This window comes from Gordonibacter sp. 28C, from assembly GCF_003339845.1.
In the GTDB taxonomy this organism is placed as follows: Bacteria; Actinomycetota; Coriobacteriia; order Coriobacteriales; family Eggerthellaceae; genus Gordonibacter.
In genome coordinates this window covers 1-57,671 of sequence record NZ_PPTR01000015.1, presented here as the reverse complement: position 1 = coordinate 57,671, position 57,671 = coordinate 1, and the positions used below count along the sequence as shown (strand labels likewise).

Below are 57,671 nucleotides of genomic sequence, written 5' to 3'. Positions count from 1 at the left end.
GCGGTCGCGCGAACGGGGAGTCCGTCCACGTCCGACCGAGCAACATGAAACGCGTCGAAAGCTACCGCGTCTCGCCGGCAGGCGAGAGGACCGCCTCCGGCGTTTCCGAAGAAGGAGCGTCGTCAACGCTGTAAAGCTTCGTGAACGACAGCACGACGGCAGCCAGCACGCAGGATGCGCAGATGGCGATGGCGCCCACATGCCAACCGGCCGCTTCGACGACGGCGCCGATGATCGGCGGGCCGAGGAGGATGCCCACGTTGAACCCGATGGACACCACGCCCAAGGCCACGCCCGCAAGCTCGGGCTTCTTGACCGTCTGGGCAGCCATCGTCCACAGCACGCAGGGGAACCCTGCATCGACGAAGCCGTACACGACCACGAAGCCGATGAGGAACGACGGGTTGTCCATGAACATGCCCACGAGCGACGCGATGCCGTAGGCGACCAGCGCCGCAACGCCGAACATCTTGCGGTTCTTGACGCGGTTCAGCAGTGCGCCGATGACCACCGCGGCGATCACGCCGAAGATGGAGAAGTACCCCACCCACATGTTGGCCTGACCCTCGTCCCACGTGAACGTCTGCGCCCAGCACGTGGCGATCCAGTTGACAAAGCCGAAGCAGCCGATGCAGAACAGCATCGTGGACAACGAGAGCACCCAGGCCGAAGGCGACTTGATGCCCTCGACGATGGACACGTCCTCGCTCTCCACGTCGGCATAGCTGTCCTCGGGACGGGGACTTTTCACGCACAGGACGTAGAGCACGAACGCAACGACGCACGCAACGAGCCCGAACCACCACACGCCTTGCCAGCCGAAGCTAGTCGTGAGCAGCGCGCCCAAAAAGAACATGACAGCCTGAGCGCCCATCTGGTACGCCGCCCAAATGCTCATGGGCAGGCCGCGCTTCGCCTCGGGAAACCACATGGCGATGAGCGACGGTCCGATGACCGACATGAGGCCCACGCCCACGCCCTCGACGATACGGCTTGCCATGAGCACGGCCACGCTGTCGGTGAACACACCGATCAGCGAGCCCAGGATGGCGCATATCAAGGCTACGATGCCGCCCCTCTTCGGGCCGAGCTTGTTCAGCACGATGGAAGCCGGGATGGCCATGATGATGCCCACCAGCGAAAACAGCGAGCTCAGCCAGCCGGCCGTGGCCATATCGATGTTGAACGCACCCATGAGGGTGGTCATGCAGGGTGCCACTTTGTTCTGTACGAGCGCCAGCGAAATGCCGGCCAAGATGGTCGCGAACGCGACGATCCAGGCTCGTTTCGTCTTCATAAAACCAATCCTCCGATCACACAGATGCTTGGGTCAAATCGCCGTCGGCACCCGCTGCGCGAGCCGTCGCCTTGTCGGAGTCGTGATCGTACGTCTTCACGAAGAAGAACGCGATCGCGCCAAGGACCGAGGCCACAGCCAGCGGAATGGTGGCGGTTGCCCATCCGTAGTTCTCGATGAAGAAACCGGTCACCGGGGGGCCGAGCAGCGTGCCGATGTTCAGGCCCACGTTTAGAATGCCAATAGCCGTTCCGGAATACTCCGGGCTCTTGGCCGTCGAGGGGCACAGCGTCCAATACACGGTCGGAATGGAGCCCTCGAGGAACGGATAGACGAGGATGAAGGGCAGGATAAGACCAGGTTCCTCCATCCGGAAGCAGACGAACAGGATGAACGTGTACAGCAAAAAGCCGATAACGCCCACGTAACGGCGATTCTTAAGCTTGATGTGGTTCAACAGCCAGCCGATGAAGATGACCACCGGGATCTCGATGGCGTACATGACGGAAACCCACCAGTTCGACTGGTTCATGTCGCCGCCGAAAAGCGTCTGCGCCCAGTACAGCGAGATGTACGTGGCGAAGCCGAAGCAGCAGAACGTGAAGATGGTGCCGGCGATGGTGAGAATCCACGTCGAAGCGGACTTGAAGCCGTCACCGAGCTTGAACTCTTCCTCGTCCTCGCCCTCGGCGTAGTTCGGCGTGCCCTCGGGGGGAGCGTCGACCTTCCACATGTAGAGAATGAGCACGACCACGCAGAACGCCACGCAGAACCACCAGACGCCCTGCCAGCCGAACGCCGTGCTCAGGCCGCCGCCGATGAAGAACAGCAGCGTTTGGGAGCACATCATCCAGGAGCCCCAGAGGCCCATGGGCAGGCCGCGCTTCTCAGCCGGGAACCACATGGAGATGACCGACGGTCCAACCACGGCGATCATGCCCACGCCCACGCCTTCCAGCACGCGGGTGGCCATGAGCACCCAAAGATCGGTCGCGAAGGCGCCGATGATGCCGCCCACGGCCGCGCAGGCCAGCGAGATGACGCCGATCTTCTTCGGGCCCATCTTGTGCATGAGCATGGAGGCCGGGATGGCCGTGATCATGCCCATGATGGTGAACACCGACGTCAGCCAACCGGCATCCGTTTCGCCAATGTTGAAGTAAAGCATGATGACATCGATTACGGGCGGTACCTTGTTCTGGACGTTGGCTAGGGCAAAGCCCCCGAAAAAGGCGATGATGACGACGGTCCACGCCGCCGCAGTCTTTTGCTTTTTAGTCAATCCAACTCCTCCTTATTCCGACAGTCCCCGTTTACATACGAAACCGGCTTCGGAAACGCTCTCGGACTCGAACGGCCGCAGGGATGACAGCCCGTCGAAATTCCCCCCGACGAACTGCACGCCCGTTCACCTGGCTGATCCCAACAGCCAAAGCCAAAGACGCCTCGTATTCATCGATGCAAGAACCGTGCCACTTTTCAACTTGGACGACGGGGCAGGTCAAGGCGCAGCGATATCGAGACGACCCAAAATGAGGCTTCGAAGGATTCGTCACAATATGAGAATCGTTCCAAAATAAGAAAGCGCCATCGCAGAGAGCGAATGGCGCCTGTTGCGGACCCAGCCTTCGAACCTAGCTGCGCCGGCGCGCGGCGCGCGCGGGAATGCCGAGTTCTTCGCGGTACTTGTTCACCGTTCTGCGGGACACGGACACGCCTTCGCGCGCCAAGGCCTCGGAAAGGGCCTGGTCGCTGAGCGGGTTCGACGGATCCTCCTTCTCCACGAGCTCGCTTATGCGGTGCTTGACGCTGATGGACGACACCACGCGGTCGGCCGCGCGGTAGGCGGACGAATGGAAGAAGAAGCGGAGCTCGAACACGCCGCGCGGCGTTTGCATGTAGTTTCCGCTCGCGATGCGGCTCACCGTGGATTCCGACACGCCCGTCGCCTCGGCCACCTGGACCATGGTGAGGGGGCGCAGGCAGTCGTAGCCCTTCTCGAAAAACTCCACCTGCATCTCCACGATGCAGCACGCGATCTTGTGGAGCGTCGCGTGGCGGAAGTTGATGCCGTCGATGAGGCTCTCCGCCTCCTTGAGCTTCTCCTTCAAATACGTTTCGGCGTCGCGCTCCTTCACGTTCGAGGCCATCGCCCGGTACGTGGGGTTGATCTTCAAATGGGGCAGGTAGAAGTCTTGAAGGCTGACCTCGTACTCGCCGTTGCCGCACGATTCCACCACGACCTCCGGCCAGATGGGGCGCGACGGGCTGCCGAACTGGCTGGCCGGTCGGGGGTTGCACGTGCGGATGACGTCGAGCGCCTCGTTGAGCTCGGCGAGCGAGAGCCCCATGTCGCGCGCGATGGAGGCGGGGGTGCGCGTCTCGAATTCGGCGAGATGGCTCTTGACGAGCCGCTCGAGCGTGGGGGTGAGCTTGCCGCTTCTCCGCAGCTGCAGCTCAAGGCATTCGGCGAGGTTGCGGGCTCCCACGCCCGTGGGCTCGAACTGCTGGACGAGCTCGAGAACGCGGGCCACCTCCCGCTCGGGCGCGCCGAGCGCCACGGCAACCTGGTCGACGGACGTTCTCAGGTAGCCGCTGCCGTCGATGTTGCCGATGAGGTACTCGCCGATATCCTTTGCGCGCGGAGAATCAACCTGCATGCGCAGCTGGTCGAGCAGGAACTCGTCGAGCGTGTCCCCTTCGGCCAGGTACCGATCGAAGGAGAACGAGCGCTGGGACATGTCGCTGCGCTCGGCGTCGAACGTCTCCGGGCTGCCGTGGCCCCGTTTTTCAAAGAGCGCGTCGGCGCTCACGTCCGGCACGTACCGATCGGGGGTCAGGGGATGGCGCGGCTCGACCCAGTCGTCGTCGTCGAAAAACGGGTTCTCCTCGACGCATTTCCGCGCGAACTCGGACAGCTCCAGCGCCGACATGCGCAGGATGGCGATGCCCTGCTTGAGCTCGGTGGTCAGATGAAGGTGCTGCTGGAGGGAAAGGTCGGGCCTCTGGTCGATGTTCACGCGGCCGCCCCTTCCCAATCGAACGGGCGCACGCCCGGGAATGCGCCCGGCACCGCGCCCCGGTGCGCCCCGGCGCGGCCGAAGCGCGCCGAACGCCGCGGCCGAAACGACGCCGGCCGAAGCGTACGCTGGTTTCCCGCCAAAAAGCCCTGTCGCATGACAGCCTCTTCCCCCCGTCGGAAACAGCCTTCCGAGAACGCAGGGCCTCCTCCAACCCAGGGCCCTCGGATAGAACGGTGCCTATAGTAGCACGATCGAACGGAAAGGCGGCGAAATCGCCCTGGGGATGTTTCCGCAGCTTGGCCGCCCGCGAACGCGGTTCGACCCGAAGGACGCGCGCGCCGATCCTCCAAAGCGCGCGAAAAACAGGCCGCGAAAAGCGCTATCATGAAAGCGAGGCACCGAAGAGCGAGGAGATGGCGATGGAACGCGCAACGCATACTTTCACTTTCATGGGAACGGCCGCCGGATGCGGCGTGCCGGCGTTCTTCTGCGACTGCCCGGCGTGCGACGAGGCGCGCCGAGACCCGCGGGCGCGACGAGGCGACTGCGGCGTCATGGTGCGCGGCGAGAAGACCGTGCTCATCGACACGCCGCCCGACGTGCGCCACCAGCTTATCCGCGAGGACGTGCGCAACATCGACGAGCTTCTGTACACGCACGCGCATTTCGACCACCTGGGAGGCTTGGGCGAATTGGAATACCTGGTGCAGCTCGTGCGCAAGGCGCCGTTGCCCACGTACGGCAGCGCCGAGGCGCTGGAGGGGGCGAGCATCGAGTTCCATTACATGACCTATTGCCTGGACATGCACGAGCTCGCGCCTTATCAGCAGCTGGAGCTGGACGGCGCCCGCTACACGGCGTTGCCCGTCACGCACGCGCCGGGCACGTACGGCTACCTCATCGAGACGCCCGAGACGCGCCTGTTCTACGCGTCGGACACCGGCAAGCTGCCCCCCGAAACGGCCGAGCGCGTGCGCGATGTGGACGTCATGGCGATGGACGCCACGTTCTGGAAGCGCAACTGGTCCCCCGACGCGCACCACAGCGTGCAGGAGTGCATCGAAGAGGGCCTGGGGCTGGGCGCGAAGACGCTCTATCTCACGCACCTGGCCATGCACTACGACGAGCCCGTCACGCTCGCCGAGCTGGAAGACTACCTGCGGCAGTACGACGGCCGCGTGAAGCCCGCCGCCGACGGCCTGTCGTTCGCGTTTTGAGAAAGCGCGCATCGAAAACCCCGTAGGGGCGCTCTCCAGAGCGCCCGCTCGCGCGCAGCGCGAGAACGCGGGACCCGGTTGCTTTTCCGGCTTCGCCGGAACGGGCGATCAGGAGATCGCCCCTACGGTCAACCTGCCAGCATCTTCGTTCTTCGGGTTCGACAGGTCGACCTGCACGCTGTTTCTTCCTGTGGCGCAAACTACGCCGTGGAGCCGCCTCAACTGCTGCCGGCGCCGGCGGTGCAGGCGTAGCAGTGGTTGCCGAACGCGATGTCGCGTTGGAGCGGCAGCGTTGGGTCGGCCGCCAGCTCGGCGACGGTAAGGCCGTTCTTGCACGGAAGGCCGGCCGCTTGGTTGAAGTCGCAATCGTACAGCACGCCGTCCCATCCCACCGACAGCTGGCTGCGGCACATCATGGCGGGCACGGTGTCGGGGTTGAACGCGTCCACGAGCCTGCCCATGTAGCGTTTCAGGTTCCCCGTCTTGTGGAGCAGGTTCCCGAAACGCCCGAGCGGGTTGTTCGCGATGGCGAACACGTGGTCGAACACGATGCCGTAGTCCTCGGCGAGCTTCTGCCGGTACTCCTTCTCGAGGGCGTCCTGGTCGGGCGGAAGGAACGCGCCGCTCGGGTTGAACACCAGGTTGAGCACGAGCCCGTCCTCGCTCGCGCCCTCGGCGCGCCCGTAGCCCAGCGCGTTCAGCTTCTGCAGCATGGCTATGACCCCGTCGAACGTGTGCGCGCCGCGCTGCTTCTCGACGGGCTTCGCCGTGTAATGCGGCAGCGAGGCGAACACCGTCGCGCCCAGCTCGGCCAGCACTTCGGGCACGTGGCGGTACGGCTCGTCCAGCATCACGACGAGATTCGAGCGCACGATGACGTGCAACCCGCGCGCAACGGCTTCGCGGACGAACCACTCGAAGTCGGGGTTCATCTCGGGCGCGCCTCCCGTGACGTCGAGCGTCTCGAACCTGCGGCCCGACGCCACGTCCAGGCACGCCTGAAGCGTGTCGCGGGACATGACCTCGGTGCGGTTCGGACCGGCGTCCATGTGGCAGTGGCGACACGCCAGGTTGCACAGGCGGCCCACGTTCACCTGCAGCACGTCGAGGCCGTCGCGCGTGCGGCGCGTGCTTTCATCCGTCCGCTCGAAGAACGGCGGGAACGAGTCCATGACGGCTTGGGCCGCCTCGTCGGTCGCGGGCATGGCTTACATTTCCAGCTGCTTGACCACGTTCTTCATCTGCACGCCGTGCACGAGCGCGGCCCCGCCGCGGATGGCGTTCGCCACGTGGATGGCCTCGGTCATCTGCTCCTCGGTCACGCCCTTCTCCAGGCACGACTGGGTGTAGGAGTCGATGCAGTACGGGCACTGCACGGCCGCCGCCACCGCCAGCGCGACGATGGCCTTCTCGCGCGCCGTGAGCGCGCCTTCGGCGAACACCTTGCCGTAGTAGGCCATGTAGAGGTCCCAGAGCTCGGGGGCCTCCTCTCCCATGGTCGAGAACTTGTCCAGGTCCTCCGGGTTGTAATAGGTTTCCATGGCTTTCATCCCTTTCGCTGCCGCCTGCTCGTTCGGTGATCCATCGAGCAATGATAGATTATGTCTTATACTAGATTATCACCATTATCGTGTTTTGGCTAGCCTCGCCTCCGACCTCTCGACGGGCCCCGAGGCGAGCAGGCGGGCTTTTTCGAGCGGCGAACGGGGTTCGGGGCGCTCGATGGTGAAGAGTTTCTGGTGATGAACTTTTCGACAGGGTGGGGAGACGGGGCTGCCGTATACTGGGCTCATCCGATGGCATTCGGATTCGCTAGCGCTTCGAGCGCTGCCCGTTTTTTCATCATCGACGACATTTTCGATGCGACCCGCCTCGCTGGCGTCGGCCGCTCGTCGTCTTGCGTCGGCGGATGCTTTCCGCCGCGTTCGCGCCAAAGCGCCCGAGCCGCTCGGTTCGGCCGCACACGGCGCATGAAAGAAACGACAACGGAATACGCACTTCGACCGAAAGGACCTCATGTCTTTGCATGTTGCACGCTCTTTGCCCGACAACGCCTACACCCGCGCCCTGCGAGGCGCCGTGCCCGTGCCCACCGGCGGAAAGGACAAGCTCGCGTTCCAAACGCTCATGGTGTTCTGCATGGTCACGAGCATGGTGACCATCAACTGGCTGCTGCACGCGTCGGACATCACCTGGGCCGCGTACTCGCAGGCGCTCTACGAGTACCCCCTCACGTTCGCGGCCGCCTTCTGCGTTCGCCTGCTCGTCGCCAACCCCATCGTGGCACGGGTGGCTCCCGTCGTCGTGCCGTCCGGCATCGTCGGGTTCAAGCGCACGGTGGCCATGACGCTGGTGAACGTGGTTTCCATGGTGACGTTCATGACCTTCTTCGGCGTGCTCATCTCCAACGGGCCCGCCGGATTCACCTGGCTCGCCTACGCCGAAGGCCTGCCCGTGTCCCTCGTGTTGGCGTTCGCCGTGAACCTGCTGGCCGTGGGACCCTTCGTGAAAATCGCCTACGCGTACGCCGTCGGGCCCGGTCTCGCCCGGCTGCGCGAGAAGATCGGCGAGGCGCGCGCGGCGGCAAGCTCCCTCGTTCCGAGCGTGCTTGCCGACAAAGGCGAGTAGCCGCTCGGCCCGCAGGGCACAATTCCGCGAATCGACGTGAATTCTCGGTCAAAGAAAAATTCCCTGCCGGACGGTATTGCCAACTAGTAGATATCGTCTTATAATCGAGAAGGTCTGAAACACAGGAGCCGGAAGCGCGGGAGCGCTCCCGGCTCTCCTGCTTTCGCCCCTCGGCGCCTTCGGCGCGCTTCCCGCAGACGCGGCCTTTCCGCACGATTCATCCTCCCGTGTGGACGAAAATCAACAGGGGCTAGTACGCACGGATCGATACCGCCTCTCCTCGCACCGGTACAATGACGGCGTCTCGCGCTTTCGCGCATGTCATACGAACACACAGAGGGGATGAATCGATGAAAGCCTACAAGACGGTTATCTACAGCTTCCTGATAGGCGGCGTGCTCGCGCTCGTCGCCCAAGCGATCGTCACGGTATGGACCCAGGTGCTCACCGGCACGCCCATGCAGTTCTTCATCGGCGGGGCGACGCTCGTCAGCATGGGCGTCATCGGCTGCGTGCTGGGCGGGTTCGCCACCTACCAGTTGGTGGAGGAGTGGGGCACGTTCGGCGCGCTGCTGCCGTTCTCCGGCTTCGCCATGGCCGTGGGCATGAAGATGGTGGGGCCCTGGACGAAGCAGAACGCCACGGCGGGCAAGGCGGTTTGGCAGGGACTGTGGCTGGTCATATGGTTCAACGCCGTGGCCGCCGGCATAAGCATCCTGTTCGGCTACGCATGCGGCGCCATGGGAGTCGAGCCGCTCGTGGCCGCGGAGAAGAACACGACCGCGCTCGTGTTCCCCCTGGCCTTCCTCGTGGGCGGTCTGCTGTGCGCGCTTTTCCAGGTGGTCTATTTGGTGGTTAAGAGCATCACGCCGAAGTGCCAGCCCGTGTGGATCCTGCTCACGGCCTGGTTCTGCGGCGCCGTGTTCGCACCGATCGGCGTGTCGGGCGTGCTGGCGAACTTCGCCGGACAGGGTTTCAGCGTGATGATTCCCGTGGGCGGCTACAACATGTACAATGTGGGCGTGTCGTTCGCGATGGGCGAGTTCGGCGAGGGGATCGTGCACTTGGGATCGTTCTTCCTGGCCGTGGCCGGCCTGTTCTTCACCGGCTTGGCCACGTTCCTCATCTACAACGCCAAGTTCGGCCGCACGCCCATCCACGAGGTCCATCGCGCGAAGGCGCAGCATCTCATGGACGAGCTCGACGAGATACACCCGAACGCGACCGGCGCGTCCGTCACAGCATCGGCCGAAGCGGTGCCCATGGCCGTGGCCGAAGAGGCCGTGGACCGATCGATCGGATAAGACGCTCGCCGACGGCGCGCCCCGCCGCAGAAGGCGGACCGGATTCGGAAATAGGAGGCCTCATGGGCAAGAAGGGCAGCGCTGCGAAGGCGCAGGCCGAAATAGAGCGGCTCAAGGCGAAGCAGCGCCTCGACATCATCAAGATCCTGGCGGCGCTCGCCGTGATGATGCTGATACTGCTGGGCAAGCCGATGCTGGAAGTCGCCGGTATCCTGCAAGAGGGCAACATGGTGGTGAGCGGCGCGATGTGGATATCGGCGTTCATCCTGGCCATCTTCGCGGGAGCTGCGGGAAGGGACTTCTCGAAGTGCGGACGCAGCATCAAGGAAACCCGCACGCGGTTCGGCCTGTGAGCCCCGCCGAAAGCACCGCATTCATACTCTAGAACCATACCAGCCGTGGTATGGTTCGCGACGGCCCCCTTCGTATAATAGCGGCGTCAGCCGACTCCGAAGGGGGCCCACATGTCTATCATGTCCGTTCTCGTGCCGTTCGTCGCACTCGCCACCGGCTTCGCCATCATCATGATCCTGCTCTACCGCAACCTGCAAAGGCTCGACGAAGAGGCCGCCGAAGCCTGGAACCGGGTTCAGGAGCAGCGCATCGAGCGTTTGGACGCCTCCCGACAGCTGATCGACACCTTGGCCGCAAGCGCCGAGTTCGCCGACGCGCCCACGGACGACGTCCGCCGAGCGCTGGACGCCTGCCGAAAGGCGGACGGGATCGAAGCGGCCGCCGAGGCCGACAGCGCGCTCGCTCAAGCCTGGCGCGCCTTCTCCGCTGCAACCGATATGCGCCGCGCAACCGCGCTCGACCGCGCGCACGAGGCGATCGAGCGGCTGAACGAGGCCGACAAGCGCCTGCCTTTGCGCGAACGCCTGTACAACAACGCGGCAACGACGTACAACAACGCCGGCGTGACCTTCCCCGCCCTGCTCGTGGCAAAACGCGCCCGGCATACGGCGCGGCCGCTCTACCGTCCTCTGCACCTCCGCGCCGCCAGCGACCAGGCCAGCGCAGCCGACGTCGAGACCCTGGCCGACAAGTCCCCGCGCATCATGAACGCCTACATGCTGTGGGCCGTGGGCATGTCGGACGCCACGCTGGAGGAGGCCGACGGAAGCTGACGAGAGGGAGCTACGCCAAGGTAAGGGCCATGACCAGGGCGTCTTCGGGAGGATCGTCGTAGTAGCCCGCGCGCACGGCCACCACCAGAAAGCCCAGACGCGCGTAGAACGCGCAGGCCACGGCGTTTCCGGCGCGCACTTCGAGCTTGAGCGCGGCATGGCCCTCATCGCAGGCGCACCGCGCCGCCTGTTCCACGAGCGCGCGGCCCACGCCGGCCTTGCGGAAGGCGGGGTCCACGGCCACGCGCACGATGGCGGCTCCCTCCGGCGTTCCCCACCAGCCCAGATAGCCCGCCACGTCGCCGTCCACCACGGCGACGGTATAACGCGCGCACGGATTGTGGCGAAGTTCGAGCGCGAAGGCGAGCGGCGTCCACGGGTCGCGGAACGACGCCACCTCGATGCCCATGACGCTTCCCAGGTCGCTTTCCGTCATGGGGCGCAGCACGAGCGTCTCGGCCGCCGCGCCCTCCCCTTCCGCGGCGCGCGCACCGCCCGTCGCCGCAGGGCGGGGCGCCGACGCCGCCGCTCCGTCGCCGAACACCGGGCCCGCGTACGTCCACGACCGCACGCCCTCTTGCGGCTTCTGCCCTATCGCCACGAACGATTGGCTGGCGAAGTAGTAATCGTCGCGTTCGAACAGCGCGCCCCACGCGTCGACGAGGGATCGTATCTCCGCCGCCGCGGCCTCGTCCACGCAAGGCGGCACGTTGCGCCGGAAGTACACGCAGCGCTCGAACAGCTCCCGCCGCTCGTCGAGCCCCTTGCCGGCCGTGTCGGTGGAGAACGTGCGCACGCGCACGTTCTCCAAGCCCGCGCGCTTCATGAGCGTGTAGCATTTCTCGCCGTTGTAACGGTCGGTGCGGGACGTGTGCGGGGTGTTCGGCAGCACGTGCCGCTCGTACAGCTCGAACAGCCGGCGCATGACGTCGTCAGGATCGGGATAGGACAGCTTCGCGGCGTCGTCGACGGTCTTCACCACCACGAAGCCGCCCGGATCGAGCAGCCGGAACGCCTTGTCGAGCGCCGCCTGCGGATCGGGAAGATGCTGCAGCACATGCGAGAAGTACACGAGGTCGAAGCGCTCCTCGTCGCCCGGCTCGTATTCCTCGAACGTCGCGCACGAGAACGAGAAGCGGGGATCGTCGGCCGCGAGCGCGGCGGCGTCGGCCACGGCGTCGGCCATGGGGTCGATGCCCACCACGCGCGACACGCCGGCGTAGGGCGCGAACTTGAGCCGCGTGTTGAACCCGTCGAAGCATCCTACGTCCAGCACGCGCACGCCGTCCCTTCCGGCCAGGTTCACCGCCTCGAACGCGGCGTAGTCCTCAGGCGCGGTGCGGTACGCCTGCTTCGTGATCTGCGCTTTGCCCCACGACACGGCCGCCTCCTTCCCTCGCGTCTCCCTCGAGCGCGCCGTATTTCGCCTGCAGCCGCGCGTTCGCGGGCTTGCACAGCGCGCCGCACACCAGCGACAGCAGCGCGAAGGCGGGAACGAGCACGAAGAACGACTCGTAGCCGCCCGTCCACTCGTACAGCGCCGCCGCCACGAGCGGGAACACCAGGTTGAACGGCGCCAGCACGACGGCGCTGATGCCGGTGTTCATGGCCAGGTCGCGCTGCCCGAACGTCGTGCGCATGTACGAGGTGTTTATGGCCGCGTACATGCCGTACAAAAGCCCCTCAATGAGCAAAAACGGCGCGAACATCCAGGGCACCTCGAACCAGTACGCCGCCGCCATGCCCACCGACACGGCCAACGCCAGCGCCGGCAGCACCACGAGCGTGCGGTTCTGCCCGATGCGGTCGTACAGGATGCCGCCGAGCGGCCGGCCGAACCCGTTGCCCAAGCCGAGCGCGCCCACGGCCGCCGTGGCGAACGCGATGGACGACCCGATGCCCGTCATCATGACGGACGCCTCGGCTATCACGGCGCCGCCCGCGCCCATGACCACGCTGCGCCAGATGCAGAACAGCCAAAACGACGGCTCGCGCACCGTCTTGGAGCCGGGCAGGCTCACGCCCACGTTGTCGCGCTTCGGTTTGAGCGCGGCGATGCGCGCGGGCGGCTCCTGGATGAAGTTGACGGCGACGAGCGCCTCCACGAGCGCCAGCGCCGCGATGACGACAAACGCAAGCCGCCAGCCCAGCGGCGAGTAGATGAGCGCCGAGGCCAAGGACCCCAGCACCAGCGCGCCCATGCCGAACCCCATGACCAAGACGCCGGACGAGAAGCCCACCTTGTCCCCGAACCAAGCGAGCGTGTTCGTGGTCCACACGGTGTAGCTCATGCCCGATCCGAACCCGCAGCATACGCCGTAGAACACGTAAAGCTGCCACAGCTCGGTGATGAACTGGCACGAGAACAGCCCCGCCACGATGAGCGACGTGGAGATCACGAAGCACGTGCGCAGCGAGATCGCCTTCGAGAGGGGCCCGATGGACAGCATGCCGAGCGACAGCCCTATCATGGCCACGGAGAACACGAGCGACGTCTGGCTGCGCGACCAACCGAACTCGGCCTCGAGCGGAGGGATGAAGATGGACCACGCGTAGATCGTGCCGAACATGAGCATGGTCAGGACGCCGCATACGAGGATGGCGTAGCGGTTCTTGCGTATGTCGGCCACGCCCCTCGCCTCCCCTGAAAGCGCTCTGCGAGGGCGTCGCCGCCCTCGCATCGAAAACCGCGCGGGCAACCCGCGCGCGATCTTGTCCTGTCTGCAAACCTACCACCGGCGCGCGGCGGACCCCTACCATAAGGAGTATGAAAACGAGAGCATCTAGTACGCACGACTATACGCGCGCTCGCGCGCCCAAGGCACAATGGAAGATGTCGCACGGCATGCCCCGCGCTGTTCGTGCATTCGTGTAACCATTGAAAGAGAGGGGATCCATGCCTGGTATGACCGTCGGCCAGATCAAGAGCAAGCGAGTGCTCTACCTGGCCTTATCCACGCTCACGTTGCTGTTTCTGGGGCTCATCTACGCGTTCTCCATGTTCGCGGCGCCCATATGCACCACGTTCGGCCTCGAGAAGAGCGCCGTGGGCCTCACGTTCAACATCATGATGATCACGTTCTGCGTCGGCGCCGTCATCGGCTCGCAGATCGAGGGCAAGATCGGCGTGCGCAACACGCTGTTCGTGGCCGCCGCGCTGTTCTTCTGCGGCTTCGCCGGCACCGGCCTGTTCGGCCAGGGAAGCATCACCGTGGTGTACCTGTGCTACGGCGTGCTGGGCGGCCTGGGCGTGGGCGTGGGCTACAACTCCGTCATCGCCACCACCAACGTGTGGTTCCCCGACAAGGTGGGCTTCTCGTCGGGCGTGCTCATGATGGGCTTCGGCTTGGGCTCGCTCATCTTGGGCACGCTCTCGGTGAACCTGGCGCCGACGCTCGGCCTGGGCACCGTGTTCGTGGCCATCGGCGTCATCACCGCGCTCGTCGTGGTCGTACTGGCCTGCACGCTGCGCCGCCCGCCGGCGAACATCGTGGCGCTCATGGCGCCCGAGAAGGCCACCGCCAGCGGCTACGACCCGGGCGAGCAGGACACGCCGCTCAAGTCGTCCACGTTCTACGTGTACTGGGTCTGGGCTATCATCGTCATCGCCATCGGCTTGGCCACCATCGGCAACTGCGCCTCCGACGCGCAGGCCGTGGGCTTCGACGTGGGCTTCGCCACGCTGCTCGTGGGCTTGGTGTCCACCTGCAACGGCTTGGCGCGCGTGGTCATCGGCCTCATCTACGACAAGACGAACGTGAAGGTGACCATGCTGGTCGACGGCCTCATCGCCGTGGCCGCCTGCGCATGCATCATCGGCGCGTTCACCACCGGCATCTCGGCGCTCTACGTGGTGGGCGCGTTCTGCTGCGGCTTCTGCTACGGCGGCGTGCCCGTGGTGGCCTCGGCGTTCGCCCGCCAGCGCTACGGCGCCAAGAAGTACCCGCTCAACCTGTCGCTGGCGAACTTCGCTATCGTGTTCGGCTCCATTCTGAACATCGTGGTGCAAGGCGCCGTGGGCGGCGACAACCGCTTGGCCGTGTTCATGGTCATGGGCGTGCTGTCGCTCGTGGCCGCGCTGGACGTGCTGCCGTTCTCCAAGAAGTGGAACGGCGACATGAAGATGCTCGAAGGCCGCAAGGCCAAGGCGGCGACCGAAGGCTCCGCAACCGGCGCCGACGCAACCGAGACGGCCGCAGCCGCCTCGTAAGCAAGTCGCCCTCGCGGGATCGGTGGGCTTGGCACCTCCCCAAGCCCACCGATCCCCGTCGGCACGGCCCCTCGAACGCAAGAGGCCGTGCCGACGGGGATCACGCGATCCTATTCAGGGGAAAGGAACACGTTATGGGCAGAAGCATGAGCCAACGCAAGGCGAAGGCGTACGAAGACATCGAGCGCCTCAAAGCGAACCGTCGCAAGGACATCATAAAATGCGCCGCCGCCCTCGCCGCCATCGTGGTGCTGGTGACGGTCAAGCTGGCACTGGAGACGAGCGGCGTTTTGGAAGTGGGCAACATGGCCGTCGGCGCCGCCATGATGATGGCCGGCATCGGCCTGGCCATCTTGGGAGGCACCTCGAGCGTCGACTTCACCCGCTCGGGCAACGAGATCAGGGGCATCCAAGCCAGCGTGGGCATCACGAAAGAGGATCTCAAAGCCTACGAGCAGGCGAAGCGCGAGGGGTAAACGCTTCGCATCGTGATGGCTCCCGTAGGGGCGGGCTGCTGCCCGCCCGGCACGACTGGCTACGACCGAACGAAACGACGAGGCGAGCGCACGATGCGTTCGCCTCGTCGTTTATCCGCTTCGAACATTTCGGCACCGGACAGCAGCCCGCCCCTACGGGATCGCCGAACGCCGAAAACGTCCAACACCGACCCCTCTCACCTACTGCGATCGGTCGCCCCCCTCCACGGCAAACCCGCTTCATGTGGCAAGAACGAACCGCGTCTCTGTCGTTTTTGCAGGAGCCGGAGGGTGCTCGCCTCGGCGCAGCGAGTTCCGCACGAGCCGAAGGCCCCAGCGGGGCCTTCGTGCGAGCCCAGGACTGCCCGAGCTGCGCCGAGGCGAGCACCCTCCGGCTCCGGACAGGTTGAAAGGCTCAGTGCCCCGTGACGCCGTTGCCGGTGAGCTCGGTGGCCAGCACGAAGGCGACCAGGAGAAGCCCCAAAACCACCCAGCAAAAGATCTTCGCGGTTTTCGTCGACACCGGCCCTATGCGATCGCTGCGCGGGTCGTTGTCAACCGTGAAAGCGGCGGCGCGAATCTCCTTGGTAAAGCGCGTGCGGCACTTCGTGCAGTGATCCTCGGCGGCCGATTCCTTGCCGCAGAACGGACAGATGATAGCGCTCATCGCGAACCCCCTTGTATCGATTCGGCCATCCGGCACCGGGCACGCCGCGTCGCCGCGAACGGCGCCCCGACGTGCGGATCGGTCGGGTTTGCCAGGGCGGATCGTCGATCCGCCCTGGCAAACCCGACCGACGAGGCCCCCGAACAACTTGGGAACCCCGTCGGTCGAACGTCAATCCTTGCGCTCCCGCATGATCGGCAGGACGCGCGTCGAAACCTTAAACCTTACGCCTTCGCGTCGGCAGCCTCATCGGCGATATCGTCGATGTTCATGCCCTTAGCGCCCTTGGGAAGCAGGAAGCCAGCCAAGAAGCCGAACGCCATGGGAGCGGCCAACAGCATGATGAGCGGAGAGAACGCCCAACCGGCAGCCTTCAAACCGCCCAGGATGATGGGCGACAAGATACCGGCGGACTTGCCCAGAGCAACGATCGTCGCAACGCCGGAGTTGCGGAACTCGGTGGGGTACGACTCGGACATCATCGGCTGAGCAGCGGTGATGGCGTAGTTCAGAGCGAAGCCCATGAACACGAACGCGATGAGGTACGGCCAGAAGCTCGTCTCGGCGGGAAGCTTGACCACCTGGGACACGATGAGGCAGGCAACCACCGACAGGCCGTAGCCGAAGATGAGGTTGCGCTTGCGGCCCATGGCCTCCGACACGAAACCGGTGGTGCAGTTGGCCACGACGGACGCGGCGTTCTGCGCCATGGCCAGCATGTACGACGCGGTGACGGCGCCGCCCGTGGCCTCGAGCATCAGGGCCGGCAGCCAGGCGTTCACACCGTAGATGCTGAAGTTGCCGGCGAAGTAGATGATAACCAGAGCGATGGTGGTCTTCAGGTACTTGCCCTTCCACACCTCGGCCGGGCTCGACTTGGCGGACACCGGCGGAACGAGAAGGTTCTCGGGCTTGAGCTCGTAGGGGATCTCCTTGCCCGCGCGCTTCTCAATGCGCTCGAGGGTTTTCACCGCACCGTCGAGCTTGCCGTGCACGGCGCACCAGTGAGCCGATTCCGGCGTGAACTTGCCGAAGATGAACGCGTAGATCACCGGCAAAGCGCCGATGGCGTAGCACCAGTGCCACGTGGCGACCTGGACCATGACGGTGCCCACCAGGGCGGCCACAACCCAGCCCACGATCATCCACGCCATGCCGAACGTGATGAAGAACGAACGCTGCTTCGTGGGGGTGAACTCCGTGAACAGCGTGGTGACGATAGGCGTGCACACACCCAGGAACAGGCCGGCGAGCACGCGGAAAACCGCGAAGATCTCGTAGCTCGGTGCGAAGATGCACGGGATGGTGAGCAGGCCGTACATGAACGTGCCGATGGTGAGGATCTTGCGGCGGCCGAACTTGTCGGACAGCGGGCCGGCTGCGAACGAGCCCACCACGATGCCGATGGTCGACCAGGACGACAGGGCGCCCTTGAGGGCGTCGTTGCCCGCAGGACCGAAGAACTCCTGCATGATCTGCGTGTTGGTGTAGGAGATGATCATGTAGTCGTAACCGTCGAACATCATCGCTATGCCAACGAGGAAGAAAATGGAGATGGTAAACTTGCTGACTCCGAGGGAGTCGATCGCCTGGGAAATGGTGAACTTCCCGGGCGACTTAGCAGCTGCACTCATAATCCGCTCCTTGGGACGTTCCCCGACCCTTATGAGCTGTTCTTTCAAGTCGGAGAATCTGATAGGCGGCCGTCGGGCAGTGCGGATCCCGCGCAAAAGAAGGCGTTCCCGCTTCGTGCGCTAGCCCTGGATTTGTAGACTCGGATCGAGGCATCGTCTTCTTTTGCTCTTTCAGCATTTCCCCGTGAAAACGTTTCAACCCTGCCAGGCGGCCATGTAAAGACGGAGGGGACCCCAATCTCGAGAAAGAGATCCCCTCGCCGTTGGAACTGCTACTCTTCGCCGAGAATCTTCTCGACGGCCTTCTTGTCCTGGTTCAGGCGCTCGGAGTCATCGATCGGCTTGAACGTCGCGCTCTCGATGGACTTGTCGGCAACCTTCTCCTTCTCAGCGCCGCACTTCTTGCACGACGTGGCATCGGCCGCGTTGAAAGTACCGCACTCGGTGCACTTCCACAGAATCTTCCCCAGTGGAGGCGGACGGAATCCGCCTTTCTCCTGACGAGCCATAGCTCTACCTCCTTCGTTCCAACATTACTTTGCGAAAAGCACCTGATTGGGCTTCTCAGCCAACTTAGCGGACAGCTCCTCGAGCGTGCCGTAGTACATGATGCCGGACTGGCAGTGATGCACGCAGCTCGGAAGTCGGCCCTCGGCCACGCGGTCGGCGCAGAGATCGCACAGATCCGTGGGCAGGGGCAGGTAGGTCCACTCCCAATTGCCGTTGACGTTCTTCACGGGGCCGTACTCGAGCGTCTTGATGCCGTACTGGCCGATCGGAAGATCATGTACCTTCTTGCAAGCAACTTCGCACGTATGGCAGTTGGTGCAGAATTCGTAGTCGATCAGCAGACCGTTAGTCGCCTTCGAACCGGGTGTAGTCATAGCCACCGAAGCCACCTCCCTTAGTCACAATCTCGCTGGGCGAGCAATCATTTTCAGGCGTCACCTTGTAGCACTTGCAGAGCGTGCTCTTGTACGGGGCGCCGTAGTGCGTCGGGCCGTACACGCCCATCGTGGTCAGGTTGTTGCCATTGCTGTCGAACACGCCGTACAGGCTGGGCTCGGCGGCCTCCTGCTCGGGGAACCACCAGCCGTGGCGGGCACGGACGAGGTTCGGCATAAGGCCCGGAGCGATGTGCGCCTGCTGCTTGCACTTGCCGCGCTTGTTCTCGAACCAAACCCAGTCGCCTTCCTTGATCCCCTGCTCTTTGGCGATCTCGGGCGAGATGTCGGCGATAGCCGTGGGGTGCACTTCGCGCATGGTGGGCAACTGGCGATGCTCGGAGTGGAACAGGCCGATGTGGCGGTGACCGGACGTGTAGATGTACGGATACTCCTTGTACAGCTCAGGCGTGCGGACCGGGCTCTCGAACGGCTCCATGTGGTGCGGCAGAGGATCGAAGCCCCACACGTCGAACAGCGGCGAGGAAATCTCGTACATGCCGGTCGCGGTGACGAAGCCGGGCTGACCGTCTTCGCGGAGCAGGCCCTTCTCGTACTTGTGGTACGTCTCGTTCCAATCCCAGTAGTCGTACACCTTGTGGGTGAGGTCCTCGAACGTGTAGGGAACGCCGTTGCCCTCGTCCTGGATCATCCACGTAAGGAAGTCGCGCACGGTCTCGAACTGGTTGAAGAAGTCCGGGTTGAAGCGCTTGCCCAGGTAGAACACCAGCTCTTCGTCCATCATGCACTCGTAGTAACGGCCGGCGGACGCGGTCAGCGTACGCAGCGGCTGCCACCAGGAGCGGAAGGAGTCGCGCTCGACGGACATGGCCACCGGAAGCACCAGGTCGGCGAAGGCGACCGCGGTCGGGGTCAGGTAGTAGTCGACGACGACCGTGTAGGGGACGTTCTTCCACGCGCGGTACACGCGGGGAGCGTCGCCGGCCATGTTGGCGATGGGGTTCGTGCCGTGGACCCAGAGCATCTGGACCGGATAGGGCACGCCCGTCTCCATGGCCTCGAGCAGCAGGTCGGGCGGAATGAACGGCGTGTAGCCGGCCTTGTGGATGGGCGACTGCTCGGTGCCGATACGGCGGTCGAGCATCTCGGGGGAGATGAACTCGAGGCCGCAGCCGTACTTCTTGGAGCTGTTGTACGCGTAGCGGACGAGCACGTTGCCACCGGGGACGTCGAGGTTGCCGCAGAGGGCCGTGATGTCGGAGATGGCGAACGAAGCCTCCATAGCGGAGATCTGCATGTCGATAGCGAGACCCCACTGGATGGCGCCGGGCTTGGCGGCCGCGAACAGGCGAGCGGCGTCGTAGATCTGCTGCTCGGGGATCCAGCAGATTTCCGCGACCTTGTCGGTCGGGTACTCCTGCAGGCGCTCGACGAGCTCGTCGAAGCCGTAGCACCAGTTCTCGACGAAGTCGTGATCGTACAGATCCTCGTCGACGATGACGCGCAGCATGCCCATGGCGAGCGCGCAGTCGGTGCCGGGACGAACCTGAATCCAGACCTCGGCCTTAGAGGCGAGCCACGTGAGGGCGGGGTCGATCACGATGAGCTTCGTGCCCATGCGCATGAGGTCGACCAGCCAGTGGCCGACGAAACCGTCGCCGTTGGAGGCGAGAGGCTCGTTGCCCCACACGATAACGACTTCGGGGCACTTCCACTCCGGGTTGTCGTAACGGTCGGGGTGCAGCTGGGAGGCGTCCAGGATCCAGCAGTCGCCGTCCTTCATGAGGTTGGCGGTCATGCGGGGCTGGTAGCAGGAGTCGGCAGAGAGGAAGCCGAACGACATGTTCGGGCTGCCGAAGACCGCGCGGAGGCACATGGCGCCGTGCCACATGGCGTTACGGCCGGTGCCGGACAGGGCGACGATGCCCTCGGGCCCGATGCCGTTGTAGTCGTCATGAATGGTCTTGCAGATCTTCTTGTAGGTGTCCTCGAGCCAGTCGAAGGCCTCTTCCCACGTGATGCGCTTCCACTTGTTCTCGCCCTTTTCGCCGTCGCGGAGGAGAGGCCACTTGAGGCGGTCGTTGTTGTAGATGTTCTCGACCATGTTCAGGCAGCGCAGGCACAGACGTCCCTGGTTGTACCCGAAGTTGGGGTCGCCCTCGATCTTCTCGAGCTTGCCGTCTTTGACGTACGTGAGCACGCCGCAGCCGTTGTGACACCCAGGTCCGGTCCAGACCGAGGTGCGGGTCACTTCATAACCATCCTCGTACCAACGCCAGTCTGTTTTGTACAGATCATGGTTGTATTCGTTGATCATGAAAAGCCCCCCTTTCATAAAAGAGATACCGATAAGATGAACTCTTATTCTTCAGAAACCCCGAAGCACGCTTGCTCGGGATGCGCAGCCTCCTCAAACCGCGCATCCCGCATCCCCGTGTCCGCCCGGTCTCCTCTTCCAGACGAAGTATCGGGGTTTCTTAAAGACCTGCATGATCCTTGCCCCGGCGTCCGCGCGGTTCTCTCTGAGGCCGCTGCGCCGGAAGGATCGGGTCCGCGCGGCGCTTACGCCGTCGGCGGCTTCGGCGCGCCAGGGGCCTTGGGGGCACCGGGAGCGGCCGGGGCGGCGCCGGGAGCCTTGGGGGCACCAGGGGCGGGCGCGTTGGCGCCCGTGCCGGCGGCATCCGCAGCGGGAAGCTCGGTGCCGCACTTCTTGCATTTATCGTTCTCGGGCGGGTTGAAGGCGCCGCAGTTCGGGCACTTCTTCATCATCTCGTCGAACGAAGGTGGTCTGAAGCACATATCGTGATCCTCCTCTTCCATTTTGTGAAACTGGGTTAACAGATCGATTGCAAATACATTGGGGTGCATTCACAGCGCATAAGCTACCATGCGCCGATTCGACGAAAGTACCTTCGCGGGTATGAAAAAGGGCGATCTAGTACTGGCAGTCATACTCACTAGTTCGCTAGTGTCGAGGCTTTTATCAGGCAAAACGCAAATCGTTCATGCAGAAGGGACGATGCGGCGCTTCCGGGCCCAAACAGGCGGAGGGACCCGCGTAGCGGGTCCCTCCGAAACGGTCGCGTCGTCGTCGGACCGCAGCGCTCATGAGCGTTGAAGACGGATCAGACAGCGGGGTCCTCCTCGGTCTCCACGACGGCCGTCTCCACAACGCGGCGCATGACCTTGACGCGGGCGGCTGCCTGGCACGCGTCCTCGACGCGGCCGTTGGCCTCGATCTCGGCCAGGAACGCGTCGGGGTCGTCCGTCGACAGGTACTCGGTCAACTCGGACTTCTCGACCTTGATGCCCTCGGCCGCGATCATCTTGTCCAGCACCACGTTGAGCTTGAGTTGGAACAGCACGTCGTCGCGCAGCTTCTCGTCGAACTGGGATTCGGTGAGGTGCTCTTCGCGCAGATAGCGCTCCTTCGTCGAACCCATCAGGCGCAGACGCGCCTCGTACTGCGCCTGCGACGCCTCGATGTTGGCGGCGACGACGTCGTCGGGCAGATCGCCCTGAAGGCGCGCCACGAGCGCGTCGGAGCATTTCTGGAACTTCAGGTTGTCCCAGATGCGCCTTTCCTGGCGCTCGAGGTCGCGCTTGATGCCCGCGCGCAGCTCTTCGATGGTGCCGATGCCGTCGAACGAGCTCTGCACCCAAGCGTCGTCCAAATCGGCGATCGACTTGATGCCCGAGCCTTTTTCGGCAGCGGCCACGTACGCGAACAGCTGAGCGTCGACGTCGGTTTCCGAGGCGGCGGGCTCGGGCGGCATGGCAACGTGCACGCTGTCCTGAGAGGCGAGCGTGAACGCGTCCAAATCGAGCTGCGGTGCGGTCGAGGTGTCTTCCATGAAGTTCTCCTTACGGTTGCGGGGCGGCGCCCCTCGATGTTTGCAAACGGCGCGCCAGGGCGCGTCGCGATGGGCAAGTTCTCAGTCCTGCTCGTGAGACTTTATATCCTCCTCGCGGAACGTCTCTATCAAGCTGAGCATCTCCTGCGATGAATGCACCCCGAGTTTGTGGTAGATGTTCGCTATGTGGGTTTTGGCCGTGTGCATGGAGATGACCAGCTTCTGCTGGACGTACTCTGCGTTGCGGCCCTTGGCTATGAGGAAGAATATCTCCGTCTCGCGCGGAGAGAGCTTGTACAGCTCGGCGATGTTGCGGCAGGTGCGCCGCCATGGCGTGTCGGCGCGTTTGGACTCCGCGTTGGGTTTCACCATCATGCCCGGTTTGGCCTGAGCGGGCGATCCCTCGCCCTCGGCCGCAGAGGCATCGGCCGCAGCTTTCTTGGCAGCCGCGACGGGATCGGACGGAGCGGCGTCCTTGGATGCCGTGGCGGACGACGCTTCGGGTGCCGGCGAAGCCTCGTCGGACGCGCCCGTCATGCGGGCGAGCTGCGCCTCGAAGGGCTCCTGCTCGCGGAACGGCGTGAGCACCGTGGCCACGAGCATGGTGATGGCCACGCCGCAGAGGGAATAGAGGACGAGCGACGAGTCGGCCGCGCCGAGCCCCGTCACCACGCCCTTGCCCACCACGAGCCCGAGCGCCAGGCTGACGTACACGAGCACGCGCCCGCCATCGACGAGCAGCAGCGACCCGGGCTTAAGCCGCCGCGCCAATCCGACGCCGAGTATCAGGCCGCCGAAGTCGAACAGGTTGAATCCCGCCAAAATAACCGTTTCTGATGCGAGGAGAACCCCCCCCCCCCGCCCAAAAACGAAAGACCCACGATGCCGAGGACGAAAAACAGCAACGAGAAGCGGTGGATCGTGTCGATATCGGCATTCGTCTCGGGGGCCTCGGGTATGAAGAAGATGACGATGCCCGCCACGACGACGCCGACGAGCACCACGGCGTTGCCCGCCATGAGCAGCGCGACGCCGCTGTTGATGAACCCGCCCTGCAGCAGGCCGAACACGAACGCGTACACCGTGGTGGGCAGCAGCGTCTTCATCGAATGGCGCAGGATGCTCTTGCGCGACGGCTGCACGGCGGGCTCCTGGACCACCACGTCCGCCGGTTCGATGGTGCGCCAGTTCGCAATGAGCGAAACCGTGGCCACCGCGGGCATGCATAGGGCGATGATCAGGCTGAGGGGCGGCACCAGGCTGCACGTGAGGAAGGCGATGACGCCGCCGGCCATCATGTCCACCGCGAACGAGCGGAACAGGTGCCCCGCCGCCGCCTCCATATAATAATGGAGCCACAGGAACATGAGGAAGGCCTCGGAAATGCCCAACAGGACGACCGACGCGATGCGCCACGGCATGGGAGCCGAGAACGTGGCCACCGACAGCGCCGTGGCCACCGTGGCGAGCACGCCCGCCGAAGCCAAGAGCAGCGTCGACGGCGCCGTTTTGTTGCGCTTCAGGAAGAAACGGCCCACCCACACGAGCACGGCGAACGCCCCGGCCAGTGAGATGTACAAGGTGAATTGGCGCTCGAGGAAAAACGAGAAAGACGGATTGTCGGTCATGCCGATGAAAATGGGAGAGAACAGAACGAGGTAGTGCCAGCTAAGGAGAACCTTGAATCCGAGCATGGTCAAGGTCTTCGCGCTCGAAACGCGCTCCTCCAATCGTTCCGGCACTGTCAGCGTCATCCGGCCGCCCCTTTCCCCCTGATGAAAAGAACCGAGAAGCACATGCTCGTTCTTTTCAAACCTTACTCGTTTTGTTCAGAAGGGCCTATAGCCCACGGTACCAGAGCCACTCATTTTCATACCGCGATAGGTACGAAGCCTGCCAAGCCTCGTGCTAGGTTGATCTTTGTGCATGCGCGCATGGGACTTCTCCGCGCACGCGGCTCGTGCGTCTCCGCTTCCGTTCAAGCGTTCTCGTCGTCGCCCGAGCGGGCAACCACTTTATCACAAAGTATAACGTAACCAAGCAGATAAGTTTATCGTCGCCGACAGAAAGGAAGGACCGTCATGCCGGGAGGATGCTGGGTGTGCAATCCGCTGTGCGGCAAATGCCAGCCCGCGCCCAAAAAGTCGGGAAAATGCCCCGTCTGCGGAACCTGCACCATCTTCGACCGGCTCGACGTCATAGCCGGCGCGCCGCTTCTGTGCAAGAAGTGCGGGGAGGATCTGGCACCGCTAGTGCGCCCTGAACCTGTGCGCTGCAACTTCAGCGGATTGGTGTGCGCCTACCCCTGCGGCAAGGGCACGACCTCGCATCCCGAGCACGGCTTCCAGGTGTGCCGCCGCAACACCCCGCCCAGCGACGAGTGGCTGGCAGCGCATCCCGAAACATGAGCGACCCCTATCGCAAGAGAAGCGCCGCCTCAAGGGGCGGCGCTTCTCTTGCACGGTGCCAAGGCCGGCTGGGCGTTAGGTGCTAGTTCCCCGCGGCCCTTGCCGCCTGGTACGCCTCCACGAGCTTCTTCGTCACGTCAGCGGGAGCCGGGTCGTAGCCCTCGAGCTCGAGGGTGTACGAGCCGGAGCCGCGCGTGATGGAACGCAGGTCCTTCGTGTACGTGACCACCTCGGCGTAGGGCACGCGCATCATGATGACCGTCTCCCCCGCGTCGTTGGAGTCGGTGCCCACGATGCGGCCGCGGCGCGTGGAGATGTCCCCCATCACGGCGCCGGCGTATTCCTCACCCACCGTTACGTTGAGGTTGGCCATGGGCTCCAGCAGGATGGGGTCGGCCTTCTCGCACGCGGCGCGGAAGCCGATGCGCGCGGCGGTCTTGAACGCCATCTCGTTGGAGTCGACCGAGTGGTACGAGCCGTCGTACACGGCGCACTTGACGTCCACCATGGGGTAGCCCGCCAGGAAGCCCTCGGCCATGGCGTCCTGCACGCCCTTGTCCACGGCGGGGATGAAGCCGCGCGGGATCTTGCCGCCCACGATCTCGTCGAGGAACTCGTAGCCGCCGCCCGGGTTGGGTTCCAGACGCAGCCAGCAGTCGCCGAACTGGCCGGAGCCGCCCGTCTGCTTCTTGTGGCGGCCCTGCGCCTCGGCCGTCTTGCGAATGGTCTCGCGGTACGGAATGCGCACGTCCACGAGCTTCGCCTCGACGCCCGTCTGCTCCTTCAAACGCGCGAGCAGCGTCTCCACCTGGGCGTCGCCCATAGCGGTGACGACGGTCTGGTGCGTTTCCTCGCTGCGGCTGACGCGGATGGTGGAGTCGGTCTCTATCGCACGGGCCAGGAACGTGCCCAGCTTGTCCTCGTCCTTCTTGTTCACGGCCTCGATGGCCACGGGGTACTGCGGTTCGGGCAGCGGAAGCGGGTCGATGGCCACGGTGCCCGACTTCGACAGCGTGTCGCCCGTGCGCGTTTCCGTGAGCTTGGGCACGACGATGATGTCGCCGGCCTTCGCGCTCTTCACGTCGTTCGTCTCCTTGCCCATCATGACGTAGAGGTGGCCCAGGCGGTCCTTCTTGCCCGTGCGGGCGTTCACCAGCTCCATGCCCGGCTCCAGCACGCCGGAGATGACCTTCATGAAGCTCAGGCGCCCCACGAACGGGTCGGACACGGTCTTGAACACGAAGCCCGCGGGCTCGCCCGTCTCGTCGACGAGCGTCTCCTCGCCGTTGGCCAGGCGGAAGCGGCCGTGGTGGCGCGGATGCGGGAAGTAGGTGGCGATGTCCTCCATGACGCCTTGGATGCCCTGCTCGATGATGGTGGACCCCACGAACACGGGGATGAACAACTCCTGCGCGATGGCCTTGTCGAGCAGCTGCTCCAGCTCCTCCTGCGTGAGCTGCTCCTCGCCGTCCAGGTACTTCATCATGAGGTCGTCGTCGGCCTCGGCCACGAGGTCGCACAGCTTGTCGCGGGCGGCCTGCGCCGTTTCCACGTAGTCGGCGGGGATGTCCTCGATGCGCTCGGCGTCGCTGCCGGGATCGAAGTAGCGGGCCTTCATGCGGATGATGTCGATGACGCCCTTGAAGTCCGCGTCCACGCCGATGGGGATGGTCACGGGACCCAGGCGAGAGCCGAAGCGCGCGTGCAAGAGGGCCATGGCGGTGTCGAAGTCGGCGTTCTCGCGGTCGATGTGGTTGATGAACACGGCGCGCGACAGGCGCATGTCCTCGGCCTCGCGCCACAGCTTGGTGGTCATGACCTGCGGGCCGGCTACGGCGTCGACCACGAACAGCGCCATCTCGGCCGCCTGCATGGTGGCCAGCGTGTCGCCGATGAAGTCGGGATGGCCGGACGTGTCCAGCAGGTTGATCTTGTAATCCTTGTACGGAATGGGTGCGATGGACGTGCCGATGGTGAACTTGCGCCGGATTTCCTCCTCGTCGTAATCGAGGTAGGACTTCCCGTCGTGGGTCGTGCCCATGCGGGGCGTGCGGCCCGAGACGTGCAGCATCGCTTCGGCGAGCGACGTCTTGCCGGCGCCGTCTTGGCCCACCAGCACAATGTTTCGTACGTGTTCGGTAGCAGGAGCTGCCATGTTGACCACCAACTTTCCGGTTGCGTGGGCCACGCCGTTGTCGTTGTCTCCAAGGCGCGAACCACAGTCGAGCCTTACCCGTTCCAACCCTCGCGTTGCAAGTCTCGCGAACGCGCGAACGCGCCGCGAATACCGTTGGTTCGTAGTGTATCGCATGTGAGCGGCCGGGATGTCGGAAATGAGGGAATTCGGGGCCCCTTTCGCACACGCCCGGCTAAGCGCGGATGCGTCGGACGAGGCGCTGTTAAGCCAAGATCGGCACGCCTCTGCGTAGCGGCCGATGGCGATTTGGTGCCGTGCGGCCCCGAACGGGTTCACGTTGATCTTGGATTAACGGCGACCACGCGGGCATGCGTCCCCGCGCCTTGGCGGACGGCGGCGAAGGGCGATCCGGGATCACGTGCTCGGGGTCGCGTGCTCGGGATCGCACGTCTCGCAGCCGTGTCACTTGAAAATCTCGCTCGAACGAGTTTTTTGCTGAAAAATTACGTTTGTGCATGATCTTTATTGAGAATAGTCAGAAGTGCTCCTCTCTCATCTGGGGTTTCTTTTAATGATGCTACTACATATAAATAAATCGACTTGAAAACTCGTTCACAAACGTGATTTTTTAGCAGAAACCTCTCCAGAAACGTGTTTTTAGAATGTTCGGAACGGAAGACGGCACGCGCGGGCATTGACCTGCCCATGGACGAGAGGTGCGCGCAGCGCGGACCACAGACGAGGTGCCGTGGACGGGTTTTGGACTCCTCGCCGAAACGCGGTGCCTGCCAAGGGACCGGGCGGTCCGGCGCCGGAGGATCGGGTCGTATGCATGCCGACGGCCCCGTCCGCGAGCGGGCGGGTATCGAAGTTTTCAATGCGGGCGAGGGGTCGAACTACAGCACTGGGGATCGCTTGAAGAACCTGCGTAGAATTCGTCGCCGCGAGGTGACGAACGGGTGCGGAGGCGAGTCCGCCTGAGCGCAAGGCGGTATAATCGGGGAGACAGAACGCGAGCGCGAACGAGCGAGGTGCCCCATGAGCAAGCACGACCCCATCATCGACGTCGATCCGGTGGCGAGCGTTCGTGACAAGGCGGCGAGCGCCGCGAAGTCCGCTGCCGAGACCGCCTTCAAAGCCCCCTCCTACGGACGCAAGGCGGCCGGAAAGGCCGCGTCAAAGGCCGCCGATGCGGCGCGCGATGTGGCGAAAGCGACGGTGATCGACGGCAACGGCGCGGCGAAGAAGCCGAGCCGCCTGGCCGGCGCGGTCCAAACGGCCGTGGGCGGCGTCGTCATGCTCGCGGGCGTGCCCATGCTCATCCTGCCCGGCCCGGGCCTGCTCGCCATTGGCGGGGGCGCCGCCATCGCGGCCGGAGGCGTGAAGAAGCTGCGGGGGAAATAAGGCGTCGCCGACGCACGACAGCGCACCGAACCCGAGCGGGGCCCGCTATGGCGGGCCCCGCTTTTCGTTGTCAGACGACGCGAACCGACCTGGCTACGCGAACGGCAGCGCGACCGCCGCGTCCGTATCCTCGCGATAGGTGTCGAACGCGGACAGGTAGGAGTACTGCGTGAGCCCGCGCAGCTCTTCGTCCTGCGCCGCGTAGTACGAAACCATCTGCACAAACGCACCCGTCAGGTAGTCGCGTTTGCGGTACATGATGCCCGAATGGTAGCCCGTGCCCGACTCGCCGGTGTCGGGGTCCGTCCATGTGCTTTCCAGCATGGTGACGTCCTGCTCGGGCACAAGCTCCATGTAGCTGCCGTTCGCCTGCCAACCGTAAGGCTTGAGCGAAATACTCACGGTACCGTCGCTCACGTCCCAGCCCGTAAGCTCGTAGCCGCCGAACTCGCTCGTGGGGAGCTGCGCGCCCACCTGCGACACGTCGACGTGCTGCACGTTCGCCTCGTTGCGCGCTTTGCGCTCGTCGACCGAAAGCGACTCCCAGTCGAAGGCATTGGTCATGGGCGTGAACGTGACGGCCTTCGCATCGGGAGAGAGGTTCGCGAACTCGATCACCTGGGGCCCGTCCATGCTCGCGCCTCCCGACCCGTCGCCAGCGCCCACCGGGGTGAGCACGTTGCCTTGGTCGTCGGTTACCTTGAGCGCATAGGGGCTCAACACGTTGCTGGGCGGCCCGTAGGACGATCCTTCGGTCCCAGGCTCGCCCGTCCACGCGTTGTCGTTGCGCACCACCATGACGCAGCCCAACTCGGACGCTGTGAATCGTTGAATGCCCATGGTTTTCTCGCCCTCGCTCGTGGAGAACACGAGCTCCTGCGAGCCCAGCTCGCGCGGATGGGCGACCGTGCTCAGATCCATGCCAACCGCCATGGAGAAGCTCGATTTCCCGTTCACCGCATCAACGGCCCAGGGAGCCCAGCCTTCCAGCGCAACGTCCACCTGGTCGGGCAGCGTCGCCTCCGGAACGATGCGCTGCATGACCTTCACCACGTCGCCCTCCATGTACGCGTCCAGTAGGTTGACCGAGCCGGTGCCCACGGTCTCGCCGTTGCTGGTGAGCGTGTACCCGAAGCGGGGCGAAAGCCTTTGCAGGCGTGACCACTCGTTCTCTTGCGATCCCTCGTAGTTCGACTGCTCGTCCAGGTCGAAGCCGCCCTCCTTCGTGAGGGTGAAGAACAGATTCACGACGTTGCGATCGCAAGAGACGGCATCGAGCGCCACATCGACGCCCTCGACCGCCACAGCATCCCCCACCGGGGCGTTCAGGCTGGACACGCCCGGTTTGAGGCTGTCGTACACGGGCAGGTTGCCGCCGACTTCGAAGAAGCCCGTCTCGCCCGGCCGCATCTGCAAAAGACGCGAGGCCGCGAAGGCCGTGCCGCACAGCAAGACCACGAGCACGGCAGCCACCGCGACGACCACGCCGCGCTTGACGACGCGGGGAGCCTTGCCCTTGCCGCGCGCGGGAACGGCCCCTCGCACGGGCGCGTGGCGACCGGCGCTTTCCGAGGAGCTGCGACCCTCCGTCGCGGCGACCGGCTGCGAACGGGGCCGATCCTGCGGCGTCGTTCTGAGCTTTGCGTACGCCTCTTCGAGCTTGACCTGGGCCTTGGGCGGTATGCGCTGCACGTCGTAGAAGCGGCGCACCTCCCGTCCGAGTTCGTCCTCGCCGTTGCGGGCGCCTTGCCTGCTGGAGCCGTCCTGACTGCTGGAGCCTGTCATACCGCCTCGACCTCCTCTTGCCTCTTTCCTAGGTACAGTGCCTTGAACCGGTCCCGCGCCCTTGACAACCGGGTGCGCACGGCGCCTTCGGATACGTTCAGTATCTCGGCGATGTTGCGCGTGGGGTAATCGTCCACATAGAAGAACGTGAGCAGCAAACGATCGTCGGCAGAGAGCCGGTCGACGGCGCCGCGCACGTCGAGCACGACGTCGTGATCGACGGCAGAAACGCCCCCGACGGCGTTGCGCCCGTTGAAGCTCCGCTCCATGTTCGCCGCACCGAGGGCTTCATCGAAGGAGCCGTCGTCCATGGAGCATGGAGTCTCGCGGCGGCGCCTGCGCGCAACGTCGGAGCAGGTTCGCAGCAGGATGCGCGTGAGCCAGGTGCCCACGGCGCTGCGGCCCTCGAACCCGGGCAGGGCCTTCCACGCCTTGACGGCGGTCTCCTGCAGCGCGTCGGCCGCATCGTCGGCGTTGTCGAGCACCGCCATCGCGGCCTTCCACAGGGCGAGCTTGTGCTGCTCGAACAATTCCACGAACGCATCGCTGTCGCCCTGCTTAACGCGTATCACGAGTTCGTTCACGCAGGAACCTCCTTTTCGCGTCGATTGCTTATTAGACGCGCGGGAAGCGGAAAAGGTTACGGATGATTTTGAAAAACCCGGAAAGGGCCGCGCGGCCGACGCGAGCGGATTGAGGCCTCAGCCTGCCAAGCCCGCCTTCGCCGCGCAAGGCGCGCAAAGCTCCTTTGCCGGAACGGGCAAGATCGGGACGGCGCTCGAGCAGAAGACGTGCAAGGTCTGCGCGACGCCTCTACCGGAAAACGGGCAAGGTCCGTAAGGCTCATTCGTTAGATCCGTGCAAGGTTCGCGCGGTTTCGCGACGGTTCGATCACGGTCGCCGTGCAAGGTCGAGGCCGAGAGGGAGCGGCGGGCCGTTTAGCGCTTCTCCCCGGTGACGCTGTCGATGCCCGCAGCACCCAGAAGCTGGTCGAGGGTGTACTCGTCGAAGCCGTCGTAGCGGTAGAACGTGCGGTAGAACTCGATGGTCTCGTCGCGCATGTTGATGTCGGCGGCGTACTGGGGATAGAGCACCTTCAGCACCCAGAGGCAGCCGAGCACGCGCGCGGCCGAGGGGGGCCGTCCAAACCACGAGAACGGCGACTGGGGGATGCGGTATATCTCGCCAGCCTTCACGCACGGCACGTTGTTCCAGTGAGCATCCTGCTGGATGGCGCCGTAGATGTCGGAACTCTCCGAATCGCTCATGTTGAACTCGGCCACGAGCACGGCGTCGGGGTTCCAGGTGATGACCTGCTCCAGGTTAACGCTGGGCATGCCCATGCCCTTGCCCTCGGTGCCGGGCATGTCGGCCACGTTGCCCGTCCTGATGAGCTCGAGCGCGTCGGTGACGTGCATGCTGCCCACCGGGTCGGTGGTGAGGCCGTCGTTGCCCTGTGCCAGGAAGACGGACTTGCGCTGCCTATCCGGGATGCTGGCGGCGATGCGCTCGATGACGGCGAGCTTCCGCTCGCAGAACGCCGCCAACTCCTCGCCGCGCTCGGCGCAGCCGACGAGGTCGCCCACATAGCGGAACATCTCGGGCGCATGGCGAACGTCGTAGTCCACCAGCACCACGGGCAGGCCCGTCTCGTCGCGGATGTCGTCGGCCATGCCGCCGCCCACGTCGTCCGCCGTCCAGTAGCACAGCAGGACGTCGGGATCCTGCGCGGCTATTTCCTCGGCGTTGGGCACCGATCCCGCGCCCATCCACACGCCCAGCGACGGCAGGGCGAAGTACTCGTCGGGGATGTACTTCTTGTTGTCGCCGGCCGGGCGGAAGTTCCAACCGGCCAGCTTCTCGGGCGCGAGGGCGAACAGATCGACCGTGCCGATGGGGTTCGTGCAGAACACGCGGTCGATCTGCTCGGGCACCATGACGCTGCGCCCGCCCATGTCGGCGACGCTGGTGAGGTTGCCCTGCGCGAAACCGGCGCTCGCGCATCCGGAGAGCATGCCGCCCGCGCACGCGCTGGCGGCGGCGACGGCCGCCCAGCCGAGGAAGCTCCGACGGGTGAGGACGCGTGCCGCGCCGCCCGTTCGAGCTGTTCGGGAGCCGCGCGTCGCAAGGCCGGATTCCGGGTGCAGGTTCTTCATAGATCGATCCTCTCGCTATCCAGAAACGGCGTGCACGCCGTCCCCCTCTTCCCTTCGGAGCCGCCCACTTCGCCCACGCCCACCTCGACGCCGTAGAGCGCGCCCAGGGCGTCGGCCGTGAGAACGTCGCGCGCCGCGCCCGCCGTGACGCCCGAGCCCCGCCCCACGCACACCACGTCGCTGCCCAGCAAAAACGCATGGTTCGGATCGTGGGACGTGATGACCACGGCGAGCCCCCGCTCCACGAGCGCCAGAATGCGCTTGAGCACGACGACCTGGTTGCCCAGATCGAGGTTCGCGCAGGGCTCGTCCATGACCAGCAAGCGCGGCTCTTGGGCGAGCGCCCGGGCAATGAGCACCATCTGGCGCTCGCCGCCCGAGAGCGTGGTGCAGTCTCGGTCGGCCAGCGCGGCCAGACCCAACTCGTCGATGGCCGCGTCGGCGATGCGCTCGTCCTCGCGGCCGGGACCGGCGAGGCCGTCGAGCGTGGGCGTGCGGCCCATGAGCACCATCTCGCGCACGGTGAAGCCGAACGCAGAATCGTGCGTCTGCGGCACGTAGGCGACCGAGCGCGCGTAGCGCTTGCGCGTCCAACCGCGCACGTCCTCGCCCTCGATGCGCACGTCGCCGGCAATACGCGGCAGGAAACCCAAGATGGTCTTGAACAACGTGGTCTTTCCCACGCCGTTAGGTCCCAACAGCACGAGCGCCCGGCCGCACCCAAGCGAGAACGACACGTCGTCGAGCACAGAAGCACCGCCGTATCCGCAGGCCAGATGGCTCACTTGGAGGGCAGGGGCGGTTGCGGCGGGAATGCTCGCGGCGGCCCGCGCCCTTTCCCGGGCGCTCACAGCGACTTCCTCTGCCGGCAGATCAGGTACACGAACAGCGGCGCGCCCAGAATAGCCGTGAGAATGGACAGCGGTATCTCAGTGGTGTAGACGCTGCGGCACACGTCGTCCACCAGCATGAGGAACGCGCCACCCAGCAGCATGGACGCCGGCACGAGCGCGCGATGGTCCGAGCCCACCAAAAAGCGCGCCAGATGCGGCACGATGAGGCCCACCCAGCCCACCATGCCCGCCACGGCCACCGAGGCCGACGTGAGCAGCGTGGCGCAGGCGATGACGGCCAGGCGCGTGCGCTTCACGTTCACGCCGAGCGAGAGCGCCTCCTCGTCGCCGAGCGCCATGACGTTCAGCCGCCAGCGCAGCACCATGATGCCCACCGTGCCCACGGCGAATGCGGCCAGCAGGCCCACGAGATCGCCCTCTCGCACGGACGACAGGCCGCCCATGAGCCAGAAGGTTATCTCGGGCAGCTGGGAGTTCGGGTCGGCCAGGAACTTCACGGCCGAGGTGAACGCCTGGAAGAGGTTGCCCACCACGAGGCCCGACAGCACGAGCACGAGCACTCCGCTCATGCGCCGCCCGATGACGCTGGAAAGCCCGTAGCTCACAAGCACGGCCGCCACGCCCGCCGCGAACGCGGCGATCTCTATCCCTAAGCTCCCGAACGAAAGCAGGATGCCGAGCGCCGCGCCGAAGCACGCGCCCGCCGACGCGCCCAGCAGGTCGGGCGACACCATGGGGTTCTTGAAGATGCCCTGGAACGCGCAGCCCGCGCCCGACAGCGCGGCGCCCACCACGAGCGCCGCCAGCACGCGGGGCAACCGGATGGTGAAGAACACATTGGCGTCCGTCGCCTCGGCCGAACCCGAGAACGGTGCGGCCAGCAGGGCGAGCAGCTGCCCGAAGTCCATGTCGTAGCGCCCGAGCGTGAGCGAGAACAGGAAGCTTGCGACCACGAGCGCAGTAAGCGCCACCAGCACGAGTGCCTTGCGGCGGCGCACGGACGGCGCGCCGTCGGCGGCGCTGGGGACGCGCACGAGCCCTTTCGCGGGGGTGCCTCCCAGCTTGCGGGCAGTGCGGACGGAGCCTTCGACGGGAGCGCACGCGGGTGCGGCGGAACATGCCGGCGAAAGCTCGTCCCTCGCGACCGCAGCGGTCCCGACCAGCGGTTCGGCGGCCATCAAGCCCCCTCTCCCGTGCCCTGGGACGCGTCGTACGCCCCGCCTTCCACGCCCACGCCCTCCACGACCACGGGATCGACGGTTTGGCCGTCGGCGACCGAGACGGCCGTGAGCGTGACCACGTCGCCCGACGCCTTGGCAACGATGCCGAAGCCGGATGCCTCGTTGACCACCTTCGCCAAGTCGGCCGCGCAGTCCTGAGCATCGGCGTCGGCGAACGTGTGGTTGTGCTTGAGCAGCTTCGTCGCACCCCCGTCGGGCGAGAACCAGGTGATGGCGCGCACGAGAGCAGGGGACGTCACCCTGAACGTGGTCTGGGCCGGCAGGTTGTCGTCCGTCGACCCGGCGCGCACATCCGCCACCTCGATGGTCAGGCCGCTGGGCAGCGTGCCCTCCACCGGCGCGTCGAGCACGGCGCACGAGCCGGAGACGGCCGTAACGGACGGCAGCGCGCCGTCCGCGCGCTTGGCGGCTACGGAGAACCCGCTCTGGTACAGCGCGAAGAACGTGCCCTTCCCTCCCGCGGTGCTGGCGCCGGACGAGGGATGCAGCACGAACGTGACGCCGTCGGCCGAGCCGCGCACGTCGAGCGCCACAGCCCCGCCGTCGAGCGGGCTGCCGTTGAGCAGCACCTCGAAGTCGTCGGCCGCGTCGGCCGCCACGGACACGGGCTGGTCGAACACGAGCTTGACCTCCACGTTCTGCGAAGATTCCGTCATGGCGCTCGTGCTGGCGAGCCGCACGTCGGCGACGCGCGGCGAGTCGCTCGCCACCTGCGGCTGCGCGCAGCCGGCGAGCGCGAGAACGCAGAGCGCGAGCGCAACGGCCGCACAAGCCGTCTTCACAACGTTTTTCATCACCATCCCCCCAACCCCCTTGGACCTGTAGGGGCGATCTCCTGATCGCCCGCTCCGGCGAAGCCGGCAAACCCGGCAGAAGTTGCTTTTCGCGCTGCGCGCGAACGGGCGATCAGGAGATCGCCCCTACGAAAGGCCCGCATGGCGCCTCCTCCGCTTCACCGCGCGACGGGCGAGCAGCACGCACGCCGCGGTCAACGCGACCGCCAGCAAGCACAGACCCGCGAGCACGCCGTCGGCGAGCGTCGGCCCGCCCACGGTCACGGCCAGATGCGCCTCGGCGTCGGCGAAGTGCTTGAGCGAAGCCGTGCACGTGACGGTGGCGGTGCCGGGGGCGACGGGCACGAGCCACACCCGTCCCGCAGCTTCCGCCACCCGCACGACGCCTTCATCCGACGACGCGTAGGCCACGGCAGGCACCGTCGTCTCCAGCCCGTTGCACGAGCACCCTCCCCACGCGTCGGCCGACCCGCACAGGCACGGCTCGATCCCGCACATCCAGTCCATACCGCAATCGACCCCCGCCTCGATGGACGCCGGATCGCACTCCGCCGAAAGCGCCACCGGGCAGAACCGCGGCAGCGCAAGCTCCCCCGCTCCGTCCGCGAGAGGCGCCGTCGACTCCGCGCCGAACGCTCCCGCGCTCACCCGCAACACCTCCACCGGCTCCACGACACGCTCCGCCGTGGAGGAAAGCGCGTAGGCCGGAGAGGCGAGCGCCAAGCACGCCGCCAGCGCCAGGACGAGAGGGAGAAGGAGGAGACGCCAGACCGCGAGGCCGCCTGCGAGGGCCACGCAACCATGACGGTTCCACTCGAAAGCGCCATGGCTGACGCCGCGCGGGATCCTTCGACTCCGCGCTGACGCGCTCCGCTCAGGATGACAGGGGGCGGCGCTTCGGCTCCGCGCGGGACGACAGAGGATAACGCTCCGGCTTCCCTCGGGATGACAAGCTGCAGCACTCCGACTTTGCTCGGGACGGAACATCCTTCCAAAGCAAGCGCCGAAGGCGCTCCGCTGTCCCCCTCTCTCACCCAGCTGACAAAGCGGGTCCCCCGCAGGGGCCGGGGGCTCGGGGGCGCGCCGCGAGATTCCGCACGAGCCGAACAGCCCTGCGGGCTGTTCGTGCGAGCCAGGACTGCCCGAGCGCCGTGCCCCCGAGTCCCCGGCCCCTGCGGCCACCACCCGATTTTCAAACGAAAATACCATGGATGTCCTCGACCTTGTTCCCGCCCTCGGACAGAAAAATCTCCTCCAAAGACGACCCCGGATACTGCTCGTGCACACTTGCCACGCTGCCGTCGAACGTCAACCGGCACCCCTTGATCATGCCCAGGTGGTCGGCCGCGTCCTCCAGCTCGCGCAGGTTGTGCGACGACAGGATGACCGAGGCCCCGCGCTCGTGCGCGTACGCCTTCAACAGCCGCTTCAGCAGGTTGCGCTTCCCCAGGTCCAGCCCGTCGAAGCTCTCGTCCAGGAGCATGGTCTTCACGCCCGTGGCGAAGCCCAGCAGAATGCCCAGTTGGCGCTGCATGCCCTTGGAGAAGCCCGTGACCTTCGCCAGAGGATCCAAGCCGAACAGGGCCAGCATGCGCTCGTAGACGTCGTCGGACCAGTGCGGGTAGTAGCCTCGGTAGAACGAGTGCATGGTCTCGGGCGTGGCTTGGGGCAGGAAGTACGGTTCGTCGGCCACGATGAACAGCGAGTCGTGGCTCACCCGGTCGCTGTGCATGGGCACGCCGTCGATGTGCACCTCGCCGGCGTCGGGCTTGTACACGCCGGCGATGATCTTCAGCAGCGTGGTCTTGCCCGCCCCGTTGTAGCCCACCAGGCCGTACACCATGCCGTCGGCCACGGTGAGCGTGATGTCCTCGAGCGCCTGATGCGCCCCGAAGCGCTTCGATATGTTCGCCACCTCTATCATGGGCACCCCCTTACAGGTACGACGGCGCGAGCTCCGCCGGCAGGTAGAAGTACACGTACGCCTCGATACCGCGCAGCTTCGCCTGCACCAGGTAGCCGCCCGTCATGTAGCAGCCCATGCGCAGGTTCGGCACGATCTCGGCGATCTTGCTCTGCTCGTCGACCACCTTGAGGGCGCCGTAGTCCTGCGTGATCCAGTACTGGCCGGCCGTTTCGCTGCGGTAGGCCATGAAATAGCGGCTCACCGGCTGCGTGACCTTGTTGATGGACGCGTAGGGGTCATCGAGCTGGAACGTGAGCTGCTCGATGACCTTGGAGTCCAGCTGCCCGCCCAACGCGTCGATAAGGCCCTTGCCCTCGAGCCACGCCATGGTCTCGGTCCAGTCGTCCGTGACGTAGGTCACGGCGTTGCTGAACGAGTAGCCGAACGAGGCCACGTCCAGCTCGGGCGACAGCGTGAACATGAGCGCGGCGCGGGCCGGCTTGGACGGCAGGTAGCGCTCGTTCGCGTTCGTGTTCGCCAGGTCGTGCGCCAAGGCGCGCACGAGTTCGGAGCGCTCCTCGTCGGTGCACTCCACCTGCATGATGCGGTTGAGCGCGCCGTCGCCCAGGTAGACGTAGCCGGCGCGGTAGGCGTTGTACGAGGGCGACTTCGACAGCGCCTCGCGCTCCTCGTCGGACAGGCCGCTCGTGTCGCCGGTGACCACGGCGTTCTCCAGCTCGTGGGTGTGCTCGTCGTTGTCCAGGGCCAACAGGGCGGAAAGCTCGCCCACCGTGGCTTGGTTGTAGTAGCGCACCACTTCCCCGCCGTCTTTCAGACGGTAGCGCAGCACCACGTCGTAGGGCACGACCGAGCTCTGGAAATCCTCGTAGTTCGTCGCGCGCGCCGTGCGCGCCGAGTCGATGAGCTGGCCGTGGAGCGAGCGCACGATGTCGACGGACGACTCCTGGCCGTAGCTGCGGTACGACGTGTAATAGTAGGACGAGCCGCTGGCCACGCCCGAGAAGCCCTGCGTGAGGTAGCTGGGCGAGCCGTTGTAGGACACCTCCACGCTCTCCACGTCCTCGGCAGCGGGGATGAAGCCCGCGTACCCGAAGGCGCCGCCCGCCACCACCGCCACGACGGCCGCCATGGCCGCAAGCTCGCCGCCCACGCAAGCGAGCGTCGTCCGGCGTGCGGTGCGGCCGCGCAGGGGTCCGAACAGCAGCACGAGCGACACGAGCACGAACAGCGCCGCGCCCACCACGAGCGCCACCCCCACGTCCACCGAGCCCAACAGGGCCACGGCGGCCGCGAAGGCGGCCAAACCCAGCACGGCCACGGAGAGCAGCGAGAACACGGGCGCCTTGCCGGCCATCTCGGCCTGCTCGCCGCGACGGCGGCAAAACGCCGCCAGCCCCAGCGCCGAAAGCGCCAGGTACGCCGCGAACCAGCCGATGATGAGCGACCACGATCCGAACACGGGGTAGTACACGGGATGCAGCGCCATGAAGAACTGGTGCGAGCCGCCCGCGTCGGAGAAGAACAGCAGCGGGTTCAGATACGAGAGCTGCGACAAAAACGACGGCTCCACCTGCACCGCCTGGCCGTAAAGCGCCGCCCCCGAGGCGTTGCCCACCAGCAGGTAGTCGGCCAGCACGCCCACGCCCCACAGCACCACGCTTACGCTGGCCAGCAGCGCCACGCCGAACGTGCACGTCTCGAACAGCGTGCCCGCGCAGATGACGGCGATGCCCACGAGCGCGAACGCCGCGAGCGCCACCGTGACGTAGCCGCAGGTAACGTAGAAGAACTCGTGGACCTCGCCGTCGTAGAGCCCCAGCGCCAGGTGGTTCAGCAGCAGCGACACGGCGAACGGCACGGCGATGCCCGCCACGATGCACGCGGCGCCGGCCAGGTAGCGCGAGAAGAACAGTTTCACGCGCGACAGGCCCACCGACAAGAACGCCGTGGTGGCGCGCTTCACCAGCAGGAAACGGAACAGCACCACGGCCAGCACGGCGCCGAACAGCACGCACGCCGCGTTGACGACGGGCGCAAGGTCCTGCGCGTAGAACTGGAACTTCAGCTGCTCGTGCGTGTAGTTCACGTTGAACACGGAGATGTCGCCCACCACCGAGGTGGACACCGGCACGAGCACGGCGAACAGCGCAAGCGCGGCCACGAGCACCGGAACCGCCTGGCGCAGCGAGAACAGGAAGTCGTGCGCGAACGGGCGGCGGTGCCCCGCGCGCCGACGACGGCCGCGCTGGGACTTCGCATATTTCTCGGATTGGAGCTTGGCACGCCACGTCAAGGGGAACTCCTCCTTCAGCTCGTCGCCGCGCGCCTTCCAGGCGCGGCGCTCGGCCAGCTTGCGTCGCACGAGGCGCACGATGAGCCGCACGAGGAAGAACAGACCCACCAGGATGCCCACCGCCAATAGAAGCGCCGCCGCGATGAGCAGGGCGTCCACCGCGCCGAACGGGGCCACCTCCACGTCGAACGCGTAGCTGGCGCTTCGGTAGTGCACGAGGTCGGCCGTGATCTGCACCGTGGCCGTGCCGGGCCCGACGGGCATGATCCACGTCTGGCCGAACGCCTGCACGACCTGCGCCACGTCGGCGTCGCTCGTGGATATGGTCACGGCGGGGGTGGTCTCGCGGAAGCCGCCGCACGCGCAGTGGCCCCACGCGTCGGGCTTGCCGCAGGTGCAGGGGTCGAAGCCGCACACCTCGTCCATGTGGCACTCGATGCCCGTGCTGATGGACGCGGGCGTGGTGTTCACTGACAGCAGGTTCGGGAAGACGGCGCCCACGCCTTCGACGGACAGGCTGCCCTCGCCTTGGGATGCGCGGCTCTCGCCGGTGAGGCGGAAGAGCTTCGGCATGAGGCCGAGCTGCTCCGCGTTCGGGTCGTCGTCCGCGCTCTGCGCGACGGAGGCGTCCGAGGACACGTCCTCGGAGGAGCCGGAACCGCCCATGCCCCCCATCGCCGCGAACGCAGGCGACGGAGCGGAAACGGCGCCGACGACGAGCAGGGCTACGAGCAGCGTTTGGAAGAGGCGTGCAGCCGCCGCGCCTGCGGCGGCTGCACGCTCGTTAGCGGGCGTCATCGGGCTCGTCCTTGGCGACCGGCGGCTTTTCGGCCTCCGGCGCCCCTTCCTGCTCGACGTCCGTCCCGCTGTCGGCGCGCTTGCGGCGCCGCACGAGCACGACGGCGACGACGGCGGCAGCGGCCACGACGACGATGCCCACGGCCACCGGCACGATCCAGCCGTTCGAGCCTTCGTCGGCGATGCTGTCCTGCTTGTTCACGGAGATGGCACCGGGAGTGTTCGTCTCCTCCACCTCGTAGCTTGCCAGATCGTCGGTGGAGAACGCCCAGGTGGAACAGTGCGTGGTCTTGAACGACACGTAGCCGTCCTGAACCTTCAGCCCTTCCTGCGCGCGCTCGAAGCGCTTGGCCTTGTCGTCGAAGCAGAACAGGCCCAGCTCCGTGCCGTCGGAGAACGCGTCGCCCACCTTGACGTAAACGGACGCCTCGCCGGGAAGGTCGCCTTCATGGGCGAACTCCATGACCAGCCCGTCTTTGGCTTGCTTCATGATGTTGGACACGTTGCCGGCGCCCAGCTTCGACACTGTGATGGTGGGGTCGAAGTCCAGGTACGGGCTGTCGGCGGACACGTCCTCCCCCACGAACGTCCACGAATAGTCGGGACGGTCGGACGAGGAACCCGACCAGAAAACGACCTGGTCCTTCGTGCCGATGATCTTCTCGAACTGCGTACGCGTTTCGAGGAAGCTGTTCTTCTCCACCACAATGACCTTGCCGGCCACCGTTTCTATGACGGTTTCGTTCAGCGCGTCGTCCTTCGACTCGGTGGGCGTCGCCTCCCGTGGAACGCCCGCCGTCGACGGCGTGCTAGTTGCGGAAAGAGATGAAGCCGGGATTTCCGAGCTCGACGACCCGCCGCCTCCCCCGCCCGAGGTCGATCCGCCCGACGTGGGAGGTTCGGTCACATCGACTTGGATGGAGGCGGAGTTCGTCGTCCATTGGCGCAGCGACGCGGTCACCGTGATGGTGGCGGACCCTGCCGAGTTTCCCGTGACGACCAGCGTGCCGCCGCTCACGTACGCGGTGGCCACGCCGCCGTTGCTGGACGAGGCGTACACCTCGGGATAGTACGTGGAATACGAGGTGCCGGCGCACGTGCACTGTCCGTTCACGTCGAAGCACGTGTAGTTCGCCTCAATGACCTCCTCGCTCGTGCAAACTTGCGGGCACTTGGCCATGCCGCAGCCGAGCGTCTGATCGCTCGACGACGGATCGACGCTGATGCTGGTGCTGGTGGACTGCCCTGCTTGCACGCTCAGATACGACCCGCCGGGGTACACCCCCACTGTGCCGAAGTTATAGTACGCGGCCGCCTTCGTAGTGGGAACGAGGCAGGCTGCAAGCGCGAAGGCCAAAGCAACTGCCAGCATGATCACCGGTGCGGACCAAGCCCGGGGCGACTTCATCGCACCCTCCCTCTGCGCATTCGCGCGCTGATGCTTCATGCCGTTCATCTCCTAACGCCCCTCTTCCTCGTTCGCGCCGGCTACCGGGGAAGCCGAAGGCTCCCCCGCGCTCTTGCCCTTGCGCTGGGTCATGATGATCACGACGATGGCCACCCCGGCCGCCACCACGATGACGCCGATGGCGATGGGCACCATCGGAGCCATAGCGGTGCTCGGCGCGTCGCAGCACGACGCGCCGTCGGCCGTGGTCGCTGCGGCCGGCGTGGGATCGCAGCAGCTGCCGCCCTGCTGGGCGGAGGTCGCACCACCCACCACGATGGCCTTGGCCTCCGTCGTCAGGTCTCGCGACGAAACCACGTAGGTCTTGCCCTCCTGCACCGTGAACGTGGCATAGCCGCCCACCATGGCGGCGGACGCGTCCTCCTTCACGAACGCCTTCGCCGCGCTGTCGTACGAGAACAACGCCACGGCGTCGTCGTCGGAGAGCGCGGTCCCGGCCAGGGCGTACACGGTTGCGGGAGCGGGCAGCGCGCCCTTGCAGGCGAAGTCGACCGCCACGAAGTTCTGCACGCCGGAAAGCGGCTGGTTCAGCACGCCCGCAGCCTCGGTCGACACCGCAAGGCCCACGTCGAAGGGCTGCACGGCGGACGCTTCGTACGTCGTGCCGTTGAACGTGAGCGAGTAGTTCGGGTGGTAGTACGTGTCGCCCTCCCAGAACGTCACGTCGCCGTCGACGCCGGCCATCTCCGCAAGGCGGCCGGCCGCGTCGCACCCGTCGACGATGCGCACGTTGTGCACGGGACGGCCCATGACCGTCTTCTCCACGAAGGCGGCCTTGTCCTCCTGGTCGGCCGCAGCCGCTTCGGGCACGTCGACGAAGGCCGTCGAGCCCGTTTGGGCACCGGCGGCCGTGCCCGACACCGTCACCTTGAGCGCAGCCTCGGCGTCGGTGAACTGGCGCAGCGACGCCCGCACGGTGATGACGGCCTCCCCCTCGGACTTGCCGTACACGGTGAGCGCGCCGCCGCTGTAGGTGGCCACGGCCACGCTCGCGTTGCTGGACGACGCCACGGCCGTGGGATAGTACGTCTTGTAGTCGGGGCCGGAGCAGCGGCACTGCCCGTTCTCGTCGGCGCAGGAGTCGGCGCACCCCTGGGGGCACTTGGGCATGCCGCACCCCTCGGTCTGATCGTCCGACGACGGCGCGATGGACACGGTCGCGCTCGCCGTGGCCCCCGCCTGCACCTCGATGGCCGTGGTTCCCAAAGCAACCGACACGCTGCCCCGGTTGTAGTAGGCGAACGCCTGCGCCGGCAGCATCGCGAGCGCCAGCATGATCGCCAGCCCTATTCCAAGCGCCGATACGCGCGCGGCGGGACGAGCCCTTCTGACGGCTGTTTTCGAAACCACGTGAATCCCCCTAAGCTTTCTTTTCTTGCCCGCGCGAGACACCGCACAGGCCCTCGATGCGCCCCGAGAGGGCGAAACGCCGACCGCGTCCCGCCCTCCGAGGCAACCCTCATGCCGCCTTTCGCCAAAACCCGGCGAAGGAGCTAGCCCCTCTCGTCCATGCCGTCGCGACGGCGGGCGAGCACGGCCAGCGCCAATAGCAGCGCCGCCGCTCCGCCGAAGCAGGCGATGGGCACTATCGGCAGGCTGTCGCCCGTCTTCGTCAACGTCGTACCGGACGCGTTTCCTCCCGCGGTCGCGGCGTTGTCGTTCACCATCACCACGAACTCGGAGAAGTTCTTGACACCCGAGATGGACAGCTTGCCGTCGACCACCTTCTGGCCGTCGGCACTGCGCTGCTCGGACACCGTGCCGTCTGCGTTCTTGTGCAGGTGGATGATCGTGCCCGGCTTGCCGTTGTACTCGGCCCCCACAGGGAACGTGAGCGTGAGCCCGTCGGCGCCCAAGTCGGTGATTTCAACGCCGTTCAGATTCTGCAGGGACACGTCGAACACCTTGAACAGCAGGTTGTTCGCCGGTGCGTACTTCGACTTCAACTCCTGGAAGCGGTCGCTCGAGGACAGCATCTCCGACACCTTCAAGCTGCCGTCGACAGCGCTGCCGCCAGGAGCGAGCACGGAGCCGCTCACTGCAACGCCCGTCGCCGGATCGATCTTGGTGCCGGTAGCAGGCTGCTCGGGAGTCGGATCGGCGTTCTTGACCCACTTCGCGTAAAGCGCGATATCGCCGGACACGCCTGCGGCTATCTCGGTCACCCGGTTGGAGAACGACGCGTCGGTGTACCAACCGTCGAACATGTAGCCGTCCTTGGTCGGAGCCGCCAGCTGCACGGCCGTGCCAACCGTGTACGTGGCCGGGTTGGAGGCCGCGTTCACGCCTCCGTCGAGGTTGTAGGTGATGCCGTACGTTCCGGACTCGTCGACTTCACCGGCCACGACGTCCATGCCGAACACGGCGTACGTGTTGGAGAACGTGGTGTTGTCATCGGTGATGGAGCCGTCCTCGGCTGCGTTCATGCCGAAGAGGAAGCGATACGTTTCCTGATCCGTGTAGCCGTTGTAGCCGTCAACCGCAGACGGGTTCGCACCGCCCCAAGCCACAACGCCTTCGTTCCACGACCAAGCGAGAATCGGCTGCACTTCCTCCTTGATTGCACCGATGAGCTTGGCAAGCGCCTTGGACCGCTCGTCGTCGCCCTTCCAGGCGCGCATGTCTTGGGAAAGGAAGCTGTAGATGGTCTTGCCTCCCAGTTCGGGATACGTCGTGGTGTCGTCCCACCCGGCCGGATAATAGTAGCGCGGCTGGCCGAACAGGTAGTCGTACGAGAACTGGGCGTTGCCGATATAGCCGTCCTCGGCGGTCGACGCATCGCCGTTCGCATCAAGCTGGTCGTTCACGCGCAGCTTGAGCGTCATACCGGGACCGAACTCGACACCGGCCGCGTCAAGCACGTCGGTCAGCAACACGCCCTCGCTCGTATAGGAGCGCAGACCCGCCATGCCGCAGTTGGCGCTGGTGTTGTAACGCTTCTGAACGTTCAGGCTCTTTAGCTGGTCCTGGGTGAGCACCTCCGTGGATCGAACGGTGCCGTCCTCGTTGAGCACGCGCACGACGAGGTCCTCCGCGCCGATGTTGCGGTACGTCACGTCGCCCGACACGGCCGCGAAGCCGGCGGACTCCACGGCAAGCGTCTTGGTGTCGGTCTCGCTCGACGTGGTGTCGAAGAGCGCGACGGGCAGCGCCACCGATGCCGACGAAGTGCCGGCCGTGATCTCGTAGTACTTGAGCTTGCCCGCGTCATCGGCGGCGTTGGTCAGCTCGTTTTTCCACTCGCTGAAGGCTTTGCCCTCGAGCTTCACCCCGTCGATGGTCACGGACGTGATGCCGTCGATCCATACCTGCAGCATGTCCTTCTTCGTCGCGTCGGCATGCGCCGCCTGGTAGACAGCGAAAGCATCGTCGGACGGCTTCAGGCTGAAATTCACCTTGCCGGCCGGGTTGCGACCCATGTCGGTCGATACCGTGCCAGAATCGGCGGGGAACGTCATGCCGAGGTCGATATCCTCGACCGGCTCGGCTTCGACCCACTTGGCGTAGAGCGTGGTGCTCGCGTCCACCGTGCCGTCGTTGGCCTCGAAGTCGAACTCGCTGCCGTCGGTGCAGGCCTCGTCGGTGTACCAGCCGGCGAAGGTGTAGCCCTCGCGCGTCGGGTCGGCCGGCTTGGCGATCTTGTCGGCCGCCGCGCTGGGCTCGACGGGCTCGGCCTTGCCGCGGTAGACGTACAGGGCGTTGGCCCAGTAGCTGGACTTGATGGTGGTGTTCTCGGTGGAGGTCATCAGGTGGCTCTTCACCGTCTGGGGCTCGACCGCAGAGCCGTCGCCGGTCGCGAACGTGACCGTGCAGTCGTCCTGGGCGAGCTTGATGCCGTAGATGAAGCGGAACTGGTTCTCCAGAGACACTAGAGGATTGATGGCCGTGTTCTCCTCGGTCGGGAGCACCGCACCGGCCACCTGGTCGGAAGAGATCATGGTCTCGGCGTAGCCGGTGGACACCATCGGCTCGATGGTGGATCCGTCCTCCAGCGCCTTGGCCGCCAGCAGGCGGCGCAGCTCGACGGTGGCGCCGGCCTCGTCGTCGGAGGTGACGAGCTCGGCGTACTTCGCCTTGAAGTCGTCGTCGTAGATGCCCGCCAGGAAGTAGCGCTGGGCGCCGAACAGGCTGTCGTAGGTGAAGTTGTTGCCGTAGTGGTCGGACGTGTCCAGCAGGAAGGCGTCGCTCTCGGACACCTCGACGCCGGCGTCCGCGAGCAGGCCCGCCAGCGAGACGCCGTTGCCGGAGAACGTGCGGAAGCCGGTCATGCCGCACTGCGACGAGCCGTTCTGGAAGCCGAAGCCGTCGAGGCCCTCGAGCTCGTCGGCGGTCCAGCTCGCCACCCTGTTCTCGGTGCCGTCCTCCTCCACCACGATGATGGAGAACTCCTCGGAGGTGCCGGTGTAGAACGACACCTCGCCGGTCGCGTCGGCGTAGCCGGCGGCCTTGACGGACACCTCGTAGACCTTGGACTGCGGGTAGGTGGTCGTGCCGCGCCATCCGCTGATGTCGATCGGGTCGCCCTCGCCGGCGGCGACGGAGAACACCGGGTCGTCCGCGGTGCGCGTGAAGGTCACGCGGCCGCTGGCGGCGTCCACGGAGTACTGGCCGTCGGAGAGCGTCCGGGGCTCGCCCTTGACGCCGTCCACGACGGGGGTCACCGTGACGGACTCGACCGCGTTTGCCCACTCGGGGGTAGCGCCCTCCAGGGACACGCGCGCCGTGCCGGTGTCGCCGGCCTGGCGCAGCAGGACCTTCTGGCCGGCCTTGACGGTGGGGGCGGCAGACTGATCACTCACCCACTTGGCGTAGAGCGTGGTGCTCGCGTCCACCGTGCCGTCGTTGGCCTCGAAGTCGAACTCGTTGCCGTCGGTGCAGGCCTCGTCGGTGTACCAGCCGGCGAAGGTGTAGCCCTCGCGCGTCGGGTCGGCCGGCTTGGCGATCTTGTCGGCCGCCGCGCTGGGCTCGACGGGCTCGGCCGCGTTCTTGTAGATGACGAGCGCGTTGTTCCAGTAGGTCGAGCGGATGGTGGTGTTCTCGGTGGAGGTCATCAGATGGCTCTTCACCGTCTGCGCCGGGATCTCCACGCCCTCGCCCGCGAACGTTACCGTGCAGTCCTCCTGCACCAGAGATATGCCGTAGGTGAAACGGTACTGGTTCTCGGCGCCGACGAGCTCGTTGATCTCCGTGTTCTCCTCGGTGGGGAGCACCGCGTCGGCCACCTGGTCGGACGAGATCATGGTCTCGGCGTAGTTCGCCGACATCATGGGCTTGGCGATGGAGTTGTCCTCCTTGGCCTTGCTCGCCAGCAGCTTGCGCAGCTCGACGGTGGCGCCCGCCTCGTCGTCGGAAGCGACGAGCTCGGCGTAGGCGGCCTTCATATCCGGGTCGTCGTAGATGCTCTGCAGGAAGTAGCGGTCGCCGAACAGCTGCGAGTAGCTCCACATGCGGCCGAAATCGTCGGTCGTGTCGAGCTTGAACGCGTCGGTCTCGCTCACCTTGACGCCGGCGCCCGCGATGAGATCGGCCAGGGCGACGCCCTTGGCGGAGAACGTGCGGAAACCGGTCATGCCGCACTGCGACGAGCCGTTCTGGAACGTCGACATCTGCTCGATCTGGTCTTTGGTGTAGGTCTTCACGACCGTGCGGTCGTCGGTTGTCTCGTCTTTGCCGTCCGCATCCACCACGATGGAGAAGGTGGTGGCGGCGCCCGTGTACACCGTGACCGCGCCTTCCACGTCGGCGTAGCCGTCGGCCTTGACGGTCACCTTGTACTGCTTGGACTGCGGATAGGTCGTGGTGCTGCCCCATGCGGCGACGTCGATTGGGTCGCCCTCGCCCGGTGCGACGGAGAACACGGGGTCGGCTTCGGTGCGCGTGAAGGCGATGCGGCCGTTGGCGACGTCCACCGCGTACTGATCGGCGGACAGGACGCTCGAGGCGCCCGCGTCGTCGCCGCTGAGGGCCTCGACGGACACCGACTCGACCTTGTCGGCCCACTCCTGGCTCGCACCCTCCAGCGAGACGCGCGCGGTGCCGGTGTCGCCGGCCTGGCGCAGCTGGATCTTCTGGTCGGCCTTGACGGTGGGGGCCGTTGTGTCGCGCTCGGCAACCTTGACCGTGTAGGTAACGGAAGCCGGAGTCCAGAAATCAAGGTCGTCGGCGCTTACGACTACGGTGGTCTCACCGCTCTTCAACGCCTTTAATTCGATGTTGCCAGCGTTCGTCGCGCCGACGCTATCTGCAGAGGCAGTAAGCTCCTTGTCCGCGACAACGTCGCCAACAGACACGATGCCCGTGTCTGTTGGCAAAGCCTCCACTGTCGCCGATCGCAACACGGGAGCGGGATCGCATACGCAGCCCTTGCCCGTTTCGAAGCACGTCTTGCCGTACTCGGCCTCGCAATCCTGCGGGCACTCGGGCCTTCCGCATCCCTGGTACTGCACGTGCTGATATGGAAGCACCGTGATGGTCGCCGTCTCGCCGACCGCAAGCTCGATCACGTCGTTGGCGGCTTCGTCGGAGCTGACAGCTATGTTGCCATGGCTGTACTCGTCGGTCGCCGCGTACGCCTTGTTGGTCGTCAGCGTGGACGGGACCATGAGCCCCATGCACAGCACCAGCGCCACGAAGGCTCGGAACAACGCCGGCATTCGAGACGCCGATGCCGCAATCTCTCTTTTCATCGCACCCCCTCTGCAATGATTCTTCTGCTTGGAATGGTTCATCCCTTGCACTCCTTTCTATTACTTTTACCTGTCCTCGGGCGCAGGTTTTCCCTTTCGCGCATGGGCGGAGGCCCCTTGAGGCCAGCGTTCCATGCGTACCCACGGAAGAATAATAGCTAATAGAGTATAAAACGTGCCCTGTACTTTAGGGACAGTATTTTGACTATTCGAGTAAAAGAATAATGTTAGTGGCGAACAATGGCCGACAGGCGTTATACTGGATCCATGCCCTACAACCTGGTGACATTCCTTGGCTTCTCGAGTCTGCTCGCTTGGCTGCAAACGAGCGACTACCTGTGCCTTGCCCGCGATGCCGCCGTGCACAACGGAAGCGCGGCGGTCTGCGCCGTGTTCGCCATCACGTTGCTGCTGTACGGGCTATTAAACCGCTTGCTGGCCGTCGAGCCCGGGCGGAGGTTCTTGCTGGGGGTCTCCCTCGTCGCGAGCGCCTGCGGGTTCGGGTACGCGTTCGCCGGAAGCGAGGGCGCTCGACTGTTGTTCTTTTGCCTGCAAATGGCGTGCGGGGCCCTGCTCGTCGTCGCATGGGGAGAACGGCTCACTCTTTTCGGCTACCGAACCCTTATCCCCTTGGTGTGCGCGGCAGGGCTTTGTTCGGCCGCCCTGCTCTTCGCTTGCTCGCTTCTGAGCTCGCAGGCCACGTTTCTGGCCGCGATAGCGCTCCCTGCGTGCTCCGGCATCTGCCTGTTCCGCGCACTGGGAAGGAGCGAGGAGGAGGTTCTGGGCGACGAGACCGGCCGCGCGGTCCACACGGCCAGCAACGGCTTCTTCACGTTCGAGCCGATCGACCCCGACGCGTTGCGCCGGCTCCCGTGGATGCTCATCGTCGTTCTCTGCCTGTGCACGTTCGCAGCGTCGCTCTTCAGCGGCTTGACGGCGAATCCCTACCTCACGAACTCGAACATCGTCACAACCAGCATGCTGGCCGTGACCGTTGCGGGGCTGCTGCTCATCGGGGCGGGCGGCCTGCTCTATTTTTCCTCGAAGAAGGCCGCGGCCGGGCAGGAGGAGGCTTCGTCGGGCGGGTTCGCCCATCTGGATGGTTTCGCCGAGCCGGAAGGGCTGGCCGGGCCGGGCGGTTCCGCCAATCCAACCGAGCCGCGCAATCCCGCGCTGCTCATGCAGCTCATGGCGGGCATCGCCCTCATCCTGCTCGTCGGCGGGCTGCTGCTGTTCTCCATGAAGCTGCCCGGCACCATGACCACGGCGCTCGGCATGGTGCTGAGCGCGAAGAACTGCCTGGTCATCCTCTGCTGGATCGTGTTTCCCCGCGAGATAGCCGACGCTCGCCTGCCCTTCGTGCCCTGCTTCGCCCTGCTTATCCTGGGCAGCGGCACCTTGTACGTGCCGTACCTGGGCGCGTGGATCAACAAGAGCCTGGGAATAGGCTTCGAAGCCCTCACCAGCACGGCCACGGTCGTCATCGCCTTCGTGGCCGTGCTGGCCATCCTCTACATGGTGCTGCGCATCAGGCAGCTGGGAGCCGAGCAGCGCGCGGCCGAGTCCGCCGCGGAACCCAAGCCGCTTTCGCTCGAGGACATCCGCGAGGCGTTGCGCGCGCACCAGCTGAAGCTGATGGAGCCCTACGGGCTGACGGAGCGCGAGCGCGAGATCGTGGCCATGATCATCGACGGGCAGACGCTGGGCGGCATAGCCGAGAAGCTGTTCATCACCGAGCGCACGGTGAAGTTCCACAGCAAGAACGCTTACGACAAGCTGGGCGTGCATAACAAGAAGGAGCTCATGCAAATGTTCTCGGAGCGGTAGTTTTGCCACCCCAGCGTTCTTCGCCATACCGCCCATTGAAACGAAACGTGACGAGAAGGGGCGAAACGAAACGAACCGGGGGCGATTCGCCGCGTCCCCTTCCCTTCTTGGCGGAACCATCCATAATGGCAAGCGTACCGACGGGTTCGCCGAAAAGGTCGGCGGCCCTCCCCAACCAAGAAGGAGCGTATCATGAAGATCTCCGCACGCAACCAGCTCAAGGGCACCGTCTCGTCCGTCACCGACGGCGCCGTGAACGGCGTCGTCGCCATCGATCTGGGCGACGCCACCATCAAGGCCGACATCACCATGGAAGCCATCAAGGACCTGGGCCTGAAAGAGGGCGTGGACGCCGTGGCCGTCATCAAGGCCAGCAACGTCATGTTCGCCGCGGGCACCGAGCGCATCAAGGGCCTGTCCGCCCGCAACCAGCTGGCCGGCAAGATCGTTTCCGTGAAGAAGGGCGCCGTGAACGGCCACGTGGCCCTCGAGCTGGCCGACGGCAACCGCATCATGGGCTCCATCACCAACGAGGCCATCGAGGACCTGGGCCTGACCGAGGGCGCCGAGGCGCTGGCCGTGGTCAAGTCCACCGACGTCATCGTGGGCGTGGAATAACCGCGCACGAGCGATACGAAAACATCGCCCGGCTTTCGTCGGGCATTGGAAAGAGGCCGCATCGCGCGGCCTCTTTCTTCGAAGGCTCGCTACCCTTCTACGACGAACTCCTCGGCGGTGATGGCGGCTTTCACGGCGTCCAGCGTGGACGGCTGGCCGTCGTAGGTCAGGTCGACCTTGTCGGCCTCGAAGTCGGCTGAGACGCCCATGACGCCGTCCAGCACGCCGACGGCCTTCTCCACGCGGGCCGTGCACTTCGGGCAGTGCATGCCCGTCACCTTCAACGTTGCAACAGTCATGATCGTCGCTCCTTCTTTCGTTCCGTTCCGGCAATTCGTTTTTTCGTTGCCGAACAACTCGCTTGTTTTATCGAACGCATGTTTCACGTGAAACATGCGAGGTGCGTGTTTCCATCGCTTTCCGCTGGCGCCGCAGGGGATCCTTCGACTGCGGCCGCTGTGCGGCCTCCGCTCAGGATGACAAAAAGCTATCGTTGCGCCGCCGCTGCGTCTCCGCCCTTCCCTACAGAGCACGCATGCGCACGCTCATGTCCAGGGGCTTGGCGGCGAAGGGGGCGGTGGTGGCCAGGCCGTCCACGCCGGTGGCGGCGTAGGCGGCGGCGTTTTGGGGGTTGATGCCCCCGGCGGCGATGAGCGTGAGGTGCGGGTCGATGGCGCGCAGCTCCCCCACCAGCGGGGCCAGCTCGTCTGCGGGCACCTTGTCGAACTGGATGCCGTCCACCCCGGCGGCCGCGAGCACGCGGGCGCGCTCGGCGTCGGCCTCCACGAACAGCTTCTTCTCGATGCAGCGGCCCTTGATGACCGGCAGCTGCTCCACGAACTTGTCGAAGCCGCCTAAGAACGTGAGGTGATGGTCGAACACGAGCACCGTCTCCGACAGCCCCAGCCGGTGCGGGAACGCACCGCCCGCCATGACGGCCCCGGTGAGCAGGTCCTTCGCGCCGGGCTGGCTCTTGCGCGTGGTGAGCACCTCGCAGCGCGGGTTCGCGCCGTGCGCCGCGTCCACCATGGCGCGCGTCTTCGTGGCCACGGCCGAGCCGTGGTCGAACACGTTCAGGCACACCTTCCACGCCGCGTGCAGGTCGGCCGAGGTGCCGCGCACGCTCATGAACGTGTCGCCCGCGGCCGCGCGCTGGCCGCTCGGCACCGCCGAGACGACCTCGCATCCCAGCTTCGCCATGATGCGCTCGACCACTTCCGTGCCGGCCAGCACGCAGTCCTCGCGCGTGAAGTAGTCCATCTGTCCGGGCTCGTCCCCTATGCCCAGCACCGCGCACGTCAGATCGACGTAGGGCACGTCCTCGGCAATGAAGCCGTCGATGCGCGCGTCGGATATTCGCAGCATGACTTCCCCTTCCACCTCTCGTTGTCGCAAAGCGCCCGCGCGCAACGCGGGCCGAACCGCGCCTGCACATGGCGCGATCCAAAAAACCGCGCCTGCCTACGCGGCGCGGGCGAAACCCATGCGGGGCGGCGCCGGCGAACCAGGGAGAGGCCGCCGCCGTCCCGCACACGATATTCTCAATTGGGAATATCGCTGTTATAGAATAACCAATACAGGCCCCCAGGGGAAGCTGTACTTTGAGTGCAGGTTCCCCTGGCGGCCCACAGAATTCCCGTGCGCCGGGTGCGAACGGCCCGCCCCTATGGGGGACACGCACCCCAGAGCAAACAGAATCTGGAGCGCGCGAAGAGTCCAGAACGCAGGCGTCGCCAGCTTTCAGCAAGGAGGAAGTCGCGTGCGTTGTCGGCCGTAAAAGACAAGTTGGCTCATATCCCAGTATAGCGTCTTCCATAGCCGACACGATCCCCTTTGAACCGCTGGCGCAGAGGGGCTGCACCTATCGTCACACTTCCGCGATGATGCGCTTCGTGCGCTGGTCCACCTCGGCTTTGGCGCGCTCCACGTCGATGGTCGGGAAGGCGCCGTCGCGGTACACCACCGCGCCGTCGCTCATGGTGAGGCACACGTCGGAGCCATGGCCGGCGTACACCACGTTCACCAGCGGGTTCGTCATGGGAGCCCACGAGGGGCCCGTCACGTCCAGCACGCAGAGGTCGGCCTTCATGCCCTCCTTCACCTGCCCGCAGTCCTCGCGACCCTGCGAGAGCGCGCCCATGCGCGTGGCGGCCGCGAGGGCCTGCTTCGGCGTGACCACGGACGGGTCGTTCGTGGAGCCCTTGTACAGCAGGGCCAGCAGGTACAGATCCTGCATCATGTCGTGGTTGTTGTTCGAGGCCATGCCGTCGGTGCCCAGGCACACGTTCACGCCGCGCTCGAGCATGGCCGGAATGGGCGCGTAGCCGCTGCCCAGCTTCATGTTCGACGCCGGGTTCGCCGCCACGAACACCCCGCGCTCCACCATGATGTCGAAGTCGGCGGGCTCGCACCACGTGCAGTGCGCGGCGGTGGTGGGCGAATCGAGCACGCCGATGCTCTCGAAGTACTGGATGGGCGTCATGCCGTCGTGGCGCTGCTTGCACTCCTCGTGCTCGCTCTTCGTCTCCGAGGCGTGCAGATGCATGCGCAAGCCCTTCTCCTTCGTCACGGCCGCGATGTCTTTGCAGGTCTGCGGGTTCGACGTGTACTCCGCGTGGATGTTGTAGTCGATGAGGATGCGCCCGTCCGCCGCGCCGTGGTACTTGTCCACGTAGTCCTCGCAGAGCGCGCACGCACGATACTCCGAGAACGGCTTCGGCTCGAAGTACAGCTCGCTCTCGCAGATGTTCGCCTTCAAGCCCGACTCCACCACCGCGCGCACGCGCTCGTCGGTGTGGTAGTACATGTCGGAGAAGCCCACCACGCCGTAGCGCGCCATCTCGGCGCACGACAGCAGCGTGCCCCAGTAGTTGTCCTCGGGCGTCATCTTCGCCTCGAAAGGCCACACCATGTCGTTGAGCCACGCCTGCAGCGGCAGGTTCTCGGCGTAGCCGCGCAGCAGCGTCATGGGCGCGTGGGCGTGGGCGTTGTAGAAGGCCGGCATGAGCAGCTTGCCGCGGCCGTCGTACACCTCGCCGTACGCGTCGGCCTCGGCTCCGACGGGCGCCTTCTCGCCGATATAGGCGATGCGGCCGTCCTTCACGCCCACCCAGCGATGAGATCGATGGTCCAGGTTCTCATCCAAGATGTCGATGTCTGCGAACAGCATGGGCTCTCCTTGCCTCGAGGGCGCCCTCGTCGCCGGGCGCGCGTTTTTCTTCCGCACATTATAAGACTGCATCTAGTAATTGCCGACGGCAATCTTCCCTATCTGCCGCTCCGCCGGCAATCTTACTTGACCGTACCTTATATATGCTATCATGCCGGGGAGACGAGACGACGGGCCGCATACATGACACGGCGGCCTTTCGAGGAAAGAAGGAGACATGGCAGAAGAAGAATGCACGCACGAATGCGGTAGCTGCGGCGTCGCCGGCTGCGGCGACCGCGAGGACGCGGGTCCGTCCACATTCCCGACGAACGTCAACACGAACATCAAGCACGTCATCGGCGTGGTGTCGGGCAAAGGCGGCGTGGGCAAGTCGCTCGTGACCAGCCTGCTGGCCAGCCAGATGCAGAAGAAGGGCTTCAAGGTGGGCATCCTCGACGCCGACGTCACCGGCCCGTCCATCCCGAAGACGTTCGGCATCACGAACCCGCTCACGGCCGACAAGGACGGCATCGTGCCGGCCCAGACGGCCAGCGGCATCAAAGTGGTGTCCGTGAACCTCATGCTGCCGAAAGACGACATCCCGGTCGCATGGCGCGGCCCCGTGGTGTCCGGCATCATCAAGCAGTTCTGGGGCGAGGTGAGCTGGGGCGACATCGACTACCTGTTCGTGGACATGCCCCCGGGAACCTCCGACGTGTTCCTGACCGTGTTCCAGTCGCTGCCCGTGGACGGCATCGTCACCGTGTCGGCTCCGCAGGAGCTGGTGGCCATGATCGTGGGCAAGGCCGTGAACCTGGCGCACGACCTGAACGTGCCCGTGGTGGGCTTGGTGGAGAACATGGCCTACTTCAAGTGCGACGAATGCGGCAAAGAGCACTTCATCTTCGGCGAGCCCCAGGGCGAGGCCGTGGCGAAGCGCTACGACATCCCGTCGTTCGCCACGCTGCCCATCGATCCGTCGTTTGCGCGCCTGGTGGACGAGGGCAAGGTGGAGGAGTACGACGTGGCCGGCGCGCTCGACCCCATCATCGAGCAGGTGGAAGCCTGCGGCAAAGCGGACGCCGAATAAGCGGCATCCCGCAAACGCGAATGGCAGAGGGCCTCGGGATTTCGATCTCGAGGCCCTCTTTGCGTGGCTGGACGGAACCAACCCGGCATGTTCGCCTTGCGCCTACGGGTGCTCGTCGAAGTAGCCCGTCTGGCCGCGCACCTGCCAGGTGCACACGGCCAGGGCGATGATGAACAGGCCGCTCACGATGCCCGTGACGTCGATGATGCCCGACGAGATGTTGCTGGCCATGGCCCATGCCGTGAGCACGGCGTCGGCCAGCGTGATCCAGAAGAACAGCGATATCTTGTAGGGGTTCCTCGCGCCGCGTATGCCCAGCAGGCCTATGACCAAGTTGAACACCGCGCTCATCAGCGCGGTGGATCCCACCGATGCCGCGATGGAACGCAGCTCGATACCGGCGATCTGCGCACCCTCGACCACCGACCCCACGGTCCAGAACACCACGCCGAACGCCAGCTCCAGCACCGCCCATACGATCATGACGATGCACAACCGCCTCAGCCAAACCTGCCACGTCGACATGGGCATGCCGTCCGCGCCGATCAACGCCGCGCCGCCGACCGCTCGCAATGCTCCCACCTTGCCCGCGCCGACCGCTCCCGTTCCCTGTCCAACCGCCATGCTTCCTCCGCCTGCGCGCAAACGCCCTCATGCCGAGCGGGCCGCCTCGGGCAATTCCCCGGCGACCCGCCCTCGCTCAACGATTCGTTCGCTTGCCATTATAGGGCACGGCGCGGCCGCGGCCGAAAACCGTAACATGTCGGGCGACGAACGGCATGTCCGAAGAAACCGCATGCAGGTGAAGACGGCGTATCGTATACTAAGGGCAGTTGAATAAACGCCGTCGCGTATGGGATGGGGATGTTCCAAGCGCAAGCCGGCCGCACGCTCTCTCTAAGGAGGCTATTATGGAGCGCGCTCGTCACCGGCAAAGCGACTTGAAACGGATGGTCCTCGGCGTTCGCACCATCCCATCCCTGTTCGTCGCTTTGACCTCGTACAAGCTGCTTGCAATGCTGTTGCTCATGGAAACGTTTCTGCTGCCGGGCACGTTCGACCTGGGCGGTTTGGCGCTGCCCACCTGCACGCTGCTGTTCTTCGCCTGCACGTTGGCGTGCCTGTCGTTCGCCGTGCTGTTCCGGCGTCTCACCTTCTTCGACCGCGGATGGTACCTGGGGCTGCTCACGGCCTGCATCCTGTTCGGGGCGTTCCTGCTGCTGCTCAGGGAGCAAGGCGGCGTGGGCAACGAGGCGCTGGCGGCCACGTGCCGCGGGATGGGCGTCGTCCTGATGGCTGTGGGACTCATCGGCGTGCATATAGAGATCGCGCGCGTCATGGGAGCGCTGGGCATGACGCAGACGCTCACGTTCGGCGTGGCCGCCGCGTTCGGCGCCGTCGTGCTGTACCTGGGACTGGCCGCTGCGCCCGCACCGCAGAGCCGCTGGGCGGCGGTGCTCGCGCTCCCCTTCGTGCTCGCCGTCGCGTTCCATCGCGCGCGGCTGGCCGTGCGCGGATCCCGCAAAACACGCTACGGCGAGCCCGAGGCGAACGTGCTCGTGCCGTACCGGTTCATCGCCACCTCCGTGGCGCAGGGGTCCGCAGCCGGACTGCTCGTGGCCTTCCTGTGCTCCAGCGGCGCGTTCGACCCTTCGTGGAACGCGGCGGGCTACCTGCTGGCCGCCGGGCTCACGCTGGCCACGGTGCTGGTGTGCAAGCTCGACTTCAACCGCTCGGTGTACCAGATCGGGTTCCCGCTCGTGGGCCTGGGCCTTCTGCTGGCCGGCGTGGCGGGCGCGCCTTTGGAGAGCGCGAGCGTCGTGTTGCAGATAACGGGTTTCCTCTATCTCGACTTGGTGCTGTGGGGCCTGGGATCGTACCTCATCAAGAACTGCGGGCAGCCTGCCACCTGGGTGGCCTCGTGCCCCACCGCCTCGCTCATGGCCGGCAGGACGCTGGGCGCGGTGCTGGGCGCTGCGGCCTTGGACCTGCTGCCCAACAACGCGGGATCGGTCGCGGTCCCGTGCATTGCGGCGTTCTGCTTCGTCTTGGCGGCCCTTTTGCTGTCAAACGGAGCGAACCTGCGCACGGGCTGGGGCTTCGTGCACCCCGGAGACCCCGACGAGGACACGAACGCGCTGCGCGCCTGCCAGATCGTCGCCGAGGACTTCAACCTCACGCAACGAGAGTTCGACGTTTTGCAGCGCATCGTGGAGGGGGACTCGCGCGCCGACGCGGCGAAGGCACTCTTCATCGCGCCGAACACGGTCAAGACGCACCTGCACGCCGTTTACGCGAAGCTGGACGTGCACAACGAGCGCGACCTTCGCGCCTACGTGAGCGATCGAGCGCGGACGTTCTCGCCTACGCCCGAAAACGATGAAATTCTCAAAAATGGCGCTTGACCCCCCGCTCTCTTCCGCTATACTAGGTTTCGCACTTTTTCGGGGCCTTAGCTCAGCTGGGAGAGCGCATGGCTGGCAGCCATGAGGTCAGGGGTTCGATCCCCCTAGGCTCCACCACTACCTACGCGGGCCGGGCGATCATCGTCCGGCCCGCTTTCGTTTAATATGAGTAGAACATTGTCAAGAGGCAATAAAGGCTCAGGCCAGAGATTTGCTCCAGCTTGAGCCTATCTATCTTCACTTGATCTCTGATCTCGACAAGCAGTGTCAAACCGACGCTCGTATTC

The 57,671-nt window shown here is 65.5% G+C and carries 46 protein-coding genes and 1 tRNA gene; 14 read left to right on the top strand and 33 right to left on the bottom strand.

The window, feature by feature from the left end:
* Nucleotides 1-61: 61 nt before the first annotated feature.
* From C1878_RS14710 to rpoN, 3 genes are all read right to left on the bottom strand, one after another.
* Nucleotides 62-1,297 (bottom strand): CynX/NimT family MFS transporter, encoded by a 1,236-nt coding sequence (locus tag C1878_RS14710; protein ID WP_114602360.1) that lies wholly within the window; start codon nucleotides 1,295-1,297, stop codon nucleotides 62-64.
* Between the two features lie 16 nt (nucleotides 1,298-1,313).
* Nucleotides 1,314-2,579, bottom strand: coding sequence for a nitrate/nitrite transporter (locus C1878_RS14705; protein WP_114602359.1), 1,266 nt, complete (start codon nucleotides 2,577-2,579; stop codon nucleotides 1,314-1,316).
* A 352-nt stretch (nucleotides 2,580-2,931) separates the two neighbouring features.
* Complete coding sequence (gene rpoN / locus C1878_RS14700; protein ID WP_158539838.1) at nucleotides 2,932-4,317, bottom strand: RNA polymerase factor sigma-54; 1,386 nt, start codon at nucleotides 4,315-4,317, stop codon at nucleotides 2,932-2,934.
* 422 nt (nucleotides 4,318-4,739) lie between these two features.
* Here rpoN and C1878_RS14695 point away from each other — a divergent pair, with 422 nt between their 5' ends.
* Nucleotides 4,740-5,537, top strand: coding sequence for an MBL fold metallo-hydrolase (locus C1878_RS14695; RefSeq protein WP_158539837.1), 798 nt, complete (start codon nucleotides 4,740-4,742; stop codon nucleotides 5,535-5,537).
* Between the two features lie 218 nt (nucleotides 5,538-5,755).
* Here the strand turns inward: C1878_RS14695 and arsS are convergent, their stop codons facing one another.
* Both arsS and C1878_RS14685 read right to left on the bottom strand, forming a co-directional pair.
* Entirely contained in the window at nucleotides 5,756-6,742 is a 987-nt protein-coding gene (gene arsS / locus C1878_RS14690) for an arsenosugar biosynthesis radical SAM (seleno)protein ArsS (RefSeq protein WP_114602356.1), read from the bottom strand.
* A 3-nt stretch (nucleotides 6,743-6,745) separates the two neighbouring features.
* Nucleotides 6,746-7,078 (bottom strand): arsenosugar biosynthesis-associated peroxidase-like protein, encoded by a 333-nt coding sequence (locus C1878_RS14685; protein WP_080144725.1) that lies wholly within the window; start codon nucleotides 7,076-7,078, stop codon nucleotides 6,746-6,748.
* 475 nt (nucleotides 7,079-7,553) lie between these two features.
* Here C1878_RS14685 and C1878_RS14680 point away from each other — a divergent pair, with 475 nt between their 5' ends.
* From C1878_RS14680 to C1878_RS14665, 4 genes are all read left to right on the top strand, one after another.
* Nucleotides 7,554-8,165: a hypothetical protein gene (locus C1878_RS14680; protein ID WP_147272963.1), complete on the top strand. Its 612-nt coding sequence runs from the start codon at nucleotides 7,554-7,556 to the stop codon at nucleotides 8,163-8,165.
* Between the two features lie 350 nt (nucleotides 8,166-8,515).
* Nucleotides 8,516-9,469, top strand: a complete 954-nt coding sequence (locus tag C1878_RS14675) for a SpoVA/SpoVAEb family sporulation membrane protein (RefSeq protein WP_158539836.1) — start codon at nucleotides 8,516-8,518, stop codon at nucleotides 9,467-9,469.
* 62 nt (nucleotides 9,470-9,531) lie between these two features.
* Nucleotides 9,532-9,822 (top strand): hypothetical protein, encoded by a 291-nt coding sequence (locus tag C1878_RS14670; RefSeq protein WP_114602353.1) that lies wholly within the window; start codon nucleotides 9,532-9,534, stop codon nucleotides 9,820-9,822.
* Nucleotides 9,823-9,933: 111 nt separating this feature from the next.
* On the top strand, nucleotides 9,934-10,596 hold the full coding sequence (locus tag C1878_RS14665) for a LemA family protein (RefSeq protein ID WP_114602352.1): 663 nt from the start codon (nucleotides 9,934-9,936) through the stop codon (nucleotides 10,594-10,596).
* Between the two features lie 10 nt (nucleotides 10,597-10,606).
* Here the strand turns inward: C1878_RS14665 and rimI are convergent, their stop codons facing one another.
* Together rimI and C1878_RS14655 are read right to left on the bottom strand one after the other, a co-directional pair.
* Nucleotides 10,607-11,977: a ribosomal protein S18-alanine N-acetyltransferase gene (rimI, locus tag C1878_RS14660; RefSeq protein ID WP_114602351.1), complete on the bottom strand. Its 1,371-nt coding sequence runs from the start codon at nucleotides 11,975-11,977 to the stop codon at nucleotides 10,607-10,609.
* Nucleotides 11,925-13,226, bottom strand: coding sequence for a nitrate/nitrite transporter (locus C1878_RS14655; RefSeq protein WP_158539835.1), 1,302 nt, complete (start codon nucleotides 13,224-13,226; stop codon nucleotides 11,925-11,927). The genes rimI and C1878_RS14655 overlap by 53 nt, the downstream gene beginning before the upstream one ends.
* Before the next feature lie 266 nt (nucleotides 13,227-13,492).
* Here C1878_RS14655 and C1878_RS14650 point away from each other — a divergent pair, with 266 nt between their 5' ends.
* Together C1878_RS14650 and C1878_RS14645 are read left to right on the top strand one after the other, a co-directional pair.
* Nucleotides 13,493-14,806 carry an MFS transporter gene (locus tag C1878_RS14650; protein ID WP_114602349.1) on the top strand — a complete coding sequence of 438 codons (1,314 nt, stop codon included), beginning with the start codon at nucleotides 13,493-13,495 and terminating at the stop codon, nucleotides 14,804-14,806.
* A 134-nt stretch (nucleotides 14,807-14,940) separates the two neighbouring features.
* The gene (locus C1878_RS14645; protein ID WP_114602348.1) at nucleotides 14,941-15,282 is read left to right on the top strand and encodes a hypothetical protein; all 342 of its coding nucleotides are present in this window, start codon (nucleotides 14,941-14,943) and stop codon (nucleotides 15,280-15,282) included.
* 415 nt (nucleotides 15,283-15,697) lie between these two features.
* Here the strand turns inward: C1878_RS14645 and C1878_RS14640 are convergent, their stop codons facing one another.
* The 9 genes from C1878_RS14640 to C1878_RS16950 form a co-directional block, all read right to left on the bottom strand.
* Nucleotides 15,698-15,949 (bottom strand): hypothetical protein, encoded by a 252-nt coding sequence (locus tag C1878_RS14640; RefSeq protein WP_114602347.1) that lies wholly within the window; start codon nucleotides 15,947-15,949, stop codon nucleotides 15,698-15,700.
* A gap of 224 nt (nucleotides 15,950-16,173) precedes the next feature.
* Nucleotides 16,174-17,583 carry an MFS transporter gene (locus tag C1878_RS14635; protein ID WP_114602346.1) on the bottom strand — a complete coding sequence of 470 codons (1,410 nt, stop codon included), beginning with the start codon at nucleotides 17,581-17,583 and terminating at the stop codon, nucleotides 16,174-16,176.
* Between the two features lie 272 nt (nucleotides 17,584-17,855).
* Nucleotides 17,856-18,092: a hypothetical protein gene (locus tag C1878_RS14630; protein WP_080144714.1), complete on the bottom strand. Its 237-nt coding sequence runs from the start codon at nucleotides 18,090-18,092 to the stop codon at nucleotides 17,856-17,858.
* A gap of 24 nt (nucleotides 18,093-18,116) precedes the next feature.
* Nucleotides 18,117-18,467, bottom strand: coding sequence for a 4Fe-4S dicluster domain-containing protein (locus C1878_RS14625; protein ID WP_114602345.1), 351 nt, complete (start codon nucleotides 18,465-18,467; stop codon nucleotides 18,117-18,119).
* On the bottom strand, nucleotides 18,439-20,805 hold the full coding sequence (locus C1878_RS14620) for a molybdopterin-dependent oxidoreductase (protein ID WP_114602344.1): 2,367 nt from the start codon (nucleotides 20,803-20,805) through the stop codon (nucleotides 18,439-18,441). Before C1878_RS14620 ends, C1878_RS14625 begins: the two co-directional genes overlap by 29 nt.
* Nucleotides 20,806-21,050: 245 nt before the next feature.
* Entirely contained in the window at nucleotides 21,051-21,287 is a 237-nt protein-coding gene (locus tag C1878_RS16640) for a hypothetical protein (protein WP_158539834.1), read from the bottom strand.
* A 326-nt stretch (nucleotides 21,288-21,613) separates the two neighbouring features.
* A complete protein-coding gene (locus C1878_RS14610; RefSeq protein WP_114602343.1) occupies nucleotides 21,614-22,342 on the bottom strand; it encodes a hypothetical protein in 729 nt (242 codons plus the stop codon).
* 81 nt (nucleotides 22,343-22,423) lie between these two features.
* Nucleotides 22,424-23,164 carry a response regulator transcription factor gene (locus C1878_RS16955; protein WP_241963776.1) on the bottom strand — a complete coding sequence of 247 codons (741 nt, stop codon included), beginning with the start codon at nucleotides 23,162-23,164 and terminating at the stop codon, nucleotides 22,424-22,426.
* A complete protein-coding gene (locus C1878_RS16950) occupies nucleotides 23,128-24,096 on the bottom strand; it encodes a hypothetical protein (protein ID WP_241963775.1) in 969 nt (322 codons plus the stop codon). The genes C1878_RS16955 and C1878_RS16950 overlap by 37 nt, the downstream gene beginning before the upstream one ends.
* A gap of 327 nt (nucleotides 24,097-24,423) precedes the next feature.
* Between C1878_RS16950 and C1878_RS14600 the strand changes: the two genes are divergently transcribed.
* Nucleotides 24,424-24,750: a hypothetical protein gene (locus tag C1878_RS14600; protein WP_114602342.1), complete on the top strand. Its 327-nt coding sequence runs from the start codon at nucleotides 24,424-24,426 to the stop codon at nucleotides 24,748-24,750.
* A gap of 82 nt (nucleotides 24,751-24,832) precedes the next feature.
* On the opposite strand, the gene C1878_RS14595 is transcribed toward C1878_RS14600, so the two are convergent.
* On the bottom strand, nucleotides 24,833-26,905 hold the full coding sequence (locus C1878_RS14595; protein WP_167510336.1) for a translation factor GTPase family protein: 2,073 nt from the start codon (nucleotides 26,903-26,905) through the stop codon (nucleotides 24,833-24,835).
* Between the two features lie 1,020 nt (nucleotides 26,906-27,925).
* Between C1878_RS14595 and C1878_RS14590 the strand changes: the two genes are divergently transcribed.
* Nucleotides 27,926-28,291: a hypothetical protein gene (locus C1878_RS14590; protein ID WP_114602341.1), complete on the top strand. Its 366-nt coding sequence runs from the start codon at nucleotides 27,926-27,928 to the stop codon at nucleotides 28,289-28,291.
* Nucleotides 28,292-28,384: 93 nt separating this feature from the next.
* On the opposite strand, the gene C1878_RS14585 is transcribed toward C1878_RS14590, so the two are convergent.
* The 12 genes from C1878_RS14585 to C1878_RS14530 all read right to left on the bottom strand — a co-directional run bounded on the left by C1878_RS14585 (nucleotide 28,385) and on the right by C1878_RS14530 (nucleotide 48,293).
* Complete coding sequence (locus C1878_RS14585; RefSeq protein ID WP_114602340.1) at nucleotides 28,385-30,076, bottom strand: DUF4179 domain-containing protein; 1,692 nt, start codon at nucleotides 30,074-30,076, stop codon at nucleotides 28,385-28,387.
* Nucleotides 30,073-30,660: an RNA polymerase sigma factor gene (locus tag C1878_RS14580; RefSeq protein ID WP_114602339.1), complete on the bottom strand. Its 588-nt coding sequence runs from the start codon at nucleotides 30,658-30,660 to the stop codon at nucleotides 30,073-30,075. Before C1878_RS14580 ends, C1878_RS14585 begins: the two co-directional genes overlap by 4 nt.
* A 354-nt stretch (nucleotides 30,661-31,014) precedes the next feature.
* On the bottom strand, nucleotides 31,015-32,232 hold the full coding sequence (locus C1878_RS14575) for an ABC transporter substrate-binding protein (protein ID WP_114602338.1): 1,218 nt from the start codon (nucleotides 32,230-32,232) through the stop codon (nucleotides 31,015-31,017).
* Nucleotides 32,229-33,083 (bottom strand): ABC transporter ATP-binding protein, encoded by an 855-nt coding sequence (locus C1878_RS14570; RefSeq protein WP_199519361.1) that lies wholly within the window; start codon nucleotides 33,081-33,083, stop codon nucleotides 32,229-32,231. Before C1878_RS14570 ends, C1878_RS14575 begins: the two co-directional genes overlap by 4 nt.
* Nucleotides 33,080-34,264 (bottom strand): iron ABC transporter permease, encoded by a 1,185-nt coding sequence (locus C1878_RS14565; RefSeq protein WP_114602337.1) that lies wholly within the window; start codon nucleotides 34,262-34,264, stop codon nucleotides 33,080-33,082. The genes C1878_RS14570 and C1878_RS14565 overlap by 4 nt, the downstream gene beginning before the upstream one ends.
* Entirely contained in the window at nucleotides 34,264-35,127 is an 864-nt protein-coding gene (locus C1878_RS14560) for a hypothetical protein (protein ID WP_114602336.1), read from the bottom strand. Before C1878_RS14560 ends, C1878_RS14565 begins: the two co-directional genes overlap by 1 nt.
* Before the next feature lie 120 nt (nucleotides 35,128-35,247).
* Nucleotides 35,248-35,916, bottom strand: a complete 669-nt coding sequence (locus C1878_RS14555; RefSeq protein WP_114602335.1) for a hypothetical protein — start codon at nucleotides 35,914-35,916, stop codon at nucleotides 35,248-35,250.
* Between the two features lie 397 nt (nucleotides 35,917-36,313).
* Nucleotides 36,314-37,045: an ABC transporter ATP-binding protein gene (locus C1878_RS14550; protein WP_114602334.1), complete on the bottom strand. Its 732-nt coding sequence runs from the start codon at nucleotides 37,043-37,045 to the stop codon at nucleotides 36,314-36,316.
* A 10-nt stretch (nucleotides 37,046-37,055) separates the two neighbouring features.
* The gene (locus C1878_RS14545; protein WP_114602333.1) at nucleotides 37,056-40,139 is read right to left on the bottom strand and encodes a hypothetical protein; all 3,084 of its coding nucleotides are present in this window, start codon (nucleotides 40,137-40,139) and stop codon (nucleotides 37,056-37,058) included.
* Nucleotides 40,126-41,586 (bottom strand): hypothetical protein, encoded by a 1,461-nt coding sequence (locus tag C1878_RS14540; protein ID WP_147272962.1) that lies wholly within the window; start codon nucleotides 41,584-41,586, stop codon nucleotides 40,126-40,128. The genes C1878_RS14545 and C1878_RS14540 overlap by 14 nt, the downstream gene beginning before the upstream one ends.
* Before the next feature lie 12 nt (nucleotides 41,587-41,598).
* The gene (locus C1878_RS14535) at nucleotides 41,599-42,957 is read right to left on the bottom strand and encodes a hypothetical protein (protein WP_147272961.1); all 1,359 of its coding nucleotides are present in this window, start codon (nucleotides 42,955-42,957) and stop codon (nucleotides 41,599-41,601) included.
* Between the two features lie 143 nt (nucleotides 42,958-43,100).
* The gene (locus C1878_RS14530; RefSeq protein WP_158539833.1) at nucleotides 43,101-48,293 is read right to left on the bottom strand and encodes an InlB B-repeat-containing protein; all 5,193 of its coding nucleotides are present in this window, start codon (nucleotides 48,291-48,293) and stop codon (nucleotides 43,101-43,103) included.
* 240 nt (nucleotides 48,294-48,533) lie between these two features.
* Here C1878_RS14530 and C1878_RS14525 point away from each other — a divergent pair, with 240 nt between their 5' ends.
* Both C1878_RS14525 and C1878_RS14520 read left to right on the top strand, forming a co-directional pair.
* Nucleotides 48,534-50,120, top strand: coding sequence for a helix-turn-helix transcriptional regulator (locus tag C1878_RS14525; RefSeq protein WP_114602329.1), 1,587 nt, complete (start codon nucleotides 48,534-48,536; stop codon nucleotides 50,118-50,120).
* 192 nt (nucleotides 50,121-50,312) lie between these two features.
* The gene (locus tag C1878_RS14520; protein WP_114602328.1) at nucleotides 50,313-50,738 is read left to right on the top strand and encodes a molybdopterin-binding protein; all 426 of its coding nucleotides are present in this window, start codon (nucleotides 50,313-50,315) and stop codon (nucleotides 50,736-50,738) included.
* An 89-nt stretch (nucleotides 50,739-50,827) separates the two neighbouring features.
* Here the strand turns inward: C1878_RS14520 and C1878_RS14515 are convergent, their stop codons facing one another.
* From C1878_RS14515 to C1878_RS14505, 3 genes are all read right to left on the bottom strand, one after another.
* Entirely contained in the window at nucleotides 50,828-51,037 is a 210-nt protein-coding gene (locus C1878_RS14515) for a heavy-metal-associated domain-containing protein (RefSeq protein WP_114602384.1), read from the bottom strand.
* Nucleotides 51,038-51,260: 223 nt separating this feature from the next.
* Entirely contained in the window at nucleotides 51,261-52,103 is an 843-nt protein-coding gene (gene modD, locus C1878_RS14510; RefSeq protein WP_114602327.1) for a ModD protein, read from the bottom strand.
* A 502-nt stretch (nucleotides 52,104-52,605) separates the two neighbouring features.
* A complete protein-coding gene (locus C1878_RS14505) occupies nucleotides 52,606-53,907 on the bottom strand; it encodes an amidohydrolase (protein ID WP_114602326.1) in 1,302 nt (433 codons plus the stop codon).
* 217 nt (nucleotides 53,908-54,124) lie between these two features.
* Between C1878_RS14505 and C1878_RS14500 the strand changes: the two genes are divergently transcribed.
* Entirely contained in the window at nucleotides 54,125-54,979 is an 855-nt protein-coding gene (locus tag C1878_RS14500) for an Mrp/NBP35 family ATP-binding protein (RefSeq protein WP_114602325.1), read from the top strand.
* 102 nt (nucleotides 54,980-55,081) lie between these two features.
* On the opposite strand, the gene C1878_RS14495 is transcribed toward C1878_RS14500, so the two are convergent.
* Entirely contained in the window at nucleotides 55,082-55,603 is a 522-nt protein-coding gene (locus C1878_RS14495; RefSeq protein ID WP_241963774.1) for a hypothetical protein, read from the bottom strand.
* A gap of 287 nt (nucleotides 55,604-55,890) precedes the next feature.
* On the opposite strand from C1878_RS14495, the gene C1878_RS14490 reads away from it, so the two are divergent.
* Nucleotides 55,891-57,384, top strand: coding sequence for a response regulator transcription factor (locus tag C1878_RS14490; RefSeq protein ID WP_114602324.1), 1,494 nt, complete (start codon nucleotides 55,891-55,893; stop codon nucleotides 57,382-57,384).
* Between the two features lie 41 nt (nucleotides 57,385-57,425).
* Nucleotides 57,426-57,501: transfer RNA gene (locus tag C1878_RS14485), tRNA-Ala, on the top strand.
* The last annotated feature ends 170 nt before the right edge of the window (nucleotides 57,502-57,671 follow it).

What these genes read in the sequence shown, in the direction of transcription:
- C1878_RS14710 (WP_114602360.1), bottom strand. Translation starts at nt 1,297, where the DNA reads ATGAAGACGAAACGAGCCTGGATCGTCGCGTTCGCGACCATCTTGGCC.
- C1878_RS14695 (WP_158539837.1), top strand. Translation starts at nt 4,740, where the DNA reads ATGGAACGCGCAACGCATACTTTCACTTTCATGGGAACGGCCGCCGGA.
- arsS (WP_114602356.1), bottom strand. Translation starts at nt 6,742, where the DNA reads ATGCCCGCGACCGACGAGGCGGCCCAAGCCGTCATGGACTCGTTCCCG.
- C1878_RS14685 (WP_080144725.1), bottom strand. Translation starts at nt 7,078, where the DNA reads ATGGAAACCTATTACAACCCGGAGGACCTGGACAAGTTCTCGACCATG.
- C1878_RS14680 (WP_147272963.1), top strand. Translation starts at nt 7,554, where the DNA reads ATGTCTTTGCATGTTGCACGCTCTTTGCCCGACAACGCCTACACCCGC.
- C1878_RS14675 (WP_158539836.1), top strand. Translation starts at nt 8,516, where the DNA reads ATGAAAGCCTACAAGACGGTTATCTACAGCTTCCTGATAGGCGGCGTG.
- C1878_RS14670 (WP_114602353.1), top strand. Translation starts at nt 9,532, where the DNA reads ATGGGCAAGAAGGGCAGCGCTGCGAAGGCGCAGGCCGAAATAGAGCGG.
- C1878_RS14665 (WP_114602352.1), top strand. Translation starts at nt 9,934, where the DNA reads ATGTCTATCATGTCCGTTCTCGTGCCGTTCGTCGCACTCGCCACCGGC.
- C1878_RS14650 (WP_114602349.1), top strand. Translation starts at nt 13,493, where the DNA reads ATGCCTGGTATGACCGTCGGCCAGATCAAGAGCAAGCGAGTGCTCTAC.
- C1878_RS14645 (WP_114602348.1), top strand. Translation starts at nt 14,941, where the DNA reads ATGGGCAGAAGCATGAGCCAACGCAAGGCGAAGGCGTACGAAGACATC.
- C1878_RS14640 (WP_114602347.1), bottom strand. Translation starts at nt 15,949, where the DNA reads ATGAGCGCTATCATCTGTCCGTTCTGCGGCAAGGAATCGGCCGCCGAG.
- C1878_RS14635 (WP_114602346.1), bottom strand. Translation starts at nt 17,583, where the DNA reads ATGAGTGCAGCTGCTAAGTCGCCCGGGAAGTTCACCATTTCCCAGGCG.
- C1878_RS14630 (WP_080144714.1), bottom strand. Translation starts at nt 18,092, where the DNA reads ATGGCTCGTCAGGAGAAAGGCGGATTCCGTCCGCCTCCACTGGGGAAG.
- C1878_RS14625 (WP_114602345.1), bottom strand. Translation starts at nt 18,467, where the DNA reads ATGACTACACCCGGTTCGAAGGCGACTAACGGTCTGCTGATCGACTAC.
- C1878_RS14620 (WP_114602344.1), bottom strand. Translation starts at nt 20,805, where the DNA reads ATGATCAACGAATACAACCATGATCTGTACAAAACAGACTGGCGTTGG.
- C1878_RS16640 (WP_158539834.1), bottom strand. Translation starts at nt 21,287, where the DNA reads ATGTGCTTCAGACCACCTTCGTTCGACGAGATGATGAAGAAGTGCCCG.
- C1878_RS14610 (WP_114602343.1), bottom strand. Translation starts at nt 22,342, where the DNA reads ATGGAAGACACCTCGACCGCACCGCAGCTCGATTTGGACGCGTTCACG.
- C1878_RS16950 (WP_241963775.1), bottom strand. Translation starts at nt 24,096, where the DNA reads ATGACGCTGACAGTGCCGGAACGATTGGAGGAGCGCGTTTCGAGCGCG.
- C1878_RS14600 (WP_114602342.1), top strand. Translation starts at nt 24,424, where the DNA reads ATGCCGGGAGGATGCTGGGTGTGCAATCCGCTGTGCGGCAAATGCCAG.
- C1878_RS14595 (WP_167510336.1), bottom strand. Translation starts at nt 26,905, where the DNA reads ATGGCAGCTCCTGCTACCGAACACGTACGAAACATTGTGCTGGTGGGC.
- C1878_RS14590 (WP_114602341.1), top strand. Translation starts at nt 27,926, where the DNA reads ATGAGCAAGCACGACCCCATCATCGACGTCGATCCGGTGGCGAGCGTT.
- C1878_RS14585 (WP_114602340.1), bottom strand. Translation starts at nt 30,076, where the DNA reads ATGACAGGCTCCAGCAGTCAGGACGGCTCCAGCAGGCAAGGCGCCCGC.
- C1878_RS14575 (WP_114602338.1), bottom strand. Translation starts at nt 32,232, where the DNA reads ATGAAGAACCTGCACCCGGAATCCGGCCTTGCGACGCGCGGCTCCCGA.
- C1878_RS14565 (WP_114602337.1), bottom strand. Translation starts at nt 34,264, where the DNA reads ATGGCCGCCGAACCGCTGGTCGGGACCGCTGCGGTCGCGAGGGACGAG.
- C1878_RS14560 (WP_114602336.1), bottom strand. Translation starts at nt 35,127, where the DNA reads ATGGTGATGAAAAACGTTGTGAAGACGGCTTGTGCGGCCGTTGCGCTC.
- C1878_RS14550 (WP_114602334.1), bottom strand. Translation starts at nt 37,045, where the DNA reads ATGATAGAGGTGGCGAACATATCGAAGCGCTTCGGGGCGCATCAGGCG.
- C1878_RS14545 (WP_114602333.1), bottom strand. Translation starts at nt 40,139, where the DNA reads ATGACGCCCGCTAACGAGCGTGCAGCCGCCGCAGGCGCGGCGGCTGCA.
- C1878_RS14540 (WP_147272962.1), bottom strand. Translation starts at nt 41,586, where the DNA reads ATGAAGCATCAGCGCGCGAATGCGCAGAGGGAGGGTGCGATGAAGTCG.
- C1878_RS14530 (WP_158539833.1), bottom strand. Translation starts at nt 48,293, where the DNA reads ATGAAAAGAGAGATTGCGGCATCGGCGTCTCGAATGCCGGCGTTGTTC.
- C1878_RS14525 (WP_114602329.1), top strand. Translation starts at nt 48,534, where the DNA reads ATGGCCGACAGGCGTTATACTGGATCCATGCCCTACAACCTGGTGACA.
- C1878_RS14520 (WP_114602328.1), top strand. Translation starts at nt 50,313, where the DNA reads ATGAAGATCTCCGCACGCAACCAGCTCAAGGGCACCGTCTCGTCCGTC.
- C1878_RS14515 (WP_114602384.1), bottom strand. Translation starts at nt 51,037, where the DNA reads ATGACTGTTGCAACGTTGAAGGTGACGGGCATGCACTGCCCGAAGTGC.
- modD (WP_114602327.1), bottom strand. Translation starts at nt 52,103, where the DNA reads ATGCTGCGAATATCCGACGCGCGCATCGACGGCTTCATTGCCGAGGAC.
- C1878_RS14505 (WP_114602326.1), bottom strand. Translation starts at nt 53,907, where the DNA reads ATGCTGTTCGCAGACATCGACATCTTGGATGAGAACCTGGACCATCGA.
- C1878_RS14500 (WP_114602325.1), top strand. Translation starts at nt 54,125, where the DNA reads ATGGCAGAAGAAGAATGCACGCACGAATGCGGTAGCTGCGGCGTCGCC.
- C1878_RS14495 (WP_241963774.1), bottom strand. Translation starts at nt 55,603, where the DNA reads ATGGCGGTTGGACAGGGAACGGGAGCGGTCGGCGCGGGCAAGGTGGGA.
- C1878_RS14490 (WP_114602324.1), top strand. Translation starts at nt 55,891, where the DNA reads ATGGAGCGCGCTCGTCACCGGCAAAGCGACTTGAAACGGATGGTCCTC.